General features: G+C 46.8%; 43 protein-coding genes (1 of these 43 running past the window's edge). 22 read left to right on the top strand and 21 right to left on the bottom strand.

The features are described 5' to 3' along the window. From AC1DFM_RS27975 to AC1DFM_RS27965, 3 genes are all read left to right on the top strand, one after another. On the top strand, nucleotides 1–245 hold the 3' end of the coding sequence (locus AC1DFM_RS27975) for a serine hydrolase domain-containing protein (RefSeq protein ID WP_477080075.1). Its footprint begins 904 nt before the window's first position; the window shows 245 of its 1,149 coding nt (coding positions 905–1,149); its start codon lies off the left edge, out of view; the stop codon is at nucleotides 243–245. Nucleotides 246–346: 101 nt separating this feature from the next. After that, on the top strand, nucleotides 347–817 hold the full coding sequence (locus AC1DFM_RS27970) for a hypothetical protein (RefSeq protein ID WP_477080074.1): 471 nt from the start codon (nucleotides 347–349) through the stop codon (nucleotides 815–817). A 123-nt stretch (nucleotides 818–940) separates the two neighbouring features. Then, nucleotides 941–2,071 (top strand): hypothetical protein, encoded by a 1,131-nt coding sequence (locus tag AC1DFM_RS27965; protein ID WP_477080073.1) that lies wholly within the window; start codon nucleotides 941–943, stop codon nucleotides 2,069–2,071. A gap of 39 nt (nucleotides 2,072–2,110) precedes the next feature. Here the strand turns inward: AC1DFM_RS27965 and AC1DFM_RS27960 are convergent, their stop codons facing one another. The 4 genes from AC1DFM_RS27960 to AC1DFM_RS27945 form a co-directional block, all read right to left on the bottom strand. Continuing rightward, entirely contained in the window at nucleotides 2,111–2,929 is an 819-nt protein-coding gene (locus AC1DFM_RS27960; protein WP_477080072.1) for an HAD-IIA family hydrolase, read from the bottom strand. 183 nt (nucleotides 2,930–3,112) lie between these two features. Further along, nucleotides 3,113–4,654 (bottom strand): DHA2 family efflux MFS transporter permease subunit, encoded by a 1,542-nt coding sequence (locus AC1DFM_RS27955; protein WP_477080071.1) that lies wholly within the window; start codon nucleotides 4,652–4,654, stop codon nucleotides 3,113–3,115. A gap of 68 nt (nucleotides 4,655–4,722) precedes the next feature. Further along, entirely contained in the window at nucleotides 4,723–5,205 is a 483-nt protein-coding gene (locus tag AC1DFM_RS27950) for a SusD/RagB family nutrient-binding outer membrane lipoprotein (RefSeq protein WP_477080316.1), read from the bottom strand. Next, nucleotides 5,157–6,398: a FecR family protein gene (locus tag AC1DFM_RS27945; protein WP_477080070.1), complete on the bottom strand. Its 1,242-nt coding sequence runs from the start codon at nucleotides 6,396–6,398 to the stop codon at nucleotides 5,157–5,159. The genes AC1DFM_RS27950 and AC1DFM_RS27945 overlap by 49 nt, the downstream gene beginning before the upstream one ends. Before the next feature lie 217 nt (nucleotides 6,399–6,615). On the opposite strand from AC1DFM_RS27945, the gene AC1DFM_RS27940 reads away from it, so the two are divergent. Beyond that, nucleotides 6,616–7,242 carry an RNA polymerase sigma-70 factor gene (locus AC1DFM_RS27940; protein ID WP_477080069.1) on the top strand — a complete coding sequence of 209 codons (627 nt, stop codon included), beginning with the start codon at nucleotides 6,616–6,618 and terminating at the stop codon, nucleotides 7,240–7,242. Here AC1DFM_RS27940 and AC1DFM_RS27935 read toward each other — a convergent pair. From AC1DFM_RS27935 to AC1DFM_RS27915, 5 genes are all read right to left on the bottom strand, one after another. Then, on the bottom strand, nucleotides 7,239–7,856 hold the full coding sequence (locus tag AC1DFM_RS27935) for an ExbD/TolR family protein (RefSeq protein ID WP_477080068.1): 618 nt from the start codon (nucleotides 7,854–7,856) through the stop codon (nucleotides 7,239–7,241). The genes AC1DFM_RS27940 and AC1DFM_RS27935 overlap by 4 nt on opposite strands. Nucleotides 7,857–8,052: 196 nt before the next feature. Continuing rightward, nucleotides 8,053–8,622 carry a DUF6620 family protein gene (locus AC1DFM_RS27930; protein WP_477080067.1) on the bottom strand — a complete coding sequence of 190 codons (570 nt, stop codon included), beginning with the start codon at nucleotides 8,620–8,622 and terminating at the stop codon, nucleotides 8,053–8,055. Nucleotides 8,623–8,633: 11 nt separating this feature from the next. Beyond that, the gene (locus AC1DFM_RS27925) at nucleotides 8,634–9,458 is read right to left on the bottom strand and encodes a hypothetical protein (protein WP_477080066.1); all 825 of its coding nucleotides are present in this window, start codon (nucleotides 9,456–9,458) and stop codon (nucleotides 8,634–8,636) included. A gap of 3 nt (nucleotides 9,459–9,461) precedes the next feature. Then, nucleotides 9,462–9,710, bottom strand: coding sequence for a hypothetical protein (locus AC1DFM_RS27920; protein ID WP_477080065.1), 249 nt, complete (start codon nucleotides 9,708–9,710; stop codon nucleotides 9,462–9,464). Nucleotide 9,711: 1 nt separating this feature from the next. Next, nucleotides 9,712–10,665, bottom strand: a complete 954-nt coding sequence (locus tag AC1DFM_RS27915) for an SPFH domain-containing protein (RefSeq protein WP_477080064.1) — start codon at nucleotides 10,663–10,665, stop codon at nucleotides 9,712–9,714. Between the two features lie 252 nt (nucleotides 10,666–10,917). Between AC1DFM_RS27915 and AC1DFM_RS27910 the strand changes: the two genes are divergently transcribed. Continuing rightward, on the top strand, nucleotides 10,918–13,713 hold the full coding sequence (locus AC1DFM_RS27910; protein ID WP_477080063.1) for an outer membrane beta-barrel protein: 2,796 nt from the start codon (nucleotides 10,918–10,920) through the stop codon (nucleotides 13,711–13,713). 119 nt (nucleotides 13,714–13,832) lie between these two features. On the opposite strand, the gene AC1DFM_RS27905 is transcribed toward AC1DFM_RS27910, so the two are convergent. Then, nucleotides 13,833–14,627 (bottom strand): GLPGLI family protein, encoded by a 795-nt coding sequence (locus AC1DFM_RS27905; protein ID WP_477080062.1) that lies wholly within the window; start codon nucleotides 14,625–14,627, stop codon nucleotides 13,833–13,835. A 150-nt stretch (nucleotides 14,628–14,777) separates the two neighbouring features. Here AC1DFM_RS27905 and AC1DFM_RS27900 point away from each other — a divergent pair, with 150 nt between their 5' ends. Continuing rightward, nucleotides 14,778–16,310 (top strand): sensor histidine kinase, encoded by a 1,533-nt coding sequence (locus AC1DFM_RS27900; protein WP_477080061.1) that lies wholly within the window; start codon nucleotides 14,778–14,780, stop codon nucleotides 16,308–16,310. Then, nucleotides 16,311–16,994 carry a response regulator transcription factor gene (locus tag AC1DFM_RS27895; protein ID WP_477080060.1) on the top strand — a complete coding sequence of 228 codons (684 nt, stop codon included), beginning with the start codon at nucleotides 16,311–16,313 and terminating at the stop codon, nucleotides 16,992–16,994. Between the two features lie 12 nt (nucleotides 16,995–17,006). Here AC1DFM_RS27895 and AC1DFM_RS27890 read toward each other — a convergent pair whose 3' ends face one another. From AC1DFM_RS27890 to AC1DFM_RS27880, 3 genes are read right to left on the bottom strand one after another with little or no spacing between them, the layout of a single operon-like run. Then, nucleotides 17,007–20,039, bottom strand: coding sequence for an efflux RND transporter permease subunit (locus tag AC1DFM_RS27890; protein ID WP_477080059.1), 3,033 nt, complete (start codon nucleotides 20,037–20,039; stop codon nucleotides 17,007–17,009). Nucleotides 20,040–20,043: 4 nt separating this feature from the next. Next, the gene (locus AC1DFM_RS27885) at nucleotides 20,044–20,964 is read right to left on the bottom strand and encodes an efflux RND transporter periplasmic adaptor subunit (protein WP_477080058.1); all 921 of its coding nucleotides are present in this window, start codon (nucleotides 20,962–20,964) and stop codon (nucleotides 20,044–20,046) included. 7 nt (nucleotides 20,965–20,971) lie between these two features. Then, the gene (locus AC1DFM_RS27880) at nucleotides 20,972–22,213 is read right to left on the bottom strand and encodes a TolC family protein (protein WP_477080057.1); all 1,242 of its coding nucleotides are present in this window, start codon (nucleotides 22,211–22,213) and stop codon (nucleotides 20,972–20,974) included. Between the two features lie 250 nt (nucleotides 22,214–22,463). Between AC1DFM_RS27880 and AC1DFM_RS27875 the strand changes: the two genes are divergently transcribed. The 3 genes from AC1DFM_RS27875 to AC1DFM_RS27865 all read left to right on the top strand — a co-directional run bounded on the left by AC1DFM_RS27875 (nucleotide 22,464) and on the right by AC1DFM_RS27865 (nucleotide 26,666). Beyond that, nucleotides 22,464–24,749: a glycosyl hydrolase family 95 catalytic domain-containing protein gene (locus AC1DFM_RS27875; RefSeq protein ID WP_477080056.1), complete on the top strand. Its 2,286-nt coding sequence runs from the start codon at nucleotides 22,464–22,466 to the stop codon at nucleotides 24,747–24,749. 161 nt (nucleotides 24,750–24,910) lie between these two features. Further along, nucleotides 24,911–25,507 (top strand): TetR/AcrR family transcriptional regulator, encoded by a 597-nt coding sequence (locus tag AC1DFM_RS27870; protein WP_477080055.1) that lies wholly within the window; start codon nucleotides 24,911–24,913, stop codon nucleotides 25,505–25,507. Between the two features lie 16 nt (nucleotides 25,508–25,523). Beyond that, the gene (locus AC1DFM_RS27865; protein WP_477080054.1) at nucleotides 25,524–26,666 is read left to right on the top strand and encodes an FAD-dependent oxidoreductase; all 1,143 of its coding nucleotides are present in this window, start codon (nucleotides 25,524–25,526) and stop codon (nucleotides 26,664–26,666) included. Here the strand turns inward: AC1DFM_RS27865 and AC1DFM_RS27860 are convergent. After that, nucleotides 26,663–27,910: a cation:dicarboxylate symporter family transporter gene (locus AC1DFM_RS27860; protein WP_477080053.1), complete on the bottom strand. Its 1,248-nt coding sequence runs from the start codon at nucleotides 27,908–27,910 to the stop codon at nucleotides 26,663–26,665. The genes AC1DFM_RS27865 and AC1DFM_RS27860 overlap by 4 nt on opposite strands. Nucleotides 27,911–28,082: 172 nt before the next feature. Between AC1DFM_RS27860 and budA the strand changes: the two genes are divergently transcribed. Further along, nucleotides 28,083–28,892, top strand: a complete 810-nt coding sequence (budA, locus tag AC1DFM_RS27855; RefSeq protein WP_477080052.1) for an acetolactate decarboxylase — start codon at nucleotides 28,083–28,085, stop codon at nucleotides 28,890–28,892. A 66-nt stretch (nucleotides 28,893–28,958) separates the two neighbouring features. Here budA and AC1DFM_RS27850 read toward each other — a convergent pair whose 3' ends face one another. Then, on the bottom strand, nucleotides 28,959–30,239 hold the full coding sequence (locus AC1DFM_RS27850) for a TCR/Tet family MFS transporter (protein ID WP_477080051.1): 1,281 nt from the start codon (nucleotides 30,237–30,239) through the stop codon (nucleotides 28,959–28,961). Between the two features lie 356 nt (nucleotides 30,240–30,595). On the opposite strand from AC1DFM_RS27850, the gene AC1DFM_RS27845 reads away from it, so the two are divergent. Both AC1DFM_RS27845 and AC1DFM_RS27840 read left to right on the top strand, forming a co-directional pair. Next, complete coding sequence (locus tag AC1DFM_RS27845; protein WP_477080050.1) at nucleotides 30,596–31,195, top strand: Crp/Fnr family transcriptional regulator; 600 nt, start codon at nucleotides 30,596–30,598, stop codon at nucleotides 31,193–31,195. Between the two features lie 112 nt (nucleotides 31,196–31,307). Beyond that, a complete protein-coding gene (locus AC1DFM_RS27840) occupies nucleotides 31,308–32,087 on the top strand; it encodes an acyl-CoA desaturase (RefSeq protein WP_477080049.1) in 780 nt (259 codons plus the stop codon). 138 nt (nucleotides 32,088–32,225) lie between these two features. Here the strand turns inward: AC1DFM_RS27840 and AC1DFM_RS27835 are convergent, their stop codons facing one another. From AC1DFM_RS27835 to AC1DFM_RS27825, 3 genes are all read right to left on the bottom strand, one after another. After that, nucleotides 32,226–35,102, bottom strand: coding sequence for a hypothetical protein (locus AC1DFM_RS27835; protein ID WP_477080048.1), 2,877 nt, complete (start codon nucleotides 35,100–35,102; stop codon nucleotides 32,226–32,228). 11 nt (nucleotides 35,103–35,113) lie between these two features. Then, nucleotides 35,114–38,899, bottom strand: coding sequence for a hypothetical protein (locus AC1DFM_RS27830; RefSeq protein WP_477080047.1), 3,786 nt, complete (start codon nucleotides 38,897–38,899; stop codon nucleotides 35,114–35,116). Between the two features lie 230 nt (nucleotides 38,900–39,129). Next, the gene (locus tag AC1DFM_RS27825) at nucleotides 39,130–40,101 is read right to left on the bottom strand and encodes a 3-keto-disaccharide hydrolase (RefSeq protein ID WP_477080046.1); all 972 of its coding nucleotides are present in this window, start codon (nucleotides 40,099–40,101) and stop codon (nucleotides 39,130–39,132) included. Nucleotides 40,102–40,421: 320 nt separating this feature from the next. On the opposite strand from AC1DFM_RS27825, the gene AC1DFM_RS27820 reads away from it, so the two are divergent. The 3 genes from AC1DFM_RS27820 to AC1DFM_RS27810 all read left to right on the top strand — a co-directional run bounded on the left by AC1DFM_RS27820 (nucleotide 40,422) and on the right by AC1DFM_RS27810 (nucleotide 44,791). Then, entirely contained in the window at nucleotides 40,422–42,416 is a 1,995-nt protein-coding gene (locus AC1DFM_RS27820; protein WP_477080045.1) for a TonB-dependent receptor, read from the top strand. Between the two features lie 11 nt (nucleotides 42,417–42,427). Then, entirely contained in the window at nucleotides 42,428–43,426 is a 999-nt protein-coding gene (locus tag AC1DFM_RS27815) for an AAA family ATPase (protein WP_477080044.1), read from the top strand. 93 nt (nucleotides 43,427–43,519) lie between these two features. Further along, on the top strand, nucleotides 43,520–44,791 hold the full coding sequence (locus AC1DFM_RS27810) for an LVIVD repeat-containing protein (RefSeq protein ID WP_477080043.1): 1,272 nt from the start codon (nucleotides 43,520–43,522) through the stop codon (nucleotides 44,789–44,791). 109 nt (nucleotides 44,792–44,900) lie between these two features. Here the strand turns inward: AC1DFM_RS27810 and AC1DFM_RS27805 are convergent, their stop codons facing one another. Continuing rightward, nucleotides 44,901–45,737 (bottom strand): oxidoreductase, encoded by an 837-nt coding sequence (locus AC1DFM_RS27805; RefSeq protein ID WP_477080042.1) that lies wholly within the window; start codon nucleotides 45,735–45,737, stop codon nucleotides 44,901–44,903. A 111-nt stretch (nucleotides 45,738–45,848) separates the two neighbouring features. Between AC1DFM_RS27805 and AC1DFM_RS27800 the strand changes: the two genes are divergently transcribed. From AC1DFM_RS27800 to AC1DFM_RS27785, 4 genes are all read left to right on the top strand, one after another. Further along, on the top strand, nucleotides 45,849–46,241 hold the full coding sequence (locus tag AC1DFM_RS27800) for a hypothetical protein (RefSeq protein WP_477080041.1): 393 nt from the start codon (nucleotides 45,849–45,851) through the stop codon (nucleotides 46,239–46,241). A gap of 123 nt (nucleotides 46,242–46,364) precedes the next feature. After that, nucleotides 46,365–47,768 carry a dihydrolipoyl dehydrogenase gene (gene lpdA / locus AC1DFM_RS27795; RefSeq protein ID WP_477080040.1) on the top strand — a complete coding sequence of 468 codons (1,404 nt, stop codon included), beginning with the start codon at nucleotides 46,365–46,367 and terminating at the stop codon, nucleotides 47,766–47,768. 9 nt (nucleotides 47,769–47,777) lie between these two features. Beyond that, nucleotides 47,778–48,566, top strand: coding sequence for a helix-turn-helix transcriptional regulator (locus AC1DFM_RS27790; RefSeq protein ID WP_477080039.1), 789 nt, complete (start codon nucleotides 47,778–47,780; stop codon nucleotides 48,564–48,566). A 64-nt stretch (nucleotides 48,567–48,630) separates the two neighbouring features. Continuing rightward, nucleotides 48,631–49,590 (top strand): S41 family peptidase, encoded by a 960-nt coding sequence (locus tag AC1DFM_RS27785; RefSeq protein WP_477080038.1) that lies wholly within the window; start codon nucleotides 48,631–48,633, stop codon nucleotides 49,588–49,590. A gap of 97 nt (nucleotides 49,591–49,687) precedes the next feature. Here the strand turns inward: AC1DFM_RS27785 and AC1DFM_RS27780 are convergent, their stop codons facing one another. Beyond that, nucleotides 49,688–50,656: a hypothetical protein gene (locus AC1DFM_RS27780; RefSeq protein WP_477080037.1), complete on the bottom strand. Its 969-nt coding sequence runs from the start codon at nucleotides 50,654–50,656 to the stop codon at nucleotides 49,688–49,690. A 258-nt stretch (nucleotides 50,657–50,914) separates the two neighbouring features. Here AC1DFM_RS27780 and AC1DFM_RS27775 point away from each other — a divergent pair, with 258 nt between their 5' ends. Next, nucleotides 50,915–52,219 (top strand): DUF1963 domain-containing protein, encoded by a 1,305-nt coding sequence (locus tag AC1DFM_RS27775; protein WP_477080036.1) that lies wholly within the window; start codon nucleotides 50,915–50,917, stop codon nucleotides 52,217–52,219. Here the strand turns inward: AC1DFM_RS27775 and AC1DFM_RS27770 are convergent, their stop codons facing one another. Continuing rightward, nucleotides 52,220–52,606 carry an L-rhamnose mutarotase gene (locus AC1DFM_RS27770; RefSeq protein WP_477080035.1) on the bottom strand — a complete coding sequence of 129 codons (387 nt, stop codon included), beginning with the start codon at nucleotides 52,604–52,606 and terminating at the stop codon, nucleotides 52,220–52,222. A gap of 617 nt (nucleotides 52,607–53,223) precedes the next feature. Here AC1DFM_RS27770 and AC1DFM_RS27765 point away from each other — a divergent pair. Then, nucleotides 53,224–57,671 (top strand): beta strand repeat-containing protein (locus AC1DFM_RS27765; protein ID WP_477080034.1); only part of this gene is annotated, 4,448 nt, incomplete at its 3' end.

Genomic DNA, 57,671 nt, shown 5'->3' with positions numbered 1-57,671 from the left:
ACCGTTTCCGTGACTTATACCCTATGTATGATAAAGGCACCTATTATGGTAAAGGAGTGATGCTGTTTGATTTTAATGAGATCAGTCATACCAATGACTACTGGCTGGGGCATAGCGGCGGCACCGAAAACTACCGCGCTATCCTGCTGTATGATACCGCTACCAGGGCCTTTGTGGCGATAGCCGTGAATGAACACATCCCGGTAGAAGCCATTGCCCGGAAAATGCTGGAGCAAATCCGGTAGCCTCCGTGCACAAACGTTTCTTTCGTGTGACTTCCTGCGATTCCCTTCTTCCTAAATAATAGGGTAAGAACAAGTATATTTATTACCGATAAAATATACCTATGGGATTATTTAGCTGGTTATTCCAATCGCCACCCAACATTACTATTGATCACCCCCGATTTGGGCGGATGACTTTCTATCATTCCAGATGGGCCATGTTAACTGGCTCCAGCTGGTGTGAATACTATTTTGAACCTATAAAAACAAAGATAACACTTAGCTTTTCGACTGACCGGCGCGGGCCAACTCCTTTGCAAGAGGATGCTGAAAAAACGTTGGAAGACCGCTATAATGCCCTCACGCCTGACATTGCCGCCCGCATACGCACAATACCTGTTGATGAGGGAGAAGAAAACTTCACCTTCGATGACTTCTCCCAAGACTTTCTTTTAACCGGCATACATATAGCAGTCACTAAACACGAATCTGTTACCTGCGAACTGACCTTTGAATCAGCACTTGCCAAAGGCTATTATTTTGTAGCCGTATATGAAGACTGGGATTTAAAAGAAGTATCGGTGGCTGAGTAGTAACCAGCACCCTGATAAAAGAAAGTAAACTCTTTAATGTATATTCACGGCCTGTAGCCACCTATATATCAAATGAAAGTATATACCTTATCCCGTTCCAAAAAATATATTATTATCATTTTCATGCTGCTTGTTATTGCTGTTACGGTAGGAGCATTAGCACAGTGGCTGATATTCAGCTACGATACCACTACCGCCTACTGGGCGTTTCCGCTGGCATTACTCCTGACAGGTTTCTGTATCTGGCAGATTCAGGAGGCGCGCGTCTCTCAACTGGTGATAGGCCCGGACTACGTCCGGGAAGACAGTGCAATACGTTCCAGGGAATTGCTGCTTCACGAAATAAAAGGATATCAAAAAGATGTAAATGGTATTTTATTGATTCCTTTTTCTGCTGATCAGAAAAAAATAAAAATACCCCATTTCATATCCGGTTATCCGGATATTTGTTATTGGGTTTATGCGCGTTACCCTGATGTTGATTTGCAGAAAGAAGAGATAGCTCAACAACAACAGGCAATTGACAAACGCTATGGATTAGAAAAGGAGGACCCTGTGGCGCAACAGAAAAAAGCGGTCTTAATGGCGAGGATATTGAATACCATTGCCATCCTCGTATCTATTGCTTCCTGTTTTGCGTTCCGGCAATCCTGGTGTTTGTATACGCTGCCCATTACAATCCTGATACCGTGGATAGCGATGGCAGGCATCCATTATTACAAGGGACTTTTCACTATTAACAGGAAGGAAGGAATCTCTTTACGATTAGAATGGTCTTTGGTGGCTCCTTCTCTGGCATTGGCCACCTTCATTTTTCACCCCCTCAACATACCCGATTACACGCCAGTATGGATACCATTGGCTGTTATTACACTGGTTACCGGGGTTACATTATGGCGATTAGTGATGCCCTCCATACGCACCTATACTAAACGTTATCAGACGCGTTTTTTGGCAACCTATTTTTTGGTGATTCCCATGTATGCGTACGGCACCATCCTTACATTAAATTGCGGCTTCGATAATAGTGAACCTCATGCCTACGAAAGCCTGGTAACAGACAAAAGCATGAGTGGCGGTGAATATACCATTTATTACCTGCAAGTAGCTCCATGGGGGCCCGTAGCAAAAAATACGAAAGTAACTGTACCCAAAGAGTTATACGATCAAACAAAGGTAAAGGAGACCATCACCATTTATCTAAAAAAAGGGCTGCTCAATATTCCGTGGTATGTAGCAGCCAAAAAGATATAACGCAGTCCCCCTGCGAAACGCGGGGGACTCCTTTTCAGGTTAATAATTTACCTCTATCAACACCGGCTCCCCCATTACTTTCATAAATAATTGCTCGTTCAGCAAATCTTTGATCGACCTGACAATAAAATCAGGGGCATAACCAAAATGCGCCAGGTCATCTTCATGCGTCACGCCGGATAAAGTGAGTATGGTAGTGAATCCCATAGAGCCTGCACCTAAGATATCTGTACCCATTGTATCGCCAATCATCACCGTTTCATCCGTAGTAAGTCCGAGCACTTTCCTGGCCATACGCATCATCACGGGACTGGGTTTACCCACGCTGAATGCTTTGATACCGCTGGCAGATTCCAACATGGCGACCAAGGCACCGCAGCCTGCCCGGTATTTACCGTCTCCCATGGGGCAATTGGGATCAAGATTAGTGGCAATTAATTTGGCGCCGTTCATAATCATATTAACGGCCTTATCCACAGATTCCAGCATAATAGTTCTGCCCTCTCCGATAATGACATAATCCGGCTGATCATCTACAATAGAATAACCGGCGTTGTATAACTCTGTGAGCAAGCCACCTTCGCCAATGACATAAGCGGTTCCGTTTTCTTTCCTGGAGGCCAGGTACCTGGCGGTAGCCATGGCACAGGTAAAGATATCTTCATCATTTACTTGAAAGCCCATCTTGTTCAGCTTGTAGCAAACATCCCTGCTGGTTCTCTGGCTATTATTGGTCAGAAAAAGGAAAGGAATCTCCTTCTTTTTTAAACCATTAATAAATTCTATGGCGCCCGGTATAGGTTCACTTCCTTTGTAGATTACACCGTCCATGTCGATAAGAAATCCCTTTTTTTTCATAGCAATTCGATATTGATGAATGTATATATTGAACAATAAAAAAACAACCATCATAAAAACTATGGAACGGATAAAGGCTGGAAGCTGCGTAGATGCAGCGGTGTATGAATTATAGATAGCGGGTTACACCTTAAAGATAATCATAAATTCCGGAAATGAAAATTGTAAACCTAATTTTTCCTTTTAAACATTTCCTGTTTTGGAAGATTTAATCAACAACATCGCCATTAATCCACCCAGGAAACCGAGACCGGCAGATAAACGCATTATTTTTCCGTAGGTATTAATAAATCCTTCGTGATATACTTTCATCACAGCGGCCTTTTGTGTGTTATCTAATGGTGATGGCGGCGCAGCATTTCCCAGGTTCACCGCCTCCGCTACAACAGCGGTTTTCTGTTCCGGAGGCAAGGATAACCCGGATATATCTTTTTGTATGGCCGTTGCAAAAAACAATACCGCCAGCGCGCCAAAAACAGCGTTGGCAAATACACTGGCAATACGCGTGATAGCGTTGTTCACACCCGATGCCGTGCCAGATAAATGACTACTCACCGCCCCCATCACCGTAGCCGTGAGTGGCGCCACGGTGAATGACATGCCCAATCCCAGCACCAGAATACCCGGAAAAAAAGTAGTCCAGTAGTCCACCGCGCCACGCGTTTGCTTCACAAACGACAACAGCAGCAATCCCACACCCGCCAGCGAGGGGCCAATGATCAGGAATAAACGCGGCCCATGTTTATCCGCTAAACTGCCMRCAAACCGCGCAATCGTAATCATCAATACGGTAAACGGCAAAAAAGTAAGTCCTGATTCCAACTGGCTGTATCCTTGCACCTGCACCATGTTCAGCGACAAGAACAACATGCCCACCCCCAGTCCGGCATACAGAAAAAATGTCAACAGATTAGCCCCCGTGAAAGTTAAGTTGGCAAACAAATGCAAAGGCAACATAGGATCTTTGCTTTTATACTCTACTATTACAAAGGCCACGAGCAGTATGATCCCGGCAATAACTGTACTGTATACTTTCACATCTCCCCAACCTGCTGACGGCATCCGGAGAAAACCAAACGTCAGTAAAGCCAGCCCCAGCGCAATGAGCACCGCCCCCGGAAAATCGAGCCCCTTTTGCGTATCCGCTTCCCGGCTCTCTTCCACCTTCCACGCCAGTAATACCAACGCCACCACGCCGAGTGGCACATTAATAAAAAAGATATAACGCCATAACCCCGCATCCGCCAATGCCCCACCTAATACCGGTCCTCCCATGGTGACCAGCGTAGTGGCGGCCGACCAGGTGCCAATGGCTTTTCCCCGCTCCTTTTCATTGATGCCGGAAGAAATCAGTGATAAGCTGCCCGGGATCATCAACGCCCCGCCAATGCCCTGTATCATCCGGAAAATAATCAGCGTGGTGGCACTGCCCGCCAAACCACAAATGGCAGACCCTCCGATAAAAATAAAAATCCCTATCATGAATATCTTCTTTCGCCCCAGCCTGTCGCCCAGCGTACCACCTATCAATATCAACGAAGCCAGCATCAGCAAATACGCGTTCAATACCCAGAACAGGTCTGCTCCGGAAGCGTTTAAGCTCTTTTGTAAAGCGGGTAATACCACATTCAATGCGGTACCATCAATAAAAGCCATGGCAGAGGCCAATATAGTGGTGACCATGATCCAGGTTCCTGCGGCGCTGCGAAGTGATACGGTCGTCATATGTTGGGGAGATAAGGATAACAAGTTAACATTCATTTATTCAAAATGTTCCCCGCACCTTCATTTATTTATGACACCATAATGGCTCCCATGAACTGTTGTAAAATAGGATTGGCGTTAGTGGTTTGCGCGTCATTAAACGTAGGTACGGCAGCGTTATCCTTGTTATCGGTGAACAGTGGCTGGCTCATAGCTTCCCGCACAGTTTTTTCTGCCAGTTGTGGATTGGCGTATTTAATGCGCATGCCTAAACGAAGTTTCAGCGAGTTGCCAAATTTCTTCCAGTTATCAGTGTTGCCTTTATAGTAGAAGTCGGCGTTGCCGTAGGATTCATCTATTGCGTTAATGTTTGCGATGGCGGCATCCAGGTCGGTGATCAGTTGTTTGTAAATCGCTTCCTGGCTGTCGTATACCGGCTTGTTATTTACTTCTGCGGCATCTTCTGTTGTTTTGGAAAACGGTACCGCGCCAAACAGATCGGTGAGTCGTTGCCATACAAATTTTAAGGTGTTACAGTGACCATTCTTCCATTTACCTGGAAATGCACCCAGCCGGTAGATTCCAGTATTTTCAGCACATCCACCAGCGGCATATTGCGGGGGATTTTACCAACAAATTGTTGGGTAATATGTCCTTCGTATTGAATATCCACGTCATACCAGCGGGATATTTCGCGCATCACATCGGTGATGCTGGCGTCTTCCAAATAGAACAGACCATTTTTCCAGGCCAGTACAGCGTCAAGGTCGGTCGGCTGCACCGCTATCTGCGGACTGTTTTCACGCAGTGCCGCCTGTTGACCGGGCGCCAGCAACGTTTGTTGCTGCCCGTTAGTAATGCTTACTTTACCTTGTACCAGCGTAGCCTTGCGCGTTGGTTCACCGGCATAGGCTTTTATGTTGAAAGCCGTGCCCAGCACGTCGATACGCATCGCCTCGGGGCCTGCTACTATCACCCGGAAATGTTTTGCGGCATCGGGGGCCACTTCGAAGTAGGCTTCTCCCGACAACTCCACTTCCCGCTCCTTACCAGCAAAAGCGGTAGGATAGCGCAGAGAGGAAGCGGCATTGAGCCATACTTTGGTACCATCCGGCAACACCACCTGGTATTCTCCTCCCCGTGGCGTGGTTATCCGGTTGAAAGCGATGCTACCAGGCTGTTTGCCGGTAGCTTCATAGCTGAGGGTACCAGCGGTATCTTTCCGTACCAGCGCATCGCCTTGCCGGGCCAGTGTTCCGTTTTTGGCGCTATCCAGTACGACCACGCTGCCATCTGATAATTCGAGGGTGGCTTTATTGCCTCCTGGCAAGGCGTTACTCTTGTAACGCGCTGCCAACGGAAGCTCCGTGGAATTTACAGTACGGGAATGATGCAGGAACCAGGCGATGCTTGTTCCCACCACTATCAAAATGGCTGCAGCCGCGGCAGCCCGGCGGACCCATCGTAACCGGATGGCGGAAGGAGCAACTGCTTGTTGCGTTGGATGAATCCGCTGCCACACATCGGCTAATGCAGCTTTTTGATCAATATCATAAAAACGTTGCAGGCCCGCTTCTATAGCAGGCCACGTTGTTTGAGTAGTATAAAATTGCCGGTGCTCTTCCGGCTGCTGTTGCAGCCATTGTTCCAGTTCCGCTGCTTCGGTACCTTCCAACGTGCCCTGCAACCTGCGAAATAACAGGTCGCCTATCCGCTGCATGGTAGCCAGCTGTTGCTGGTCCTTTGGTGATATTGGTGCTGACAAATGACGTTTATTTTAGCTCAAGGTACGGCGATCACTCCCTTTTTCCACTACTCACCGCTTTTACAGACCGCCGGATAATACTAAAACACGCTATCCACTACTTTGAACTAGTGATCCAAAAAAATAATGCTGACGCCACATTTTTAAAATAATTTCCCGGATTTTTTTTAGTTTAGCCCGTTAGTGACGCAGCGATGACTGCTTTAAAACCAGTTTAATGACAGAACAGCCCGAACTTACGGAAGATATTATTCCTTCGTTCCAGCAAGGAGAGCCAGCCGCCTTTAATGCTTTTTTCACACAGTATTACCGACCGCTTTGCTTTTTTGCGGAACAGTTACTGGGCGACATGGCGGAGGCGGAAGACATTGTGAAAGACAGTTATGTGAAGCTATGGAACAAACGTTCGGACTTTCATCATCCCAAAAGTATCAGAAGCTTTTTGTATACCACTACCCGCAACGCTTCCCTTAATTTTCTACGTCACCTGAAAGTGAAGAACAGCTTCCAGCAGGAAATGATTTATCTCGACGACAAAAAAGGCGATGAGCTGATCCTGCAACAAATGATCCGCACCGAGCTGTTACAATCGGTGTATCATGAAATAGAAAAGCTGCCGGAGAAGCGACAGCAAGTGTTCCGGATGATTTTCTTCGAAGGGTTAAAAAATGATGAGATCGCGGAGCGTTTAGGCATCTCCGTATTTACGGTGAAAGAACACAAGGCAAAAGCGTTGGCGCAGTTAAGACTTCGCTTCTCCGATCAGCAATTGTTATTGTTTATTTCTTTGATGGCGCTTAACAGCGGCGCCTGGCTGGTGAAAGCACAGGCGCTGCCTTCCTAAATTTCCGGTGTTGCTTCCAGATCGGTGACCAGGTTCAAACGCTGTATATTCTTTTTCTTAAAAACATCTAATACCACCTTAACCTTTGGATAAGGCGTTTCATTATCTGCCTTGATACAATACTTTAAATCCTTCAGTTTACTTTGTTGGGTAGCCATTGCATAATCCAACCATATAGCCAATTCATTATTGGTGGAATCAGCTGATACACCTGTTTCAATTACTGCATTTTTCCTCGCTTCCGGCGTCAGCGCAAGATATTCTTTCAGGTGTTTCATGTCTGTACCAACACTGGTGCCCAATACAAAATTGCGCTTCTCCGCTGCAGATAATCCCAGATGAAAATTTTTATCGATGTTAGCAATCAGCTCTTGCCGATAAGTTTGTCCGGGTAAATCAAAAAAGATGCGACCTTTCTTATCTACTGTTAGCAATATTACACTGGATTCCGGTAGTATTGTAGTGGTGATCGATGTTGGCGTAATGACCGATACCGGCTCGCTGGGTTTAAATTTAGTAGCAAGCATAAAAAAAGTCAGCAATAAAAAAGCAACATCTGTCATGGCAGTCATATCTACCAGCGTACTTTTACGGGCCATTTTAATTCTGGGCATAGCTTAGTTATTTTGGATGATATGGCATAAGTATCCCCTGTCAGCATAAACCTATGCTAATATGCAGCGAAATATTTATGACATTTCCTTACAGATGCACTGCCATAAAAAATCCATAAGCGTTTCTTATTTCCATAAAAAAAACGACGGCATCAACATGACGCCGCCGTTAAGCACATTTCCGAAAAAGGCTGTATTAAAATTCAATATCGTCTGCTACATTACCACCTTGTGCTGCGGCAAAAAGCTTTTCATATTTTTCTCTATACGCTGCCTGTCGTGCGTTATAGCCTTCAAAGTCGGCTGCAATATCCTGATGAATTTGTGCATTCCAGTTAGTCGCTGCCATCTGGAAATCTCCTAATGGAATACCGTAGTTATCAAGTATCCACTGTGCGCCATCTATACCATAATCGTAAGCCACTTGCCGGGCCACTTCCAGTTCTGCATAAAATGCCTGATCGGTTTTTATTCTGGTGGTATTATCGGCGCCTTCGGCAGATAGATTAGGCTGCAGGCTACTAAACTTCGGATGTTGATCGGCCTGACCGAAATACTGACCAAACAGGGTAACAACATGAAAGGTTCCGTCCTGTTTCATCCGTTCAGGCCAAAGCAGGTTTACTTCCTGCCATACGGGTAACTCTACACCCAATGCACTGGCTACCTGTTCTTCACTCAAGCCACTGCCCATTTTGGCGCAGGCAGCGCTGTAGTCTTCTAAACTAATACCGTGAATGGGTGCTAATAATGGATTCTCTGACATATAATTGATGTTTAGTAATGACCAATAGCGATATCTTTCAATAATCTTTCATAGAACTTTTCATTCTCCCCGGCCATATCCGGTACTATTTTATTCCACTCGTTAATCATGGCGCGATAGTATTGCTGGTGCAAATCAGGATTCCGGGGCTTCGTCCTCTCTGCCAGTTGGCGCAGATGAGCGGTGCGTTGTTCTGCCAGCGCACGGGCATCATGCAATACCATCCTGGCCGCAGTAGATGGCATAAATGTATTTTGCGTCTGACAAAACGGACAGCTCACATACGTGGCAATGAAAAACATTTTTGGGATGGTGATATTTCCGCCACATTGCTGACAATTGAATTTGTCTTTGATCGCTTCAAAAGCTGCCAGCTGTTCCTGGTAAGCAGTTTCCAGATCCCGCTCTCCGGCGGCTGTCTGCAGCTTTTCCATGGCTGCATGCAGTTTCTCTTCAAAAATATGATGCCGGTTAAAGCAGGCCATTCTGAACGTGTTTAACAGCTGATAATATTTACTGCCTTCGGCAGATGCGATAGGCGGAATAACGCCTTCCGCTGCATATATCAGGCCGTTGATTTTATCCTCTCTGGCTTCGTTGGCTTTGTTGCGGATCAGTGATAGTTGTCCCAGTAAACCCGATAATAAATGACCATGGGCACGCTTATAAGGATCTTTATCCTGCGCAAAAACCGCCTTCAGTTCCGGAATAGCCGCCGCACACATTTCCCCTACCCTGGCTTCGAGCTTATCCAAAAAAGCAAACCATCTTTGCTGTGTGTCATTTATCTCCGCTATCAGTGCAGGGTTATCATATTTTTTTCCAAATCCGAACATCTACTATGAATTGTTTTCTTTTTTGATGTGAATGCCATCCGTTAATGTGGTGTTCATGAACACAAACCCACAATACGCGCAGGCTGTTAGTCCATGCCGAAATGCCCTGCCGGCGCCACAACTGGGGCAATCGCGTGCATCCATGCCAGCGGGTTCCTGCTTTATCTCCCCACCATAGTGTTGTTGTTGCAGGGCAGTTTGTTTTAGTTTTTCAAGATAGGATTGTGTCCGTTTTTTTTCCTCTTCACTCATATCATAGTAATTTCAATAACGCTTCTTTCTTCACCGTATATTCGTTTCCGTTAATCAAACCAGCTTCAAAAACCTGTTTCAATTTTTGCAGTCGGCTGGTCACATCTTCCGGTGGGGGCCCAGGTTCTGTAGCAGCCGTTGTTTTCACCTGATTCAGAATAATTCCCATGGCCATCGCCTGTTGCGCCGCATTGGCCATCGCTGTATTTTCCTGCGACATGGCATTGGCCATACTGAACTGCGTGTATTTGTTCATGTCTGTTATCATATTCATACCCGTTGCTTTATCGTAATATTTCAATACCTCTTCCGGTAACGTAGCATTGGTGATAGTAAAGCTGGTGACCGCTAATCCGAAGTCGGAAAAGTAAGGCGCAATCAATGGTTGGATTTTTTCATTCAGCGCAGAAAGATTTCCTGCTACATCCACTACCGATATATTGGCAGTAGCCAATGCTTCCGCAAACCTGGAGGCTATAAAATCCCGTAATTGCCATTCCAGTTCCCGGATGCCCAACTGCGGACGCGTGCCGGCATATTCCCTGAAAAATTTGGCTACATCCGTTATACGGATATTGTAAGATCCGAATGCGCGGATTCTTACCTGCCCGAAGCTGGCGTCGCGCATCAATACGGGCGCTGGCGTTCCCCACTTCAGGTTTACAAACTGATGCGTATTAAAAAAATAGATGTCCGCCTTGAATGGACTTTGAAAACCATGTTGCCAGTTCTTCAAACGGGTGAGCACCGGAATATTCTGCGTATTCAGTACATACCTCCCCGCTGTGAAGATATCTGCCAGGCGGCCCTCATTCAGAAAAAGCACCGATTGACTTTCCCTGACTGTTAACTGCGCCCCGTCTTTGATCTCCTTGTCCTCATCCGGAAACTTCCACATCAACAAATCCTGATCAGGGGGCACCGATTCAATAATCTCAACAAATGGTATGGCCATGTTATCAGGGTTTAAACATGCAATTAATCAAATCATCACCGTGAATATAGGTTTGTCAGCATTACCTTTTTCTAAAAATGAAAATACCGGTTTCTATGTACTTCTCCAAGTTAAGATTTAAACAATTCTGTTCCGGCTCCCGGCAAACCATCCCCATTTTTTAACCTTGCTTAACATTACAGCAACCCTTGTTAACCTGTTTTCCTCCGCTATGCGCCTACCTTTCCCGCTCATTGCCCTTAAATACTACTGATGAAAAAGAGCTACTTACTGCTGCTATGCTGCTGTTTTATGATGGCGGCACATGCACAAAAAATTACCGGCACCCTGCTGGATAGTGTAGCGCAGCAACCCATAGCCGCCGCTACCATTACCTTGCTAAAACAAAAAGATTCTTCGCTGGTGTCCTTTACCATGAGTGACGCCAAAGGCCGCTTTGAAATCACCGGCATTCCACCCGGCACCTATCGCCTGCTGGTGACCCACGTAAAGTATCATTCATCGAGCCAGGAGCTACGCATAGCGGCAGACCATGCAGATCTCCATCTCCCCCCTATCCAGCTATACGACATTAACAGAACCCTGAAAGAAGTGGTGGTCAATGCGGAAGCGCCACCCGTAACACTGCTGGGCGATACCGTGCAATACAATGCCGGCTCCTTCAAAACCGTTCCCAACGCCAGCGTGGAACAGCTCCTGAAAAAAATGCCGGGTATACAGGTCAGCAAAGACGGAACCGTAAAAGCACAGGGACAAAAAGTAAAACGCATCCTCGTAGATGGAAAAGAATTCTTCGGTAACGATCCTAAAATCGCCACCAAAAACCTCCCCGCAGATGCGGTCGATAAAGTGCAGGTATATGATAAAATGAGTGATGCCGCGCAACTCACCGGCTTTGACGATGGCAACAGCGAAAAAACCATCAACCTGAAACTAAAGGACAATAAAAAGAAAGGCCTGTTTGGTAAGGCTACGGCTGGCGGCGGCACCCAGCAACGCTACGAAGGAAGATTTAATTTAAACGCCTTCAAAGGCAACCGCCAACTATCTGCCATCGGACTGGCCAACAACACCAATGCGGAAGGGTTTTCGTTTATGGACCTCATGAATTTCAACGGAGAACTAAGTCGCCTGCAACAAAGCGGCGCCACCAGTTTCACCGTCAATACCGATGATGCCGCCGGCATGATGATGAGTGGCGGTAACAACAATGGTCTCAAAACCATTATGGGGGGCGGTATTAACTACAATAACCTGCTCGGCAAAAAAACAGATTTCACGGGCAACTATTTCTTTAATCACTATCAGCCCCAACAGGAAAGCGATGTACAGCGCCAGTATTTTCTACCCGATTCTTCCTACTTATATCAGCAACATAATAATAGCCGGCAACGCAATAATACCCATCGCGCCAACGCGAGCGCCAATATCATGATCGACTCTTCTCAGTCGCTCAAAATCACTGCTGCCGGCGGCTACCAGGAAAACAACAGTAGCAATGAAAGCACTTACAAAACATGGGGCGGCGACCAGCGCTTATCAAATGAAGGCTTCAGCAATAGCACCTCTTCCGGAACAGGCAGTAATATCAGCAGTGATATCCTGTACCGGAAAAAGTTTGCCCGCAAAGGACGCACCTTTTCACTGGGGCTGCAAAGCAGCTTCAATAACAGCAGTAGCAGTGGCACCTTGCTCTCCGTGAATCATTTCTATCAACACAAGCCGGATGCCGATTCTATCTATCAGCAAAATAACAGTCACGGTAGTATGAAAAGCTACACGGCACGCGCCGTGTATACGGAACCGTTATTTAAACGCTCGCTGCTGGAATTCAGTGCTGGCAAAAGCAGCACTTATAATAAGGCCGACAAAACCACGTACGACTATGATCCATTAACCGGCCAGTTCGACCAACTGAATACCGCATTGACGAATAACTTTGAAAACACCTACGGCTATACGAATGCAGGACTGCGACTGCGTACCAAACGTAAAAAATTCGGACTGGCGCTCGGTCTCCAGTGGCAACAGGCCAGTCTGGAAGGAAAAATTATCGCCGGCAAAAAAGATTCTGTTATCTCTAAAACTTTTAACAACCTGCTACCTTCTCTGCGATTTAAATATGATTTCACCCGTTACCGCAATTTGAGCATTAACTACACCGCCATTACCAATCAACCGAACATATCACAACTTCAGCCCGTTCCGGATATCAGTGATCCACTAAACATCCGCGAAGGTAATCCTTACCTGAAGCAGGAATTGTCCCATCTGGCCCAGGTTAGCTTTGTGTCGGTAGATCCTTTCCGCAACAAACATCTTTTTGCTTTCTTTAACGTGCAGGAAACACAACATAAAATCGTGGACTACGATATAGTGGATTCATTGGGCATCCGGCATTCCCGCCCGGTAAATGTCAACGGTGTGTATAATATCACCGGCACCGTGAGCCTTAGTTTACCACTACGCATCATCCCTGGCAGCATTGAAATCAGCAGCAATGCAGGTTACAGCAAAATGAAGCAATTTATCAATACCGTCCCCAATCAGATTAATACGTTCACTTGTGGATCTACGGCACGATTTGAGCTTCATCCTACCAACAATTTAGATGTTTCCCTTAGCGCCGGCGGCAACTATTACCGCACCGTGTATTCTCTGCAAACCGCCCTGAACACGGGTTATTTCTCCCAACAATATGAAGGAGAAGTTAACTGGCAATTACCAGCTAAATATTATTTCTCCAGCAGCTTTACTTATCTGGTAAATAGTCGCCGTGCAGATGGATTTAATTCACAGGTCCCACTCTGGAATGCTTCTTTCAGCAAGCAATTCCTGCACTTCAACCGGGGAGAACTAAAGTTAAGCGCTGTAGATTTACTGAACAGGAATGTGGGAATTAATCGCAGTACCAATCAAAATTATATTGAAGACAGCCGTATCAAAAACCTGCAACGATTCTTTCAGCTGAGCTTTACGTATAGTCTTAGTAAAACCGGACTCACAACGGCAGCAGGTAGTGTGCGGGGATTTAAGATGATGCATTGAGGGGGAGCAGAAAGCAGAAAGCAGAAAGCAAAAAGCTATTGTAGCGAGTGATTTTTGCGGATATAATATACGCTTTGGTCACTCGCTACAATAGCTTTTTGCTTTCTGCTTTCTGCTTATTATCTAATCTGAATCGCTCTCCTTACGCCCGACGCCGGTTGCCACGACTTCATGATCTCTTCTCTTTCTTTGTTAAACGCTGCTACTGTTACTTTCTTTCCTTTAGCAGGTGGTTTAATCAGGGACACATCTACCTGCTCATTTACCGCTACTGCTTTATATTGCGTACGACCGTTGTTGATGTCGATGCTGAGGATAAGGCCGGGTAATTGTCCCTGGTATTCGGGGCCGGCAGATACCGGAATAGCGGAGGTAAACCAGGCTACTACATTAGCGGTATCGGCAACTTCCACGGTTTTTAACTCTCCATTTTCCATTTGGGTAGACGGGCGTTTGCCGATACGTTGTGCTACAGCTTCCTGGCAGGGATAATTCAGTATTGTGGACGTATTGCCCGTGAGTTTCCAGTTGAGCGGATGGATGCTATCCGTTACAATATAGTTTTTGGCGCCCAGCTCCCGTTGATCAATCACGGTGGCGGTGGTGAAATTACAATATCGTACATCGTTGGCATCCGCCATCATTACATGTATATCCATGCCGTCGTCCGATTGGGCTAATGTTTCCGGCACATCGTCTTCTTTGGTACGACGCAGTGATTGGTTGTTGGCAAACAATACTTCAAACTTATCTTTATGTGTGCGGGGCAACATTGAAACAGCGGCAGCATCAGCGCCCACCATCTGTGTTTCCATTTGCAGGGTACGTTCGTAAATCACCCGCCCCTGCTGTTGCTGCGCCCGGATAATCCCGGAAACAGCCATTAAAGAAAACGTTAAAATTACTTTTTTCATAGTCATCGCATTTTAAGGAATAAAGCTATTCCCTTCCAATAGCAACGCAGGTTAACGACGGTTTACTTAAGGTTAATTTAGGTTAATGTTTTCGTGTTAGGATATCCGTAAACGATACATTTGTATTACTATTGCTATCACTATCAACACATGCGTTATAAACTATCCATACGGGCTACTGCCTTTCTGATTGCGTTGACGATTTTGCTCATCACCGCGTTCCAGGCCTACTGGCTCACGAAGAATTACCGCGAAGAAGATAAGCTCTTTACAAGCCGCACCAATCTGCTTTTCCGCGAAACTATTTTCAGACTACAGGCGTCAAAGCTAAAGCTGGATTCCAACCTCAGCTTCCGGGCTACCAACCGGCAGGGAGTGATGCGTATCTCCAATGTGCTGACGGAGCGGTACCGCGATTCCATAGAAACTATTCCCGCACACCGCACCGTGATGTTGGCCATGAATGATTCCATTGAGCCCACTCCCGCACATCCCGCCATGATGGCTGCCCTGAAAACTACCGAAAAGGATACCTTCCATGTGCAATATAATATCACCAGAAGCGCCCCCACCATAAGAGTATTTGACTTCCTCACCGGTGTAGATTCCCTGCGTGATTCTATCAGCGTCAAAGAAATTACAGATCGTTATCGTACTGCACTGGCGAAAGAAAAAATCAATGCGGATTTTACTATTCAGGAATTGAAATCTGCAGATACTGCCACCGCGATGGCCATGCCTTTCCCGGATGATCTCGAAGGAAATATTGTCACCATTGGCTTTACGCAACCACTGAGTTATCAGGTGCTCTTCGAAAATAATACCTGGTACCTGTTAAAGCGTATCAGTCAGCCGATTGGTATATCAGTAATACTTTTAGGCATTACCATTTTCTCTTTTTTACTGCTATACCGGAACCTGAAACAACAGCAAAAGCTGGCGCAGCTGAAAAATGATTTTATCAGCAACATGACACATGAGCTGAAAACGCCTATCGCCACCGTCAGTGTAGCCATTGAAGCACTCCGCAGCTTTGATGTACTGGATGACCGGGAAACTACCAATGAATACCTGGATATTTCCGCGCAGGAAATACAGCGCCTCGGACTATTGGTTGATAAAGTATTGAAACTCTCCATGTTTGAAAACAGGGAGATTGCCCTCAACAAAGAACAGTTTGATATCCGCGCACTGGCCCGGGGTGTGATGGCTTCCATGAAGCTGCAATTCGAGAAACAACATACCACTACCACCTTACAAACCACCGGCAATAACTTCATTATTACCGCCGATAAATTACATCTCACCAGTGTACTCTATAACCTGCTGGACAATGCATTGAAGTATAGCCGGGCGAACCCCGATATTCTGGTACATATCATTGATCACAAACAATTTCTTGAAATACGTATAGCCGATAACGGTATAGGCATTGCACCCGAATATAAAACCAAAATATTTGAAAAATTCTTTCGGATACCCAACGGCAACCGGCATAATATAAAAGGCTATGGACTTGGCCTGAGCTATGTATCTCATATTGTACAGCGTCATATGGGTTTCATAGAAGTAGAAAGTGAACTGGGCAAAGGCAGTACTTTTTCTGTGAAGATACCTTTCGCAGAAGCCCCGGTGATCTATTACGATAAAAACCGGCGGATTGTCCGATATAAAAAAATATAGATGAGCATCAGAATTTTATATGTAGAAGATGAATTATCGCTGGGCAAGATTGTAAAAGAAAGCCTGCAGCGAAGAGGCTATGAGGTAGTCATGGAAAGCGATGGCGCCAATGTACTGGCGCTTTTCAAGCAGGTAAATCCGGCGGTATGTGTGTTGGATGTGATGTTGCCCAACAAAGATGGATTTGAAGTAGCTACAGAAATACGTGCCATTCATCCTGAAGTGCCCATCCTGTTTCTAACTGCTAAAACACAAACTGCCGACCTGGTGAAAGGCTTTTCACTGGGAGGCAACGATTATATCCGCAAGCCTTTCAGCATGGAAGAACTGATTGTGCGTATTGAGAATGTGCTACGCAAAACGCCGGCGCCTGTACCACCCGTACCGGACCAGGTAAAAATTGGCAAATTCCTGTTTGATACCCGACGCCAGGTGCTTACCGGTGGCGGAGAAGAAAAGAAACTCTCTTACCGGGAAAGTGAACTGCTCCGGTTATTGTATGAAAAACGCGATGGCATCATTGACCGGAAAACCATCCTGGACCTGCTCTGGGGACATGATTCGTTCTTTAACAGTCGTAACCTGGACGTATATATTACCCGCCTGCGTATTTGTTTAAAGGAAGATGAAAACCTCCAGATACTTACCATTAAAGGAGTAGGATACCGGTTTGTGCTGGACTGAGACATGCCTGTATCAGCGGGACTTATACCGGAGCCGCATGATACTGGGCAATACTATCAGTAATAACGGCAATGCCACTACGAAACCACCAATCACCGCAATAGCTAATGGCTGATGCAATTGAGCGCCGGTACCAATTCCCAGGGCGATAGGCATCAAAGCGATAATAGCCCCCAACGCTGTCATCAGTTTGGGTCGCAGCCGGGTGGAGATCGCATAAACGATCGCTTCATCTACGTTGGCGGTACTGGCCATAGATTCCCTGAACTGCAAAAATGTAAAGATGGCATTCTCCCCGATAATACCTACCATCATAATAATGCCGGTGTAGCTTCCTACGTTTAACGCCGTATGCGTAATGTATAAAGCCAGGTAACTTCCACTAATACCCGTAATAGCTACTCCCAGAATAATCAGGGCATCTATAAAGTCTTTAAATAGGAACAGGATCACACCGAACACCAGCAGGCTGGCAGTAATCAGTATGAGCAGCAGCTCATGAAACGATTGTTGCTGATCCGCATAAGCACCGCCATATGCAATACTGTAGCCTTGCGGAAGCTTTACCTCCGCATTTACTTTCTGACTGATTTCTTTCATCACCGTGCCCAGATCACGATTGTCCAACCGGGCAGTAACAATACCCATTGATTGCAGGTTTTCCCTGGAGATTTCTGCCTCTCCGCTATTGATCTTAACAGTAGCCAGATCCGTCAATGGCCGCAATCTGCCGTCAGGTAAAAATACCTGAAGATGGTTTATATCAGCCACGGTACGCTGACTGCTTCCCGGATATAACAGGCGGATATTGGCTAATTGCTCTTTTTCAAACACGGCTCCTGCTACGTTTCCTTCCAAGGCTGTTTGCAGCTGATACTGTAAGGCAGCAGGTGTAATACCATATTGTGCCAGCGCACGGCTATTGGGCTCCAGGGCAATAGAAGGTCCGGCGATCACAATGCCATCGAATACGTCCGCGGTGCCAGACACCGCACTTACCACCCCAGCTATCTGCCTGGAGAGATCATGTAATGTTTGTTGGTCGCTACCAAAAATTTTGACCTCAACGGGCTGTACGGATGTCATTAAATCGCCCAGCATATCACCGATTACCTGTCCGAAATCAACCCGTAGCGAAGGCTGCGTGGCCTCCACCTGTTTGCGTATCAGATCTATTACTTCATTGGTAGACCGTTGATGATTTTTCTTTAGCTGAATCAGGTAATCGCCCCGGTTAGGTTCGGTAATAAAGAATCCCATCTGAGTACCGGTACGTCTGGAATAAGCTGCTACCTCCGGAATGGAAGTGATAATCTTTTCCACCTGTTGCAGGGTACGGTCTGTTTCCTCCAGCGACGTTCCTGGCGGAGAGCTGTAATCCAATACAATACTGCCTTCATCCATCTCCGGTAAAAAACCTGTTTCCAGACGGGGGATGATAAAAAAAGTCATCAATAACAAGGCCACGACCAGCAACCCACTTACCCAGGGCCTGTTGATAAACCAGGTGACCCAGCGCTGCTTTTTCACATCGTGCCCCGGCGCTGCTGCCAGCAAAGCTTTCCGCTCTTTCTTTCGGTTAGTCAACAACAGATAGATGACGGGTAGTCCTATCCACGTGACCAGGAAAGAGCATACCAGCGTAATGATCATAGTATTGGTCATTACTTTAAAATAGGCGCCGGCTACCCCTGTCATGAGTAAAAAGGGAAGAAAAATCACGATCGTACTGAGGGAAGAACCCAACATTGCCGGAAAGAGATAGTGAATAGCTTTCTGTATCAGCGAAACGGTAGGCTCATCCGGATGATCTTCATGGGTACGGTGTATTTGTTCCACTACCACAATGGCATCGTCTATAATCAACCCGATAGCGGCTGCAATGGCGCCCAGCGTCATGATATTAAACGTTTGCCCGGTAGCATATAATATCGTGAGGGTGAGCAGCAGCGTGATGGGGATGGTCAGCAAAATAGTAGTACTTGCTTTCCAGGAGCGAAGAAAAATAATGGCTACTACAATGGCCAGGAACAGGCCAATCCACAAACTATCGGAAACACTTTTGATGGCATCTCTCACAAAATCAGCCTGTATATAGTAGGGGGATATCTTTACATCTGCGGGGAGTGTTTTGGCCAGCGTACTGATCTTTGCCTGCATCCGGTCGGACAAATCTACCAGGTTGGCGTTCGGTTGTTTGATCACCGCAATAAGGATACCTTCCTTGCCATTGGCGTTCACTTTTATATATTCCTTTGCCTCGCGGATAGCGACTGCTGAGATGTCTGCCAGTGTAACAATACGCTTGCCGTTGTTACTGATCACCAACTGGTCCAGTTTATCTTTGGAATCTACCAACGCGTCTGTTACGGTCAGATACAGGAGGCGGTAATCCGACAGGTAGCCATTGGATTTGATGAAGTTAGTCTGACTGAGCGCTGTATTCACCATATCCGGCGTAATGCCAAACGTACCCATTTTCTGCTGGTCCAGCTGTACCCAATATTCCTTATTTTTTCCGCCAATGATGCGTATTTCGGATACTCCTTCCACCTGCGACAAAAACGGTTTAATGGTGTAGGTAGCCAGGTATTTCAGGTCGATAGGAGAACGTTGATGACTTTCCAGCGTATAGCCGCTTACCGGTAGTATAGAAGGGTTCATTCTCTCCACCGTAATCTGTATATCCGGTGGCAGGGCGTTTTTAATCTCCCCGATTTTTGATTCAATCCGTTGCTGACTGATGTTGATGTCGGCCGACCAGTCCATATAAGCTGATATTTCACAGCTTCCCCGGCTCGTAGTGCTACGGATCATCTGCAGGTCAGGCACCTGTTTCACGGCCAGTTCCAAAGGACGGGTTACCGTGATCATCATCTTATTTACCGGCTGCTGCCCGGCATCTGCAATGATTTTTATTTTAGGAAAAGTAATTTCAGGGAATAAGGCAGATTGTATTTTTCCATAGGTAAATAAACCACCGGCAATGATGATCACCAGCAATACCGTCACCGGATTTTTATATGCAACAAAAAAATGCTTCATGCGATTATTTATTTACAATAGACACGGAGGCCGTATCCGGCAGGCCGTAATTACCGGTGATCAGGATGTTATCCCCGGGAGTTAATACGGGAGCAATCACTTCTATCCGGCCATTTGTTTCCATTCCCTTTTGAATCACTACTTTAATCGCGGTGCTGCTATCAATCATCTTCATGATCCAGTAGCTGCTTTGCGATTCGTCCGACAACACCGCCGCTTTGGGTACAAATACGGCATGCTGTCTTACCGCTTTTACCAATTTTACTTTTGCAATCAGGTTCTCCGGTACCGCCCCTGCCCCGCTTACCCGAATCACATAATTCTGTGTTTGTGATACGGCATCTACAGTGGGTAAGGGCGCTTCCATCGTACCCGGTAGCTGTCGCCCATCTGGCAGCCATACTACTACCTGATGATTTTCCGGGATGAGTGCGGTGAGTTCATAAGGTAAATTAAGAATGAAAGCAAAGCTATTATCGTCTGATATGGTGGCCAACTGTTCACCATCCTGTACGTAGTTGCCCGCCTGACTGGACAGCTGCGTAATATATCCATTACCGTTAGCCTTAATGGGTATCACACCGGTAAAACGAAAAGAGCTGTCGAGCTGATTAATTGTATTCCCCAGGTTTTCTGCTTCTTTTGTTTTCAAAAGAAATAATAGCTGTCCCCGTGTAACGTGCTGTCCTAACTTTATGCCGGAGGTTTGCAGATATCCATTAGCCACCGCTTTTACATTTGTTTTCAGCAAAAAAGTGGCCGTAGCGTTCAGCTCCACGGAATCTCCCATGGTACCGGTATCAGGATGTACCACTGTAACAGGGGTACCGCCGGACGTCGTTTTTTCTTCTGCTGCAGGCGTAGCCTGATGACAGGAAGCGGTAGCGATCAGCAATAGAGCGGCGGGCACTGGAAATAATTTCATGGCGGTATCAATTAGCGCTATTCCAATAATTAATCTGGTTAATGAGCAGGTACTTATTTATAATATTCTGCGTAATAATATTTTTTGCATTCAGGTAACTATTAATCGCAATTACGTAATCCGCTATTCTGACATCCCCATGCACCAGCAATTGTTTATTCGCCTGCATTAACCCGTTCGCATATACGATTTGTTTACCAGCCTGATCTATTAGCTGCTGCGCACTCTCCAGCTGTTGTTGTAGCTGCTGAATTTGCTGATGATACTGGCGGGAGAAGAAATCCTGATAATTCTTCCTCGTTTCTTCTGCGATAGCTACTTTGTGGTGTTGCATTTTGCGTTGCCGTCCATCGTAAATGGGCACTGCAACACTGAGGCCGGCACTCACCCCCACATTTTTATAGGGGTCTATTGCCAAAGTAGAATTGAACCCTCCATCGCCGAAAATACTCACCTTAGGCCGGTAGGCCAGGTTAATAGCGGCGTCTGTATTCCGCAACTGTAAACTGTCTATTTCAAACTGATGATAAAATACGGTGTTCTCCAGTATGGGCAATTGGTCAATTGCCAATGCGGGATCTGACAGAGGCGTAAATGTGGTATCGATAATACCTGAAAGATAATTTAACTGTGCGTAGTTGTTTTGATACTGTGTTTGCAGCTGTTTCAACAATAGTTCCTGCTGCTGTAAGGTAACGAGGAAGGTAAGGTAGTCCACCTGTTTATAGGTGCCTGTTTGGGTCAGCTTCTTCAAAATCACCTCTTCTTCTTTTAGTAACAGGAATACTTCATGATTGAAATTATATTGCGCCCAATCACCATATGCTGTGATATATTGGGCGGCAATACTTTTGCGTAGCTCCTGTTCAGAAATCTTCGCGGTATTATGCACCCCTTGCTGCTGCAGCTGAATACCTGCCAGCTGATTATCCAGGTTTTTTCGTCCGTTTAATTCTTTGGAAGCGGCTACCAATGCGCTTACCTGGCCGCCATTGGTGATGGCATTATCATACCCGATACCGTGAATAAGTGGCGCATAAGTATTATTGCTCACCCCATTCACCTGCAAACCATAAGCGGCGCGTAAACGCTGACTATCGATTTGTGCAGCCCTGATCTGGCCCTGATAATCCTTTAACAGTGGGCTATTTTGCCGGGCCTGATCCTGGTAGTAGGTAAGATTTTTTTCCTGTGCATACAAGTGCACGGAAAATAAAAAGATGAATAAGATAATACCGGTTATTCTCATTACGCCTGTACTTTTTTATTCTCGCCAGAAAACAATGTAACAATTGCAGGTAAAGTAGTCACACAAAAGTAAAGGGCAATTCTGTTTAACTTCTGTAGTCCTGATGGTTGTTCTGGCTGACTAATGCTCCAAACAAAGAATCTGTTGTTATTGTTGGGCAGCTGCTATTACCGGCCATCTATTTTTCCGGAAATATTAATTATTTCCTATTAAATTGGCTGGATATAGCATTCTTCATTAAACAGAACAGATGAACAAAATTATTGCATCCCTGGCTTGCTGTCTGGTGACGATGTCGTCATTCGGTCAGTCATCTTCACATGACCTGCATTTTGATAAACTGGCTACCCGCTGGGATGAAGCAGTACCATTAGGCAATGGCTTATTGGGTGCGTTAATCTGGCAAAAAGACGATCATCTCCGCTTTTCACTGGACCGGGCTGACCTCTGGGACATGCGCCCCATGAAAGGATTACATCGCAAAGAGTTCAGTTATCAATGGGTGATTGACCAGGTGCATAAAAAGGATTATACACCGGTACAGCAATATTTTGATGAACCTTATGATAAAGAAGCGGCGCCTTCCAAAATTCCTGGCGGCGCGCTCGAATTCAATACAAAAGCATGGGGCGCGGTACGATCTGTACATCTGACGCTGGCGAATGCGCTATGCGAAGTCGTTTGGGCCAATGGCGTGCGATTAAAAACATTTGTAGACGCCGATAAACCCCTGGGCTGGTTTCGTTTTGAAAACGTAGACACCTCGCTGGCGCCTCACCTGGTAGCGCCTAAATACCAGGGCTCCGTTACCAATGCCGGTGATCCGGTAGGCGGCGATGATTTGTCGCGCTTAGGGTACGCACAAGGCACCATCGTGCAAACCGGCAACAGCATTACCTATCATCAGGCCGGCTGGAATGGATTTACCTACGATATCAATGTGCGCTGGCGGAAAATCAATGCCACTACCATTGAAGGCGTTTGGAGTATTTCTTCACAATATCCGAAAGAACCGGTGAAGGTAAAGGCGGATAAAGTTACCGCAGCCACTGCTACTACCAGCTTTCAGCAACAATTCCGCAGTCATAGTCAGTGGTGGACAAATTTCTGGAGCAAATCCGCCATACACGTACCGGATACTTTGCTGGAAAAGCAATGGTACCTGGAGCAATATAAATTTGGCGCCGCTGCCCGCAAAGATGCGCCGCCTATTTCGCTGCAAGCCGTATGGACCGCGGATAACGGCCGTATTGCGCCATGGAAAGGCGATTACCACCACGACCTCAATACGCAGTTGAGCTATTGGCCTTCCTATAGCGCCAACCACCTGGAAGAAGCCATGGGTTACCTGCGCCACCTCGAACAAAACAAGGCTAACTATGAGCATTATACGAAAATGTACTTTAACGCCAAAGGCTTAGCGGTGCCCGGTGTTACCACACTCGATGGCACTGAAATGGGCGGATGGATACAGTATTCCCTGTCGCCCACCGTATCGTCGTGGCTGGCGCAGCACTACTACCTGCAGTGGCGCTACAGCATGGATGCCACCTTCCTGAAAGAGAAAGCTTATCCATGGCTGAAAAGTGCGGCTACTTTCCTGGAAAATATTACCATTATCAACGCCGGTGGACACCGGCAGCTGAAAATCAGTTCCAGCCCGGAAATCAATGATAATGACCTGAAAGCCTGGTTCCCGCAAAACACCAACTACGACCTTGCGCTGATGAAGTTCACCTTCAGCAAGGCTGCGGAACTGGCGGAGGTGTTGAAGCTGCACAACGAAGCCGCGCACTGGAAAAAAATATTGTCGGAGTTCGACGACTTCGCCGTTACCCAAAACCAGGAGCTGATGTTTGCACCAACGATGGCGTATAACCAGTCGCACCGCCACTTTTCACACATGATGGCCATTCATCCGCTAGGCCTCATTCAATGGGAAGATGGCGCCAAAGCGCAGGCTATTATCAGTCGTTCTATTCACCTGACTGATAGCATCGGCCCCGACTACTGGTGCGGCTACTCCTATTCGTGGATGGCCAATCTGAAAGCACGGGCAAAAGATGGGGAAGGCGCCGCGAAAGATCTGCAAATTTTTGCCCGGGCGTTTTGTTCCATCAACAGCTTCCATCTCAATGGAGATCAAACCAAATCCGGTTTATCGAAATTCCAGTATCGTCCGTTCACGCTGGAAGGCAATTTTGCTTTTGCGGCTGGATTACAGGAAATGCTGCTGCAGAGCTATGCCGGCTTCATTAACATTATGCCCGCTATCCCTGCCAGCTGGCACAACGTGGCTTTCGAAAACCTCCGCGCAGAAGGCGCTTTTCTGCTGAGTGCCCAAAAAGACGGCGGACAGGTAGCCGAAGTAAAGATTGTGGCGGAAAAAGGTGGCCACACCCGCCTGAAGCTGCCGTTTAAAACATATTTCGCGGCCAGCAACAAAGGCTTCGTGGTAAAAAATACTGGTGATGGATTCCTGGATCTTACGGCAAAACCAGGCGCCGTGCTGTTGCTGAAAAATGGCTATGAATAAGTGATTTATCGATATATCAAAGTCCCTCCTGCAAGGCAGTAGGGACTTTTTTTATGCCCCTTTTTCTTTACAACACCAGGCCTTTTTGCCCTGGCTGGTTCAAAAAATAATTTGTTCATAAGTAAACGTTCATTTACTTTTGTAATGTCAAAGGTTCAGATATGCGTACCAGAAATATTGAAAAAGAAGCCGCTATTCGTAGTGTTGCCTTGAAAATAATTGCAGAAGAAGGGTTGGAAAACCTGAGCATGCAGCAACTGGCCAAAGCGGCCAATATATCTCCCCGTACTATTTATTTAAAGTATGAGAACAAGGAAGATTTGCTCATTAAACTATATATAGAAGAAGTACTTGGCGCCTATGAAGCGGCCGTACTGGAACACTTTTCAGAAACCATGGATTTTGCAGCGGGCATGCAGCAAATATGGCGGAATATTTTTCATTACTTCAAAAATAACCGCCCCGCTTTTGTACTGATGCAATACGGCAAATCCTCTCCCCTGCTCAATAAGGCATATCAGGATAATAACATCCGGGAAGGCGATTTTTTTGGACCGGTCATGCGGTTTTTAAAGCATCATAGCCAGGCGGGCATCATCAAAAAGTTTCCACACGATGTATACCGGCCCCTGTTGTTCTCACCGGTACTGGATCTGCTGAGTGAATACTTCGACTACCAGGAAAGACCCAAACAAATTATTACCGAAAAAATGATCCACGACTGCTGCGAAGTAGTCATCAAAGGCATACTCATCTAACTAAAAATATTAACACATGCACTTACTCCAAAACAAAAAAATCGCCATTATCGGTGGCGGCCCCGGCGGCCTTACACTCGCCCAGCTTTTACAAATGGCCGGCGCACAGATCAGCGTATATGAAAGAGATCTCAACAAATCAGTACGTGTACAAGGCGCCACCCTCGACCTCCACGCCGACTCCGGACTGATGGCCCTCGAAGCGGCAGGACTCATGGATGCCTTCAAAGCCAACTACCGCCCCGGAGCTGATAAATTACGCATCGCAGATAAAAACATGCATCTCCTGATGGACGAACCCATCAATGCCTCCGAAGAAATGTTCCGGCCGGAAATTGATCGCGGTCCGCTGAGAAATATCCTGATGGATTCTCTACTACCGGATACCATTGTTTGGAATAGCCGCCTGACATCATTACAGCAAATAAACAACGGCTGGCAACTGACTTTCCAGAATGGCCATATCGCTGATGCGGACATCGTGATCGCTGCAGACGGCGCCAACTCCATCGTGCGTCCGCTGGTAACGCCTATCCGGCCTTTCTATTCCGGCGTAACCATGGTTGAAGGCAGCGTATACAACAGCGCTACCACCATTCCCCAACTGCATCAATTGGTAGACGGCGGAAAAGTATTTGTATTGAGCGACGAAAAAACGCTCATCCTCAGTAGTAAGGGAGATGGAAGTCTGGTGTTTTATACTGGTTGTAAAACTACGGAAGACTGGGTACAGACCAGTGGTGTTAACTTCAATGATCGCGATGCGGTAAAAGACTGGTTTCAAACCACCTTCACCGGCTGGAACCCGCTATGGATGGAGCTGATAGAACACGCGACCATTCCATTTGTTCCCCGTCCGCAATATTGCATGCCGCTGGACCAACACTGGGAAGCATTACCCAATATCACACTGCTGGGAGATGCCGCTCACCTGATGCCACCTTTCGCCGGAGAAGGCGTGAACATGGCCATGCTGGACGCATTGGAATTAAGTCAGTGTTTAACACAAGGCAACTACCCCGATGTACACAGCGCCATTGCCGGATATGAGCAACAAATGAGAACCCGCGCATCTGTTGCTGCCGCTACCACTATGGAACAAACCAGCATATTGCATTCGCCTGCAGCTACCGCACATTTACTGGACATGTTTAGCTAAGCAGCAGGCACTGCTTCCGCAGGGGGATGAAACTCTTTCTCACTTTTTGCAATCACAATAGTAGCCACGCCGTTGCCGATGATATTTGTCAACGCCCTGGCTTCACTCATAAATTTATCTACCCCCAGTAAAAAAGCCAGTCCTTCTACCGGTATTTTATGAATAGCCGTTAAGGTAGATGCCAGCACAATAAACCCGCTGCCCGTCACGCCCGCTGCCCCTTTCGACGTAATCATCAGTATTCCGATGATGCTGATTAATTCGCCTATACTCAAGTGTACATCGTATAATTGCGCAATAAAAATAACGGCCATCGACAGGTAAATAGAGGTCCCGTCCAGGTTGAAAGAATATCCGGTAGGTACTACCAGTCCCACCACGGATTTGCTGCAGCCCAATTTCTCCAGCTTCTGCATAATCGACGGCAACGCGGACTCTGAAGAAGAAGTACCTAATACCAACAACAATTCCTCGCGGATATACCGGAGAAATTGCAGGATACTCATTTTGTAATATCTCAAAATACTTCCCAGTACGCCCAAAATAAAAATGGCCATGGTCAGATATACCGTGCCCATCAACTTGGCCAATGGCACTAATGTATGTAAACCAAATTTACCAATGGTATAAGCCATCCCCCCGAAAGCCCCCAGTGGCGCCAGGTACATCACATACTTCAATGCCGTAAACACCCATTTGGATAACCGGCTCAATCCTTTAATAGCTGGCTGCCGGTACCGGGAATAATTCAGCAGGATACCCACCACGATCGCCGCCAGTAACACCTGCAGGGTAAGGTTATTTAGGAAGAAGTTCCACCAGTCGAAGCTTTCAGCTGCATGGGACGTATACTTCGATGCATTCTGAATTTGTAATCGCGATTTATCTATTTTCCCCGGCTGCATCAGCAATGCCATCAGCACGCCTGCGGCCAGCGACAGCGTAGACACCACTTCAAAATAAACGAGCGACTTCACCCCTATGCGTCCTACTTTTTTCAGATCATCCATGCCACTGATCCCTAAAACGATGGTCAGAAAAATGATGGGAGCAATAAACAGTTTGATGATATCGATAAACGTTTTGCCAATAATTTCCATTTTCACTGCTGTAGCCGGGGCCATAGTACCCAGTATCACCGCAGCAATAATGGCTATCAACACCCAGAAAGTGAGGTTGGTAACGATGCGGATATGCCATTTTCGTGGCGCAGTAGTGGTAACCGCTGAAATATTTTCAAGCATAGGTGCGATAGATATTGGTGAATTCCAGCTTTAATTAACGAAATTCCTACAGCATTACCGAAGGTTAATTTTAATTATCATTTATATTCTTATAACTTACACCTTCAAACATGCCACTATGGCCCCTTTTCTCGAATATCTTCCAACAAGGCATATGCAACACAAAAAAAGAATGTTTACTACCATAACAGCGCTTGGGCTGCTGTTCCCTTTATGTACCATAGCTGCCACTCCGCAGCCCGACACTACTTTTCACCCTGATGCGCACCATCTTTTCACCGCCGGCGTTGCCAGTGGCCTGATGGGTGGCTTATACRACGGCTTCTACGCCATCGATTCGTTAAAAACAAAAGGCGACTTTGGCCTTGGCGCACCAGATAAACTGGATGGAGAAATTATGGTGCTGGATGGCAAGTTTTACCAGACGCAATCTTCCGGTAAAACCTTCGAAATGCCGCATCCGCAGGATCTCGTCCCCTTTTGCATGGTTAACTATTTTAAGCCGGACCGGGTCATTTCCGTACCCGCTAAAATGAACAAAACACAATTGTATGCCTACCTCGACAGCCTCCTGCCCAACGTTAATGGCATGTATGCCATTCATATCCGGGGGCAGTTCGAATACCTGAAAACCCGGGCGTTCCCACCGGTACAGGAGCAGCCCTATCCTCAGCTGGCAGGGATGCTTAACCGACAGCACTTCTTTCAGTTCAATAATTGCAAAGGGGATCTCATTGGCTATCGCCTGCCGGCATACATGGATAATACCAACATCTCCGGCTATCACTTCCACTATTTATCCGATCAGAAAGATGCCGGCGGACATATTGTAGATGTGACCAGCGGCATCATCACCATTGAAATATCACAACTGAACAGCTATACCATTGCGGTGCCGGATACGCCTGCCTTTAATCATTTCGATTTCAAAAAAGACAGGCAGGAAGATATTAAAAGTGTGGAAAGAGGATCAGCGAAATAAAGATTGTGTATAAAAAGAAAGGCTTCAGCAATTGCTGAAGCCTTTCTTTTTATACACAATGTTAACTTAGTGCATTGGCGTACTATTCACTTCTTCACTTCCTGCTATCACACCCGCCAATTCAGGCTTGGTTACTTTCTCCCTGCTCAGTATCCTGTGTGTAACGAAAATACTGATCAACATACAAACTGCTCCAATGAGGAAGTGTACGCCAGGGAAATGAAAAGGTGCCTTGTCAGAGGTGAAATAAGCGAAGGTACTGTTCATCATCAGAGGACCTACAATTGCTGTAAGACTCATCAAACTGGTTAATGATCCTTGTAGTTCTCCCTGTTGATTAGGTGGTACATGCCCGGAGATGACAGATTGCAGGGAAGGGCCACAGATCCCTCCCAGGCAATATGGTATCAGGAAGGCGAACATCATCCAGCTTTGTGTGGCGAAGGCAAAAAGTACCAGGCCGATAGTATAAAGCGATAATCCCAGATAAATACTTTTTTCGTTACCAATTTTAGGATTGATAACACGCGTTAATCCTGCCTGTACAGCGCCTACTAAAACGCCCACTACAGCCAGCGAAATACCAACCATCGACTCGCTCCAGTTAAAGCGATAAATAGTGAAGAAATTCCAGTTTCCCTGTACGGCCTGTGCACCCAGGTAGATAAGGAAGAAGCTGAATGCCAGTCCACCTATTTCTTTGTGTTGGGTTAAGAATTTCAGTGAGCCAAACGGGTTCGCTCTTCTCCATTCAAAAGGCCTTCTGTTTTCCGGCGCCAGAGATTCCGGCAGGAAGAAGTAACCATACAGGCAGTTCAGCAAACAAAGCGCGGAAGCGGCGTAGAAAGGTGCGCGCATACCCCAGTGTGCGAGGAGTCCACCCAGTGCAGGCCCCAGGACAAAACCGATACCGAAGGCGGCGCCAATGAGTCCGAAATTTTTGGCGCGGGAGGTTTCATCTGTACTTACATCAGCGATGTAGGCAGTCGCAGTGGTAAAGCTGGCACCCGTGATACCGGCAATAACACGGCCCAGAAACAGCCAGCCATAAGCCGGTGCAAGCGCCAGGATAATATAATCTATCCCGAAACCCAGCAGGGATAGCAACAATACCGGACGACGTCCGAATCTATCACTCAGGTTACCGATAACAGGTGCAAACGTAAACTGGGTAATCGCAAACACAGATAAAAGCATGGCGCCGTATGGGCTGGCCTGGTTAACCGGAATGTGCTTTAAATGCGCAATCAGGTCGGCCATTACCGGGATAATTAATCCCCATCCCATAATGTCAATGAGAAGTGTAATGAAAATAAAACTAATAGCGGCCTTTTTGGATGTATACATAGTAGTGGTTTAAAAACATGGTTTGGAAATTCTAATAGACGATTGATTGGGCCCCCTGCTGTAGCGGGCATATGGCATTCATACGGTAAAGATATACATGACGGGTTTCGGGAAATAATGCGTTCCGGTCAGGCTCACCGATTTACCGGTAAAAGGGACACTTTTGCCGGTAGAAATTTTAGCAGGGTGATAAGTGTTATCACGCGAATAGATGTTATCTCATGTTGCAAAGTTATTCATTTCCATCAAAAAAGAAAGGGGTGAATAAGACAATAAAAAGGTTTTTTACGACATTCCGTAACAGGGCGTGGTACCACGTTTCATCCTGTGATGACTTATTTTTCTATCTTTGGAGCATGAAAGTAATAGTCGACTTTATTTCCAGGTTCACCGAAGTTAGTGAGGAAGATGCCGAATATTTATCGGGTTTTCTGCGGGAGAAAAAGTTTAAAGCAAACGATGTTATCTTCCGTGGTGGTAACGTATGTGAAGCCATGTATTTCGTGGTGGCCGGTACTGCCAGGTCGTATTTTGTGAACGACCAGGGGCAGGAATATACCTGGACCTTTAACTTCAACGATGCCGATGCCACCTTCGAAAATTCTATTATCATCGATCATCACAGCTTCATCAATCAAACCCCTTCCGCACTTACCGTGGAAGTGATTAAAGACCTGGATGCGGTGGAATTACGGTACAAAGACTTTGAAATCATGATGGCTAAATCCGCCAAAATGCATGATATCGTTAAAATATTTACGGATAACGGCTTCAGCTATACGTACCAGCGCGCCTTCAATTTATTCACCCGCTCTGCCAAAGACCGGTACCTGCAACTATTAAAAGACACTCCCTACCTGCTCAACAAATTTTCCCACTACCATATCGCCTCCTATCTGGGCATCGCCCCACAGAGCTTAAGTCGCCTCCGGAGAGAAATTATGAACGGCGGTTAATTTCTTCACAAATGTGAACGAAAAAAAGACGATGAAGGGCTAATTTCGTATCCGTGATACGGGAATTGACATCTCCGCGTATTAGCTTTTTATCACTTATCAACGTTTAAAAATGACAGCTATTCTGATATTTTTTGGGGTGCATTGGTTTTTCTCCCTGTTCTTTCACACGTTCTACCTGCACCGGTATGCATCGCATCAGATGTATACGACCAGCAAGTTCTGGGAGCGCTTCTTTTATTTTAGTACCTGGTTTTTCCAGGGATCATCGTACCTGATTCCAAGAGCTTACGGCGTCATGCACCGCATGCACCACGAATACAGTGATACCGAACAAGACCCACACTCTCCACACTTCTTCAAAGATGTTTGGGGCATGATGATACATACCCGGAGTATCTACAATGGCTTCGTCACCCGTACCAGTACCGTAGATCCAAAGTTCCTGGAAGAACCCTTACCGGAATGGGATGCACTCGATAAATTCGGCGATAGTAACATTACCCGCTTACTTTGGATGGCAGCGTATGTTACCTTCTATATCGTATTTGTACCAGCCGGCATGTGGTACCTCTACCTCCTGTTACCCATTCATTTCMTGATGGGGCCCGTACAAGGCGCGGTAGTGAACTGGTGCGGACATAAATACGGTTACCAGAACTTTAAAAATGGCGACCATTCCAGAAATACTTCTCCATGGGGTATCATTCTGCTGGGAGAACTGTTTCAGAACAACCACCACAAATTCAAAGACAGCCCCAACTTTGCCAAGAAATGGTATGAACTGGACCCCAGCTACCAGGTGATGAAGTTGATGCACTTCCTGCATATTATCCGGCTGAAACCAGCCCTGCTGACAGCAGCGCAGTTGAAAAGTGCGAAGGCCGCTTAAGGAGCAGAAAGCAGAAAGCAGAAAGCAAAAAGCTATTGTTGCGAATGTTGAAAGCATAGGATAAAGTATCCGCGCTGATCATTCGCAACAATAGCTTTTTGCTTTCTGCTTTCTGCTTTCTGCTTTCTGCTTTCTGCTCTACGGCAATTGCTTATTCTTAAAATAGCTCATAAACCCACTAACGCTATCCAGCCGGAATTTAGGCGCCATCTCGCTACCGGACTTAATCACAAAGGGTTCAATCCTACCTTTCTGCATGGCCTCCAGCAATTCATAGGCTAACTGTTTGCCTCCCGGGCTTTCATAAATTTCCACAATCCTTTGCCAATACCATTCCGGCGATGCCTGGACAACAGTTCCTTTACCGGTTTCTGTCCAGACAGCCTCTCCATTCCGGAAAGTAATTTTATAACCGTTTGTTTTACCTAATGCGGTTCTCTCTCCTCCTTTTATTTCTGACAACAGGAATTTTATTTGACCGGTATCCCTATCCTGTATTTTATAAACTCTGTCCAGTATAGGTACTTTGGTACTGCGCGCCGGCACATTGACCACTGCCAGTACTTTGTAATTGGAATAAATCATTCCGTCTGCTACAAATTCACCGGTCGCCTCTTTGGCGTTATTTAATAATGTTCTGATTTGTTTCTCGGCGGCAGTCACGCCAAGGGTTTTGTTGGCAAGGCCATCGAAGATCTTCGCCATTTCCTTTTTCTGAAGCGCCGCCATATCCCGGGATAGTTTCGACTGGTATTCTTCCAGCGCTTTGAACTCGGCCGACTTACGGATACTTGATTCGGCCCTGCTCATCAGCTTTCCACTACCACCGGTAGCACCTCCTGTACCTCTGGCGTTCATCCCTCCCTTTCCGCCGGTACGCATCATAGGTCCTCCGGCGAAAGCCGGCTGTAACGGCGGCTCAACGGCAATGGCTTCCGCTGCTTTTGCTTTGACAATTTTTGCATTCTCCGCATTGACAGCGGGCGCCCGGCCGGCGATATCCCTCACCTTATCCACTGCTCGTCTCCAGGTGCCTCTTAATTCCCGGTTGGCAATATCTACCTGTCGCTGTTGCTCCAGCGCTTTCGCCAACTGCGCTTCTGTGGGCTTCTCCAGGGTAGTAATGGTACCTATTTCATTCTCCGCCCGGATAGTGCCGGTAGCGGAATCCAATGCCCCCCGGCTGGGAGGTGTATTCAAGACATCGGACAAGCCGGTATTATCCCGCCCCACCATACGTGGGTTTTCCCGTATACCCGGCATTTTGGGTTCAAAGTGTGGCCGCGGGGCGAACATCATAAATGTCAACCCGAATATTTTCGCTGCGGTGGGACTGACCTTCTCAATCTGCTCTTCTAATTTGTTGCCGCTGTAAAACAATACGATCTCATAAATCAAACCGGCAAACCCGGATTCTATCAGCACCGGCAGAAATCCCATCGCCATAAATATCAGCTGCGAAATGATTACAATGCCCTGGGTACTTTTATAAATTTCAAAAATCATTGCGCCATAAAAATGGTCGGCGACAAACTTTTCATTTACCTTGAACAAATGCGGTTTTAATCCTTCAAATTCAATGTAGATGTTATTGTGGTTATCAGGGTCTATATATACGATGGTAATACCGCCATAGGCCTTACTGCTGCCCACACTACTCCCCGCACCTACCGTTGCCTTACCCAGCTCCGGCCCTGCCTCGTTCAACGCAATCTTCGTTTCACTGATCGTTTTCAGGTGCAGCAGCGTGGGTGCATTTTCCGGCTTGCTGACCAATGTCTCCAACTTGGGTCCGTTATTTCCTTTTATGGCATAATTTACCGCCTCCGTAAAATCATTGATGGCGGTCCAGATGTTTTGAATTTTCAGGGTTTCTTTCAGGTTTACCCAATCTATTCCCTGCAATTGGCATTTGGTGAGCTGATAAATATTTAAGAACGCCTTCAGTTCATCTGCCAATACTTCTACTGTTACTTTACCATCCAAACGGGCAGTAATAATACGTTCCATATTGGAGTAGTACTGGTAGCTACTCTTGATAGGTTGCAGGAACCAGCTGACCTCTTCTGTGGTAAATCCAAAGCGGTTGCGCGTATACAGCTGCACCGCCCGCCCTATTGCCATCAGGCGGACGCAGGTGATCACATAGAGCACATAATACAAGGTGGCCTTGCGCGGGTCAGGATCATGGATATACGTTTCTGTACGTTGTGTTTTTTTATCTTCCTTCTTCGTCACTACCGGGGTATATTCATCCCGCAAATATTTAATGATCTGGAAAATAACGAGTACATCACCACCCGCTTCCTGTTTTATATATCCTGAAAAATCATCCAATGCTTTATTGAGTAACTTTACATCTGCTTCTTTCCATACGTCTTTTCCATTTGCACTATTCCAAACCGGCTCCACTTTCTTCAGTTGCCACTCCAGACGTGATTTTACGGTAGCACTGGTTTTAGGGTCAAAGTCGTATAGGTCGCTGCCAGCTTTTGGCGGATAACCATATTGACGGGCGTATTCATCTTTCAGCGTATCCAGTATCGATTTGCTTTGCATTCTTTTCTTGCGCTGCTCTTCGCGGAATGCATTGATGGCAGAACGGGTAGTGGGATTAAGATCCAGAAATCTTTTCTTGTAGCTATTATAGCTGTCTGTTACGGTATCACCTTTCAACACTTTATCCCAGATCTCAAATAAATCGCCATGGTTGTGATCCACTTTGGCGCTTTGGAAAAACAGCCATTGAAAAGTAACATCGGACATGTAATAGTGAATGCAGTTGGCATTGTAGCTGTATCGTCCATACAATTCCAGATATGCGTTCATCAGTTGTACCAGCACCTGCGCGTCTTTGGTAGACAGCACAATTTTAATTGCCGCCTGGTACTCTTTGGTAAACAGGTGCTGGTACTTATCATTGAAATCGGTTTGATTAGCGATCCGTTCTGTTTGCTGAGAAAATACTTTTTCTATGATCTGCCGGAAATTCGCTACGCTGCTACTTTCTGCCATGACCGACGTCGTTAAATATCATTTATATCAATATTGGAATTGAGTCCGGTACCTTCCACCACAATCTTTTTATCTGTTTTAGGGTCATCATATTTCTTGGTAACAAGACGGGCGGCACGGCGGATGTTATCCAGTTCCATACTACGTACTTCGGCCTGCACTTTCTTCACATCTTCGAAGCGATGCGCGAGTTTGAAGTATTCAAGAATGGTGTGTGATCCCGGCAGGGCTTCAATAAACAGGGAACCGGTAGGTACGGTAAGGATATCACCACTGCGTAGCGGGTCCATCAGCAGCTGCGTGTAGAGCTGTTTCAGTTCGTCTTCGATTGTCGAAAAAGCGTCTCCCATTTGTTCCCGCAGGCTGGTGATATAGCTTTCGAAATCGTCGAGGCTCCAGTTACCGAGGTTATCTGGATCGGTAAGTCCGAATTCGGTATCAATATAAGGCGCCATCATGAAGTCGGTCAGGATGTTAGATTCATTCAGCGGGAAGATCATGTAGTTCCCTTTAAAGCCCAGCGGATTATCCAGGTCGGCCACTTCTTTCAGGGTAGCTTCCTGTACCTGCATGTCTACCTGCAGTGTGTAGGCGTGACGGGTTTTGTTGGGGACTGCGTAATCATTGAGTCCTTTGGGTGCGGGGGTAGCATTGATGCTTACTTTATAATTTCCCTGGAAGATGGGTACCTTGGTATCGAGCAGGCGAAAAAAACGCTGATCCGCATATTCGGCACTCCATATGGCCTGCATGTAGTACAGGATATTATCCTTGAAATGTTCCAGCAGGCGGGCGATATGTGTTTCTTTTTCGATGAGATCTTTCCTTTTTTCGGCCAGTTCTTTACTTAAACTATTGAGGGTATTGTTTTCATTTTCAAGGCGGGCCATCAGGTCACGGCGATCTGTTTCTGCCCGCTGATAGGCGTCGGTAGCGGCTTCCCGGCGTATGCGGGCGGCCTCGGAACGGTTCTGGGAGCTGTCGTCACTTTCACCGATGCCGAACAAACTGCCCACACCTTTTACGATGCTATTGTCCATAATGCCACCAATGATGGGGATGCTGCCAAACAAGCCTCCGCTGCCACCGGTGAGGGCATTGGCCTGTGCCGTGATAGCGGCCTGCATTGCGCGGCTTAAAATCCCTACCTGGTCGTTATAGAATTTCACATTCTGGCGCAGGTCTTTGATGATGTCCCGTTGTTCTCTCACCGTTCTTTCCAATTCATCCAGCAGCAGCTTTTCGCCGTTGATCAGGTAAATATTATCCATGCCGGTTTTGAAGCTATCGTCCAGCAAAGATCTTTTCAGTATCCAATCGTGCGACACCACCCATTCATTATTGATATCATGCGGTGCGGGCATCTCCTGGGCTACCATCACTACTGGCCGCACGCGATAGAGGCGTTCGCTGATTTTAAACAATCGTTGCAGCTCATAAAATAAATAGGTGACGGTGAGTTCATCATTGGGGTTGGTAATCTCACCTGACTCGGATATTTCGGATTCGTATGTTTCTTCTGTCAGAATTTCCACTTTCCTTTCATTGCGGTATTCCTGTGCAGCTTTCATCACGGATTCCCGGAAATCTTTCTTCGTTTGCTGAGAATCTTTGGCTGCATCACTGCCCAGTTTAACGGTAGACGTGGTAGTGCTTTCAACGGGCCCGATGGTGCCACCTGCCTTGGCTTCATGCGAAGCGTCGACGGTGCTTTTATTGCTGGCCTTATCCATGATATCTGATTCTGCCCTGGAGGTATCTGAAGAATCGGACTTGGTTATTTTCAGGTTTTCTTCCTGTTCCTTTTTACTGCGGTGTTTTTTAACGGTTGTTTTCCGGGAATATTTACGGGTTTCCCTGGGCGACAATGGAATCGTTTTCACCAGCTCTCCTGCCTGGTAATTCTGCGGTTCCCATTTTTGCTGATAGGTGAGCAATATGCCGAAATTAACGCTTCGTTCGGTATTGTTGGCGGCGTAATATTTAAAGGAGTAATTGGTATTCAGGTGCGCCCGTAAATCGTTAATGAGACTATTCGCGTCCTGCAGGGAAGATAATTCGTTGGCCACTTCGTCGTTGTCGGCAAGCCGTTCAATAGCCGTGCGTACAAGGTTACGGCCTTTTTCTTTGAATAGGGCAATCACTTGCTCCTTGCCGCCATCTTTAATGATATTGGTATCGAGGTCTGGAATGGGTTTGTTATGCGGACCAAATCCTTCTGCCAGAAAATCGGATAAATCCTTGTTATAATTATGCGTGAGGGTGAGTGCCAGCATATTCAACACTCTCCTTTCCATGGGCAGCATCCGGTTCCAGATGGCCAGTGCTTCCGGGAATTCGATGATCACATCCTGAGAGGGATCTTCGATGGGTGTTTTATCAGGAAAGTAGCCGGAGAGGTTGAAAGTGCCCATAATGAGGGGTAACGGATCTCCACCGTTGTTCACCACCTGGTTATAAGATTGTTCGGCTTTATTTATCAGCCCAAGATCAATCGCTTCCTGCCACACATTTTCAAACGCCATTTTCAGGGAATGAAAATCATAAAATGCGGGTACATCAGCGGGGCCTTTTTGAAAGATGGTGTTGTTGATGTTATTATCAATGTCTTCGTTAGAAGGTCTCTTTTCCAGGGAAATAATGGGTAGTCCCACGGCGACTTGTTCTTCCGGAGAAGTAGCGGTGATCATCTGATGCGCGACATACTGTGGTATATCATTTTCTGTCGCTGGCGGAATGACGCTGGTGCCGCCACCGCTGCCAGTGCCGCCGGAAGTATTGTTTCCTGTAGCGGGCGTAGTTCTGGCGAGGCGTGTAGCCGGGTGATCGAGAAAGAAATCCTTAGCGGAGCCTTCGGCTGTTTTTCTGAAAATTTTCGGCAGTATATCTGATTCCACGATCGCATCCGGTAAAATAAACCATCCGCTAACAGGATCGAGGTAAGGCTGGTATTTATTTTTTTCTTCTTCCGAAAGATAAATAAAGCCTTGTACCTGCCTGCTCCCCGGAGGGATGGCCGTGCCGAAAGTATCTATTACGGCAGTGTTAATATTGGTAAACACGGTATCCTTTACACTCACGCCTGGCTTCACAAACAGGGAGCTGTTACGGAAGCTTTCCGGTACTTTGGAAATACTGTTGAGAAAAGGTTGTGTGAAGGTGGTGGTTCTAATAGCGTTATTATTATCCTGCACCTGGACAACATTTGCTTTGAGCAGGGCTTGTTTACCGGTTAAAAAATCTTTGTTGCCCTTCATGGTTTTCTCCAGAGCGCTCAACATGTTGTTGGTATCGCCGGGAACAGCGCCAACGGCGGGCACCTTCACGCCTTTTTCATCCAGCAGCAAGCTATCCAGTTTGATGATATAGGCTTCATAGGTACCGGCATTCAAACGGATATCGAGGGAAAAGTACAGGAGTCTTTTTTCGAGTGGTAGTCCGGGTTCTTCTGCCACCAATACCGCCAGTAAAAGATCCGGCTTGGTTTCCTTTGGAGTATTGGGCAGGTTAAAATCTTTCGGCGTGATGTCGAGATAAAATTCACCGGCGGCATTGGTGAGTACAGATCCAATGCGGTCGCCGGCATTGAACAGGTCGTTGATATTAACGCTGCCGGTGCTGTTGGTGGTGCTACTTCTGGCGATGACAGGCGAGCCGGCATTTTCCGGGTCTGCCCATTTATCGAGGTCCACCAATACAACCAGTAAATCTGCCAGGCCGATGCCGGTTTCCTTGTGCAGAATTTTTCCTGAAACCGTATTCGATTTCAATGCAGGGGTTTGCTGAATGGCTTGCATAGCTAGAAAAATTACAATTGGGGTGATGGGGTTATCTTAACAGCAATTAAGTTAGCACAAATAGGAATCCTTATAAAACGTGAATTAACAGATGGTGGTAATCACAACGTGGATGGCGGGAAATATGGTTAGAATGGTTGAAAGCAAAAAGCTATTGTAACGAGTGATCAGGCAGCTGTTAATCCTGCGCTTATCAATCGCTACAATAGCTTTCTGCTTTATGCTATCAGCTATTTCGCTGGCGTAATCGTAATGCTGCGGAACTCAATCGGTCCGTGGTCACCCTGGAAATAAATCGGTCCTGGTTCATCTTCTTTGCTATTCAGTGCACCACCAGTAATACCTGGAATTTCCTGTGCGCAGATGATGGTTTTACCATTAGCGACTACTGTTACCAAACGTCCTACGAGGGTAATATCGAATGTTTGCCATTCGCCCGGGTTGCCTACTGCCATTTGGTTAGGCACCAGGAATCCATATATCCCGCCAAACAGATGGCTGTTAGGCGCATCCGTTTTAGGATTATCGATGATCTGTGTTTCATAGCGACCTCTCAGATACACACCGCTATTGCTACCTTTCTGATAACGGAATTCTACATGCAGTTTGAAATCTTTGAAAGATTGTTCAGAGATCAGGTTAGAGCCAGAGTGCGGGCTGCTGAGGATACCATCTTTTACTACCCATTGGTTAGCACCTAATGCCTTCCAGCCAGTGAGGTCTTTACCATTGAATAACTTGACAGGTTTGCCCCATACCGGTGTACCAGTGCGCTTCATCTCAGGCGCTTTCACACCAGTAAATGAATAAGTGTGTCCATCGGAAGTGTTGATAGTACCGCTGATGCCATCGGCAGTAACATTGCCTTCCAGTTTCAGGTCGCGGTCTTCGGATTCCCATTGTGGAGGAATGGCGAAGCTGAATTTGCCGTTATCAAAGTTTACTTTAGAGATAGGTCTGGCACTTCCACCGGTGCTTACAAAACGTCCTACCAGCGTACGGAAGCCGGACAGCTCCACTTCCAGCCAGGATGGTTTTTCGGCACCATTCTCATTCACGGTAATATCCCAACGTCCTACCAGCGAGCCTCCTTTTACAGTTTCCGTTTTGATAGCAGATACCTGTGCCATTACGGGCGAAGTTGCTACCAACCCCAGGCCCATACAGCATACCAGACCAGCGATCATACATTTCTTATTCATGTCCATGTTCGTGTTTGATGAAGAAAGCTATAAAGATAAATATTTGATGCAGGTTTTAAAATGCTTTGCCCGGTTTATTTCCAGGAGGCAGGTTATTTATCAATCACACAAAAGTGTTATCCGTATAATAGCAGAAGATGGTATATTTGTGTACAAAATACAATAATTATAATTTCCTGTCAAACAGGCCGTTTTAGCAGCTTTTAGCCATTAGCTGTTAGCTATTAGCAAATGCAGCAAAGACCAGTATTTGTTAATCATTCGCTGCATTTGCTAATAGCTAACAGCTAATGGCTAAAAGCTAAATTAGTACCCGAGATATGAAGCATTATTTTACAGCCACTGCTGTATTCTTGTTGTTTAGTTTGTTAACCCAGGCACAAAACACTTCAACGCAGCACACCGACAGTACCCGTCATTTGGAGGAGATCGTTATCAATTACCGGGCAACACCCACTACGCCGGTAACGTTTCTCAACATCGACAAGAAAACATTACAGGAAAAGAATATCGGGCAGGAGCCCTCGTTCCTGCTGTCCGAAACCCCGGCCATTACCGTGTATTCCGATGCCGGTAACCAACAGGGCTATTCTTATTACCGCTTACGCGGCATGGACCAAACCAGGATCAACACCACCCTGGATGGGATGCCATTGAATGAGCCGGAAGATCAGGGCGCGTATTTTTCCAACTACCCCGACATCCTGAATTCTGTAAGCCGCATACAACTACAACGGGGCGTAGGCACCTCTAAAAATGGTGCGGCCAGCTATGCCGGCAGTGTACAGCTGTTTTCACCCAACCTCAGCGACACCGCCTCCCGCACATTGGGCGTTGGCTACGGTTCATACAACAGCTTCCGCGTATTCGGCGAATACAACAGCGGCATCAAAAACCGGAAAGCCTTATATGTGCGGGCTTCTGAAGTATATACCGATGGCTATAAGCGTCATGCATTTAATAATTCCCAATCCGTTTTTATCAGCGGCGGATTATTTTATAACAAAAGTACCTGGAAGCTCAATGTCATGGCCGGACACCAGCAGAATGGGATGGCATGGCTCCCCGTAGCCGATTCACTGATTGCGAAAGACCGACGCAGCAACGCCAACACCAAAGCAGAAAAAGATGAATTCTTTCAGGGGCTGGTACAATTGCAGCACAACTGGCAACCCGGTACTCATAGTACCCTTACCTCCAGTGTTTATTATACCTATCTCAAAGGCGGTTTTGATGTCAATAATGCCATCAACGAAGACGCAGCGGCACTCCTGTTTAACTACGGCTTCCGCTCCCATTTTACAGGATTCTTCAGCAACTATACGCTGCAATACGACCGCTTCAAATGGACCACCGGCGTACATGGCAACGTGTATAACCGGCAACATACCGGTACCGAACAATCCGTGGAGCTGTATCAAAACAAAGGCTTTAAAAATGAAGTGAGCGGATTCAGTAAAATAGAATATTACCTGCACCGCTTCTCTTTTTATGCCGACCTGCAATACCGGTATGCTACCTTTAACTATCATGGCAGCGTGGCATTCACCCCTATCCACTGGCATTTCCTTAACCCAAAAGGCGGGATCAATTTTGCCGTCAATCCCCAGACAAATATCTATTATAGTATTGGCAGAACCGGCCGGGAACCCACGCGTAATGATATCTTTGGCGGCAATGACGACCTGCCGGCAGATAGCACCGGCAAACCGGTTATCGTGAACCATGATCCGGAATCTGTGCTCGATCATGAGCTGGGCATACGGTGGCAACGTGAACGGCTAAACGTACAATTGAATGCGTACTACATGGACTTTAAAAACGAAATTGTGCTCAACGGACAGCTAGGCCCCAATGGACTCCTGCTCACCAATAAAGTGAACAAAAGCTTCAGAACAGGGCTGGAACTCAGCGCCAGCTATCAGTTATATCCCTCGCTCCGTTTCACCAACAATTCGTCCTTCAACTACAGCCGGATAAAAGAAGCGTCCACTACTTTTCACCCGGTGTTAACACCCGCACTGATCGTGAACCAGGACGTGGCGTACCTTCGTGCACGCTGGCTGCTGGGCGTAACAGGCAGGTATCAAAGTGCTTCTTACATCGACTTTGCCAACAGCGCTACCATTAAAGGGTATGTGTTGATGAACGCCCGGTTACAGTATAGTCTTACCCGTTATACCATCTCCTTATTTGTCAATAACCTGACCAACACCCGTTATTACAACAATGGCAGTGTAGCAGCAGATGGCACGCGGCAATACTTTGTACAGGCGCCAAGGAATATTTATATGGCTTTTAAATATAGTTTTTAGTAAACTCGCATATGATCAAAGCATTTGTATTTGGAAAGTTTATGCCTTTTCATAAAGGCCATGAGGCCATGATTCATTTTGCTTTACTGCATTGTGATTTTTTGACGGTACTCATTTGCTGCAGTACGCAGGAGCGATTATCTGCCGACCTGCGGAAAAGCTGGCTGGAAGCCACCTTTCATAATATTCCCCGGATAAGTATCCGTACTTATATATACGATGAAACGTTGTTACCCAATACCTCCGAAACATCTGCTGCGGTGTCGGAAGTATGGGCGGCGACCTTCAAACAGTTGTTGCCCGATCATCAATTGCTGATTACCTCTGAGCCGTATGGCGACCTGGTGGCGGGATTCATGGGCATATCCCATCTGCCGTTTAATCCCGAAAGAAATTTATACCCGGTATCAGCCACCAAAGTGCGCACCAATTTGTTCGATGCCTGGGCGTTTTTACCGGATGCGGTGAAATCGTCGTTGGTGACAAAAGTGGTATTATTGGGTACAGAGTCCACCGGAAAAACAACGCTCACTGAAAAACTGGCGCATCATTTTAAGGCCAGTGCCGTGATGGAAGCAGGCCGCGATATTGTAGCCGATTCCAATGACTTTGGCATGCCGGACCTATACCTGATTGCGGCTGCACACGCGGCCCGCATCCGGGAAATGGAAACCGGCGACAGTCCGCTCATCATCATTGATACTGATATTCATATTACGTTGTCTTACGGTATGTATGCCTTTGGAGAAATGCCGGATATTGATGAAGATATTTATCAGGCCAATCAGGCCGACTTATACCTGTATCTCAATAACGATGTACCTTACTTCCAGGATGGTACCCGCCTGAGCGAAGAGGAAAGAAATTTGCTGGACTTATCGCACCGGCGTGTGCTGGATAACCGGCACATCTCTTATGAAGAAATTACCGGAAACTGGGAGGAAAGATTTGAAAAATCGGTGCAATTAATCGAAGTATTATTGCAGCGAAAAAAGGCTTTTTATTGGTAAGAGGCCGTCTAAAATTATCCTGTTCCGGAACGGGGTATAGCTGCTGTAACTTTTATCCGGTGGGTCCGTTTTAAGGGAAAAACCCCCACCCTTATGCAAATTTCTACAATCATTAGATTTCCACTGGTAGCACTCCTGGTATTTGTGTTGTTCGGTTGTGGGAAGGACAAGTGCCGGAAAACGGTTTTCTCGAAAATATATACGCCTACCCTGATGGCGACGAAGGACTATCTGACTTCCTTCAAATCTGAGGCGCCGCGGGCCATCCGGGCTACCGGCAAAATCTACGCAAAAGACAATTACATTTTTGTGAGTGAACCGAACGAAGGTGTTCATATTATAGATAACAGTCGCCCTTCCGCACCGGTAAATATTGCATTCATTAAAGTAATGGGCAATGTAGATGTAGCTATCAAKGGCAATATACTATATGCAGATAGCTACTCCAGTCTCGTACTGTTCGATATCAGTAATCCGAAACAGGTCAGCTTTGTAAAACAAATTACCAACGCCACCCTCTATTCTGTTGATGTTAATGGCATGTATGTGGGTTGGAGCCCTGATCCAAAAAACGATAGTATTGTGGTAGGATATACCAGCAGGGATACCTCTTACACCTATGACTGTCAGATTGATAAACAGCCAGTGTATTTTGAAAGTAATACTGTTTCCAAAGCTTATAACAGCATCTCCTCTACTGGCAAAGGTGGTTCCATGGCCCGTTTTACTATTGTTAATAACTATCTGTATACGGCCAACTGGGTCCGGTTAAAATCATATGATATTACGGATGCCAACAACCCTGTTCTCAAAAACGAACAAACTATTAATACCCTCATAGAAACACTTTTCCCTTATGGCACTTACCTGTTTATTGGTAGCCCAAGTGCCATGCATATCTATGACCTCACACGTCCCGACGCACCTGCGCAACGCGCTACTGTTACGCATTTCAGGGCCTGTGATCCGGTAGTAGTAGCTGATAATAAAGCCTATGTGACCATCCGTAGTGGGACAACCTGTGGGGGTAACATCAACCAGTTGCAGGTATTTGATGTCAGCAATGTAGACAGTCCGGTGAAACTAAGTACCGTAGAGATGAAAAATCCTTTCGGACTGGGTATTGATAAAGGCAAATTGTTTATCTGTGAAGGTACTCATGGCCTGCGATTCCTGGATGCCAGTGACGCACAACATATTACTACCACAAAGTTACTGGAAGGCATAGATACTTATGATGTGATTCCGTTTGAAAATCAGCACCGCCTGCTGGTAAGCGCCAAAGACGGCATTTATCAATACGATTATCAAAGCATGAGCAGTCCACAGTTGCTAAGCAAAATTGCCGTGCAACGCCCCAATTAATTACGAATTACGAATTACGAATTACGGATTTGTGGGTAGATAGAAGCGAAGTTGATCTTCGCGTTTACCATCTACCCACAAATCCGTAATTCGTAATTCGTAATTGATTTTACCCTTTGGTACTTGCCGCCACGGATTCCCACGCCGCCAGGTCTTTCAACAGGTTTTCGCTGTGCTGTTTAATAGCTACAACAGCATCTTCTCCTAATTGCAACCGCAGTGGTGTATTAGGTGCAGATAACGCGACGTCGATCGCAGCCGCTGCTTTAGCGGGATCTCCTTCCTGTGTGCCGTGCATGCTTTTCGCGAAATTTCTGGTGGTGCCCACGGTACTTTCATAACCGGGAATTTCCGGCATATGTTTCATGGCCGCTCCTGCCAATTCTGTTTTGAATTGCCCGGGTTCCACAATCACTACTTTCACGCCGAAAGGAGCCATTTCAGCCGCAAGGGCTTCTGAAATACCTTCCAGTGCAAACTTAGTAGCCGAGTAAGCGCCGAAGCCCGGAAAGGATAGTTGTCCGCCCATACTGCTGATGTTGACGATGGCGCCGGATTGCTGTTCCCTGAACAGCGGTAATAAGGCGCGGGTAACGTTTACGGCGCCAAAGAAATTGGTGTCCATCAGTGCGCGCAGTTCTGTTTCGGGGGTTTCCTCCACGCCGCCTACAATACCATAGCCTGCGTTGTTAATGAGTACATCCACGCGGCCGAAGCGGGCTTTCACCGCTTGTATAGCGGTGGCTATTTCTTCGTTGTTGTTAACATCCATCCGGATGGCTTCCACCTGCTCCGGGGCTAATGCTTTAATGTCTTCCAGTTTGTCGAGGCGTCTGGCTGTTACCACTACCTGGTAACCCTGCCGGATGGCATATTCCGCAAATGATTTCCCAAAGCCGCCGGATGCACCGGTGATGAACCATACTTTTTTTTCCTGGTTTTTCATGTGATTTGTGCTGATTTGAATGGCTTACTGCCGTGTGATAGTTGCATTGAAAATAATAATAATCTACCACCTGAACCCGTTATATTTGTTAGGGTTAATCTTTCTGCGCCTATGTTAAAAAGTATTGTACTGAAAACGGTGTTATCTACGCTGATTTGTAGTGTATTGATCTCTCTATTATGGCTACAGTTCGTAATAGTGCCCGATCAGCGAAACGACTTCTATGGCCTGGCGCATGTGATGACAGTATTCTGCTGTTGCTGCATGGCGGTATCCACGCTGACTATTTTCTTCAACTATCTCCCTGGTGTGAGCAGCCACCCGGTATTATCCGGTTTATCTTTTTTCGGGTTGCCAGCCCTCGTGGCAGGCGTATTGGGTTATTATATTTTTGACGGAGGAGAAAAAGGGTTGTTGCTGGTGATGCTGCTCTCTTTTTTTACGCCGCTGGTATATTTTTTTCTTCAATACCGGCGACAGCTACGCGAGACAGCTACCCAGTGAAAGGGCCTGCAGATCAGGACAGCTACGCGGAAGTATCTATCTCCGGAAACAAAATAAAATATAAATAATACCGATTGGTATATTTTTAATTAATTTTGCAGCGCTGATATTAAAAAGCATTTTATGGAGAACCAATACGACATCGTAGTTATCGGCTCCGGCCCGGGAGGATATGTATCTGCCATTCGTGCAGCACAACTGGGTTATCGGGTAGCCATTGTAGAAAAATACAACACCCTGGGAGGCACCTGTACCAACGTAGGTTGTATCCCCGCAAAAGCCCTGCTGGACAGCTCAGAACACTATCACCAGGCAAAGGACCAATTCCAGGCATATGGTATTCAGATCGATCATTTAGGCCTCGATTTCACACAGTTTATCAAGCGTAAAAGTGAGGTGGTACAACAGAATACCTCCGGGCTGATTTACCTGATGAAGAAAAATAAAATTGACGTACACACCGGTGTTGGCAGCTTCGTAGATACTAACCATCTGAAAGTGAACAGCGCTGATAAAGAAACTGTGCTAACCAGCCGCTACTTTGTGATCGCCACAGGTTCCAAGCCATCCTCGATTCCCGGCGTGAACATCGATAAACAAAGAATTATTACTTCTACAGAAGGGTTGTCGCTGGCTGCCCGCCCCACTTCTATGGTGATTATCGGCGGAGGCGTCATTGGCGTGGAAATGGCGTCGGTATATGCCCGCATCGGCACAGAAGTAACCATTATTGAATACACCGACTCGCTGATACCTACCATGGACAAAGAGTTGGGAAAAGCTTTGCAGAAAACATTATCCAAACTAAACATCCGGGTACTGCTGAATAGCAAAGTACAATCTGCCACCAACGAGGGTACGTCCGCGTCAGTGCAGTTCCTCGATGCCGCCGGACAAACACAACACATGACCGCCGACTACTGCATGGTAGCCGTAGGAAGAAGGGCGTACACAGAAGGTTTGAACTTATCCGCCGTTGGTATTGCCCCGGAAAAAAATGGTAAGATAAAAGTCAATGCACAGCTGCAAACCAGCGTACCTAACATTTACGCCATCGGCGATGTGATTGACGGGCCCATGCTGGCGCATAAAGCGGAAGAAGAAGGTACCTTTGTAGCGGAAGCGATCCATGGATTAAAACCACATATTAAATATGAATTTATTCCCTCTGTGGTATACACCTGGCCGGAAGTAGCCGCTGCCGGCGCTACAGAAGAGCAACTGAAAGCACAGGGAATTACGTATAAAGTGGGTAAATTCCCCTACCTGGCCAGCGCCCGCGCGAGGGCATCCATGGATACGGATGGTTTTGTGAAAGTACTGGTATCGCCCCAATATGGCGAAGTGCTGGGCGTACATATCATAGGCCCCCGTGCGGCAGATGTGATTGCACAATGCGTGGTGAGTATGGAATATGAGATTACTGCCGGAGAATTAGCGCATCTTTGCTATGCACATCCTACCTATTCGGAGGCATTAAAGGATGCATACCTGATTGCCACCGGTCAGGGCGCGATCAACATATAAACGTCGTACATGCGTAGATTGAAGGAAGGACATTTTTTGGGTACTGCCAGCCAAACATTTCAGCTGGATGGCATTATTGTGAGTCAGACCCGCTACCAAACGCCGGTGTTTCAGGGATGGCATTGTCATGAACATCATCACCTCACCCTCCTGCTGGCCGGCGGTAATCAGGAACAACGGTCCCGCAAAGAGCAGGAAGTCAGCGCTGGTCAGCTGCTTTACTATTATAGCGGTGAGCGGCATAAGAACAGTCGTACCCAATACCCTTCCAAAAATATCAACATCGAAATACCGGAAACTTTTCTGGCGCAACATGGATTGCAATTCAGTACGCTGGAAAAGTTTCCTGTCCAACAGGCGCAGATGAAATACGCCATGCTGCAGATATACCGGGAATGTATGCTGGCAGATCAACTGCTACCCACTACCCTTCCGGCGCTGCTCCTGCCGGTATTCACGGCACCGCCTATACGAAAACAAGTAATGCCGCCGTGGCTGGCGCAGTTAAAAACGTTGCTGCATGACCGTTGGAGTGACACGCTTTCTCTGAATGAAATGGCTGTCATATTAGGAATACACCCCGTTACTATTTCCCGGTATTTTCCGGTATACTTTCACTGTTCGCTGGGGGAATATATCCGGAAGATAAAAATCGACCACGCCATGCAGCTGATACAAACAACGGATCAATCGCTCACCACCATTGCTTATGCCTGTGGCTTCTTTGACCAGAGCCATTTTATCCGTACATTTAAACAGGTTACCGGCTTTTTACCCCGACAGTTCCAACAATTGTAACACGCTAATTTTATACTATTTAATAGCGAATCACAGCACGAACTTTACCTCTTAAATTGGTGGTATGTTTATCAGAAGATTCATTGGTATCATTGGCTGCTGCATTCCTTTAGCAGCAGCAGCGCAGGAGGTATTGCCTGCCAGAGAAGTGTCAAAAGCGGTGGACACCGCCGCAGCGCTGATACGGCGGCATTATGTATTTGCAGATAAAGGCGAAAAAATAGCGCGTCACCTGCAGGAACAATACCGGGCAGGCCTTTTCCGGCAGGTAAGCAGCTGGAAGTMGTTCGACTCAGTGGGAACGGCCATCCTCCGCAGTTTCAGCCAGGACGGCCATCTATACCTGCGCTACAATCCGCAGAAAGTAACCCAGCTCCACTCGCAGCAACAGCCTAACGGCGTGGATGATTTTTTTCACAGCCCGAAATCAAGGGAGCAAAACTATGGATTCCGGGAAGTGCAGATACTCCCTGGTAACACCGGCTATATCCGGCTGGCGGAAATTAATATCTCCGACGAAAGCCTGCCTGTATTACAGGCAACGATGGCGTTTGTATCCCGCACCTCCTCTCTGATCATTGACCTGCGGGACAACGGCGGCGGCGGCAGCGAAATAAAACCTATGCTGGAAAGCTACTTCGTAGCCGGTGGACGCCCGCTGCTCACCTTCCATTCCAGAACGGGTGAAACAGCCACGGATAGCAGCGTTGCCCTGGCGCCGGGCATTGCTTACCCGGGCAAGTTGTATATACTGGTCAACAAAAAAACCGCTTCTGCCGCGGAAGCATTTGCATTTGTAATGCAGGCACAACACCGGGCTACCGTTATAGGAGAACCTTCTGCCGGCGCAGCCAATCATAATGAATATTATCCTGTAAATAATGAGGTGTTTATCTCTATATCAGCAGAAGCACCCGTACTGCCAGGCACGCAACAAAACTGGGAAGGTAAAGGCGTACAGCCGGATAAAGTGACGGCTTCGGGGGATGCGTTGAAGGAAGCCTTGAAGATGATTCAGCCTTAAAAGTAGAAAGCGCTTGTAGCGGGTGATCAGGGCGGATGTTGTACGAGTACAGGATAATCTATTTACTTCTGTACACAGAGAACATCCGCTGCTTTGATTATTGTCTACAGGCGCCGCAGGGCTGCTGCTTTCTGCTATGCTCTAACCAGGTTAGTAATTCTTCGGGATCTAAGATACTCCACGAATGCGGATGCCGGCGATGGTCCGGATTCCGGTAACCTTTGTCTGTTGTTGCCACCAATCTGGCAGCGGCATTTCCCAGCAGGTGTAGCTCGTTGATCATGGCGGCGGCGTCCACGCAATTAAGATTGAAGTAATCAAACCCTCTGGCTTGCATCCACCAGTCGATGTCCGGCTCCGTGTAAATAGTGAACGGCATTTCACGCAACTGTTTCACCGCTGATTGCGCCATATCATCATAAGAATAGGGCGAATATTTAATATAGTTTTCGCGGGCGGTGGCCGGCGTGCCATTCATTTTCTTCCTCAGCCGCGCCGTCATGTACAACTGTTCTTGATTAGCCTGCATTCTCTCCCTGAGCCGGATACTATGTTGTGCCGTCTGATAATAGCGGGCAAAATCCAGGGGTGGATCTACCGCGAAAAGCGCGCTTGGTTTGATCGGGTAGTTGTTTTTCACCGCCAGTTCCGCATACTTCACCGCGCAGCTACCCCCGATGGAAAATCCGCCGAGGTAAAAATTTTTTCCCACAAGATGATATTGCTTCACCGTATAATCCAGCATTTTCTGAAGCGACACCTGTGTAGAATCATCCACCCCAAATGCCTCCACTCCGGGTTCCAATACGGGGATAAACACCAGCAAGCCCTTTTGAGCAGCCATTTCCGGCAGCTTTGTTTGTCGCAGTACTTCTTCCGGCTGTTCAAACATGCCGGGAATCAGGTACATGAATCCGGTAGTAGCCACGGAATCAGGTGGACTTACCACAATGAACCGGTTCCTGGTTTTATCTTCCTTCGATAAAAAAACAGTGTTGATTTGCTGCGCTTTAGCAACTGTTAGAAAACCTGCCAGAAACAGGATTAAAAGGGTCGGGTATCTCATAGTCAGCTGCATATTAGGTGTACTTATCAGGTGGCGTTTGTGACCTGCATATTTAGGTTAAATAAATGGATATTTCAAATAAGGCGGGGCTATACGCCGGCTATTTTCCGCCTGGAAATAGCAGATAAAGAAAAGCAATGCAACTCCTACTGCAGTGAAAACCGGGATATTCCCCGGTAGAAACAAGATAATAAAATGGTAATATTGAAAACACCATAAAAATAGGAACTTCCCAGATAGCATTTAAAGCTCCCCAAAATGGAATTAAAAGAATTTCAGCAAAATTTTGGCGGCCGGTATCCGTCGAAAGAGTTTGTATACCTGCATGCATTTCAGCAGGAAATGCCCCACTACGCGCAAGGCTTCTATCTCCAGGCATATGATAAATCCGGATTAAAAACCTGGTCGGAAGACCCTCACTTTCTGCGTCAGCTGATGCCGTTTGCCCAGGCCAACAGCAGTGGCGCCACCTATGCCCTATGGGATGATGGTCAGGGTAAACCGATGAATGAAATGCCGGTCGTGGTATTGGGTGGCGAAGAAGGCGGCATCCACATTGTAGCAGAAAATATTTTGCAGCTCATGCGTCTGCTCACCTTCGACACGGAGATCTATACCGATCATACCAGTACTTACTTTTATCGTAGCAGTACCCACACATCCAGTGAAGGCGCCCCTCACTACCGGACATGGCTGAAGGAAAATTTCATGCAGGATCCGGTGCAGGATATTGCACCTATTATGGAAGGCGCACAAAAAAAATATAAATTGCCGTTTGATAACTGGATACAACCTTTTTTTAATGAAGCAATGGCCGATGAGCAGCCATTCATGAATACTTATCATATGGGCGGAAAACATTTCGATATCATCAGTTTTACGGCAGATACCAGACAATATTATCCGGCAGCTATGCCCAAACAAAACTGGATGGAAGCGAATCATGTAAAGCATACTGACATTACCATTGCTCCCGGACAATCCAGGTATGGCGGCCCAGTAATTGACTTACCTCCCGGCGTTACCCTGCCGGACAATCTCCGTTTTGCTGCCCAGTTAGATCTTTCCACCTTTGCTCCCTTTGATAAAACAGGCTTGCTGCCTAAAACCGGGCAGTTATTGTTTTTCTCTGATATCCGTACAGATACCGGGAAGGTGATATACGCTGATGTACCCAATGATCAGCTGGTACGGGTTATCCAGGAACATGAAGATAATTTTTTCATGGGGGTATTGCTGGCAGATATCTATGCCGATACAGAAACCATGGAAGAGCGTTTCCGCGACCCGGAAGATGATGATGAAAAAGACGACGCTAACGAAGAAGGGAAGATATGGGATTATTTTGCCGGGACCGACAAATCTAAAATCTTTGGCATCTTCACCCATTGCCAGGCGAGTGAAGAAGAAATTGCCGCCATTACGTTTTCGGACAAACTGCTGTTGTTACAGGTAGGTGAAAATGGCTTCAATGATGAAGGCGTTTTCAGCGTATTAATCGCTAAAACAGACCTGAAGAACCGGAATTTTGACCATTGCGAATTTGCCTGGGGGCAGTCCTGATTACTGGTAGTGAAACACTTCTTCCATGCCTGACCAGGTTTCTCCTTTTGCCGCAGCTTCGGGCAATGGCAGCTGACAAGGGGCCGTTTCTTTCCACCAGCGTTGGGTGGTACTGTCGTTTTTCATGCGCTGCATATCGGCATTAAAATCTGTTCCGGTGTATTCAAAATAGCTGAACAGGAACCAGTTTTCATTTATTTTTTTTAGGTAGATGGAATAGTTACTGATATGACAGGCGCTGATCATTTTCAATACATCCGGCCATACGGCTGCATGGAGCTGTTTATATTCTGCTATTTTTTCCGGGTGCAAACCAACTATGGAAGCATAACGGCTCACCGGGCGGGGCTGGTTACGGCAGGAAAAAAGGCCTACCAGTAGTAGCATGTATAAGGCTGTTTTCATCATCATTTTTCAGGTAGTGGAATGAAGGTATTCCTGCTAAGATAGCAGGTAGTACGTGATATTATGCAGGCTGCCTTGACTTTTTTCAACACCGTATTGACTAATGATGCTACAGATCAGGTAAATTGACCTGCTCATTGGCAGGATTTACGAGGTTCAAAACAATACTTCCAAGTTACTTTAAATAGGCCATATCACCTGTAGCAAGATATCTTTTTACCGCATTAAGACAAACGATCCTGATAAGTTGGATATAACTGGCAGGGATATACGAGATAGTATTCCTATGGCATCGATAAAGGAGTGAAGTATATACAAGATGAAGTACTTTTTATCTCCCGGCAACAAACAATCAACTGGCTATTAACTCATTATCAAATTAGTAACCTCAAAAAGCTACTCCTGTATACACTTTGTATACACGTATTTTTCGTTTTTCCCCGATTGATGATCGTTCTTCGTGTAACCGTTTGGAACGTTGTTCCACTATGCCTGATTCTTTTCGCCAACAATAAAGTACGGGCGGTTCATTGCATCATGTGTAAACCACCATTCACAATATCCCTATTGATGATTATTCTTAAAACGCATAAATCCTGATGAAGCGATTTTTACTTTCTTTTTTGCTGATGGGCTTTAGTCTGCTGAGCATGGCCAATGCTGCGCCGTCCATCACTTCTTTTGCACCGGTTGCCGGACCGGTAGGTACCGTGATGACGATACAGGGGGGGAACTTGTCTGGCGCCACGGCGGTGAGTGTCGGCGGGGTGAGTGCCATTATCATTTCTAATAATGGCAGCAATCTGGTGGCGATGGTGATGCCGGGAACAACTACAGGTAGCGTGGTGGTGACTGCCACAGACGGCACCGCTATCGGAGGCTCTTTTAGGGTAACACCGGCATCTGCGGCCAACATCCAGCAGGGAGGTAAGCTGACTGGTACCGGCAATACAACGGCCGCCTCGCAGGGAACTTCAGTAGCCATTAGTGCCGATGGGAACACCGCTATTATGGGTGGCACATTGGATGATCAGGCGCAAGGTGCTGCCTGGATCTTTACAAGGAGTGGCGGTGTGTGGAGCCAACAAGRCAGCAAACTGGTAGGCAATGACGCCACGGGGAAAGCCCGTCAGGGTCAATCGGTAGCGATCAGTGCAGATGGCAATACCGCTATTGTAGGCGGTTTCGTAGATGATACTTACTATGGTGCCGCATGGATTTTTGTAAGAAATGGTAGTAGCTGGTCGCAGCAGGGCAGCAAACTAATGGCGAATGATAATGTGGGCCGGGCTTCCTTCGGAATGTCAGTGGCATTGAGTGCAGATGGCAACACCGCCCTGGTTGGCGGTCCGCAGGATAATAGCGCCATAGGTGCGGTATGGGTATTTAACCGCAGTGGTGGCGTTTGGTCACAACAGGGAAATAAATTAAAAGGAAGTGGAACTAATGGTGCGTCGCATTTTGGCGATGAGATCGCACTCAGTGCAGATGGGAAAACGATGATTGTCAGTGGCGCATCGGACAACAACGGCGTGGGGGCGGCCTGGATATTTGTCAATAATGGCAGCAACTGGGTACAGCAGGGCAGTAAGCTGGTGGGGGCAGGTTGGACACCGGTGGGGCTGCCCAGTACTTCTGTGGCCATTAGTGCCAACGGTAATGTGGCGCTAGTGGGCAGACCTACCGGTACCTCGGGCGCCTGGCTATTTAACAGGAACGGCAATATCTGGCAGCCTGGTCCTAAGCTATTGAGCGCAGATGCAACAGGGAATACCTTTCAGGGTATCACCGTATCGTTGAATGCAGACGGTACTATTGCGATGACAGGAGGAGCTAACGATAATAGCGGTGTAGGCGCCGTATGGATGTTTGCAAAGAATGGCGGCAGCTGGAGCCAGGTACAAAAATTGATTGGTACGGGTTATGCCGGACAACCGATGCAAGGTAATGCTGGCGGGATGAGCGCAGACGGCCACACCGTTATTTCCGCCGGCAATGGGGATAATGGTATTAACGGTGCGTCCTGGATATTCGATTATCAGTCGAACAATGCGAATCTCTCTGCTTTAGCCGTTAATCCCGGCTCTTTGTCACCCGCCTTCAACCCTGCTATTACAAACTATACGGTTAGTGTAGGCATCCCCGTTACCAATATAACAGTTACCCCAACAGAAGAGGATGTCAATACCAGCATTGCGGTACAGGTGAATGGTGGTGGGTATACCGCCATCAACAGTGGCGCCACTTCTGCCCCATTAGCAATCAACCCCGGCAGTAATACGATTGAGATAAGAGTGACGGCTCAGGATGGGAGCACCATAAAAACATATACTCTTACCGTGAACCGGGAGCGTCAACCACAAAGCATCAATTTTGCGATTACCGGAACTTATGCCTATGGCGATCCCGATTTTCAATTTACGGCGCAGGGTGGTGGTTCGGGCAACCCGGTTACCTTTACCAGTTCCAACAGTAGTGTCGCTACTGTAAACGGCAATACTGTTACTATCACCGGTGCAGGACAAACCACCATCATCGTCAGTCAGGCAGGCAACAGCAACTACTACCCCGCTCCGGACCTGGCAGAGGTACTGACGATTGCACCGAGAGCGGTTACCGTTCAGGCAACTGCGCAAAGCAAAACTTACGGCGATACAGACCCGGCACTCACGTATACGGTTACACCGGCGTTAATAGCTGGTGATGCGTTTACCGGTGCCTTGAACAGGGCTTCCGGGGAGAATGTGGGTGCTTATGCTATTGCGCAGGGTACACTGGCATTGAATACGAACTATACGCTGAACTACACAGGCGAGAACCTGACCATTGGTGCAAAGGCGATCACGGTGAATGCTGACCCTCAAAGTAAGACTTATGGTGATGCCGATCCGGCACTCACGTATACGACTATACCGGCGTTGGTAGCCGGAGATGCATTTACGGGCGCATTGAGCAGAGCGGCTGGCGAGAATGTAGGCACTTATGGTATTGCTCGAAACACACTGGCTCTGAATGGGAACTATATACTGAACTACACAGGGAATAATCTAACCATTGGCGCTAAAGCGATCACGGTGAATGCTGAACCTCAAAGTAAGACTTACGGCGGCGCTGATCCAGCACTCACGTATACGGTTACACCAGCGTTAGTTGCAGGCGATGCGTTTACCGGTGCTTTGAACAGAGCAGCCGGTGAAAACGTAGGGACTTATCCTATTGCGCAAGGTACATTAGCACTAAATGGGAACTATACGCTAAACTACACCGGTGACAATCTAACTATTGGCGCGAAGGCGATTACGGTGAATGCCGAGCCTCAAAGTAAGACTTACGGCGGCGCTGATCCAGCACTCACGTATACGGCTACACCTGCATTAATTGGAGGCGATGTGTTTACCGGTGCGTTGGTCAGAGCAGCCGGTGAAAACGTAGGAACTTATCCTATTACGCAAGGTACACTGACATTGAATGGGAACTATACGCTAAACTACACCGGTGACAATCTAACTATTGGCGCGAAGGCGATTACGGTGAATGCCGAGCCTCAAAGTAAGACTTACGGCGGMGCTGATCCAGTACTCACGTATACGGCTACACCTGCATTAATTGCAGGCGATGTGTTTACCGGTGCGTTGGTCAGAGCGACTGGTGAAAACGTAGGAACTTATCCTATTACGCAAGGTACACTGACATTGAATGGKAACTATACGCTAAACTACACCGGCGAAAATCTTACCATTGGCGCTAAAACCGTGACAGTTACCGCTGATGCTAAAAGCAAAACTTACGGCGATGCTGATCCCGCACTCACATACACGGTTACTCCGACATTAGTAGCAGGAGATGCTTTCACTGGTGCACTCAGCAGAACTACCGGGGAGAATATCGGAACATATGGTATCAACAAGAACTCCCTGTCTCTTAATAACAATTATATCCTGAACTATACCGGCAGTGATCTAACCATTGGCGCTAAAACCGTAACAGTTACCGCCGATGCTAAAAGCAAAACTTACGGGGGTACTGAACCCGCACTYACGTATACRGTTACACCGGGATTAGTAGCGGGCGATGCCTTTACCGGTGCGTTGGTCAGAGCGACTGGTGAAAACGCAGGAACTTATCCTATTGCGCAAGGTACACTGGCGCTGAATGGGAACTATACACTGAACTATACCGGCGATAACCTAACCATTGGCGCGAAGGCGATCACGGTTAACGCCGACCATCAAAGCAAGACTTATGGCGGTGTTGAACCCGCACTTACGTATACGGTTACACCGGGATTAGTAGCGGGCGATGCCTTTACCGGTAACTTGACCAGAGCGACTGGTGAAAACGTAGGAACATATCCTATTGCGCAAGGAACACTGGCGTTGAATGGGAACTATATACTGAACTACACCGGCGATAACCTAACCATTGGCACGAAGGCCATCACAGTTAATGCCGACCATCAAAGCAAGACTTATGGCGGTGTTGAACCCGCACTCACGTATACGGTTACACCGGGATTAATAGCAGGCGATGCCTTTACCGGTGCGTTGGTCAGAGCGACTGGTGAAAACGTAGGAACTTATCCTATTGCACAAGGTACACTGGCGCTGAGTGGGAACTATACACTGAACTACACCGGCGAAAATCTTACCATTGGTGCTAAAACCGTAACAGTTACCGCCGATGCTAAAGGCAAGACTTACGGCGATATTGATCCGGCACTCACCTATACAGTTACACCGACGCTAGTAGCTGGAGATGCGTTCACGGGTACGCTCAGCAGAGCCACCGGTGAGAATATCGGAACATATGGTATCAACAAAAACTCCCTGTCTCTCAATAACAATTATATTCTGAACTATACTGGTAATGATCTTACCATTGGCGCGAAAACCGTAACAGTTACCGCCGATGCTAAAAGCAAAACTTACGGCGATACTGATCCGGCACTCACGTACACGGTTACACCGATATTAGTAGCAGGAGATGCTTTCACTGGTGCACTCAGCAGAATTACCGGAGAGAATATCGGAACATATGGTATCAACAA

This window comes from Chitinophaga sp. 05T412, from assembly GCF_056396465.1.
The sequence above is the reverse complement of the archived record's forward strand: the minus strand, read 5'-3'. Positions and strand labels throughout refer to the sequence as shown.

What these genes read in the sequence shown, in the direction of transcription:
- AC1DFM_RS27970 (WP_477080074.1), top strand. Translation starts at nt 347, where the DNA reads ATGGGATTATTTAGCTGGTTATTCCAATCGCCACCCAACATTACTATT.
- AC1DFM_RS27965 (WP_477080073.1), top strand. Translation starts at nt 941, where the DNA reads ATGCTGCTTGTTATTGCTGTTACGGTAGGAGCATTAGCACAGTGGCTG.
- AC1DFM_RS27960 (WP_477080072.1), bottom strand. Translation starts at nt 2,929, where the DNA reads ATGAAAAAAAAGGGATTTCTTATCGACATGGACGGTGTAATCTACAAA.
- AC1DFM_RS27940 (WP_477080069.1), top strand. Translation starts at nt 6,616, where the DNA reads ATGACAGAACAGCCCGAACTTACGGAAGATATTATTCCTTCGTTCCAG.
- AC1DFM_RS27935 (WP_477080068.1), bottom strand. Translation starts at nt 7,856, where the DNA reads ATGCCCAGAATTAAAATGGCCCGTAAAAGTACGCTGGTAGATATGACT.
- AC1DFM_RS27930 (WP_477080067.1), bottom strand. Translation starts at nt 8,622, where the DNA reads ATGTCAGAGAATCCATTATTAGCACCCATTCACGGTATTAGTTTAGAA.
- AC1DFM_RS27925 (WP_477080066.1), bottom strand. Translation starts at nt 9,458, where the DNA reads ATGTTCGGATTTGGAAAAAAATATGATAACCCTGCACTGATAGCGGAG.
- AC1DFM_RS27920 (WP_477080065.1), bottom strand. Translation starts at nt 9,710, where the DNA reads ATGAGTGAAGAGGAAAAAAAACGGACACAATCCTATCTTGAAAAACTA.
- AC1DFM_RS27915 (WP_477080064.1), bottom strand. Translation starts at nt 10,665, where the DNA reads ATGGCCATACCATTTGTTGAGATTATTGAATCGGTGCCCCCTGATCAG.
- AC1DFM_RS27910 (WP_477080063.1), top strand. Translation starts at nt 10,918, where the DNA reads ATGAAAAAGAGCTACTTACTGCTGCTATGCTGCTGTTTTATGATGGCG.
- AC1DFM_RS27905 (WP_477080062.1), bottom strand. Translation starts at nt 14,627, where the DNA reads ATGAAAAAAGTAATTTTAACGTTTTCTTTAATGGCTGTTTCCGGGATT.
- AC1DFM_RS27900 (WP_477080061.1), top strand. Translation starts at nt 14,778, where the DNA reads ATGCGTTATAAACTATCCATACGGGCTACTGCCTTTCTGATTGCGTTG.
- AC1DFM_RS27895 (WP_477080060.1), top strand. Translation starts at nt 16,311, where the DNA reads ATGAGCATCAGAATTTTATATGTAGAAGATGAATTATCGCTGGGCAAG.
- AC1DFM_RS27890 (WP_477080059.1), bottom strand. Translation starts at nt 20,039, where the DNA reads ATGAAGCATTTTTTTGTTGCATATAAAAATCCGGTGACGGTATTGCTG.
- AC1DFM_RS27885 (WP_477080058.1), bottom strand. Translation starts at nt 20,964, where the DNA reads ATGAAATTATTTCCAGTGCCCGCCGCTCTATTGCTGATCGCTACCGCT.
- AC1DFM_RS27880 (WP_477080057.1), bottom strand. Translation starts at nt 22,213, where the DNA reads ATGAGAATAACCGGTATTATCTTATTCATCTTTTTATTTTCCGTGCAC.
- AC1DFM_RS27875 (WP_477080056.1), top strand. Translation starts at nt 22,464, where the DNA reads ATGAACAAAATTATTGCATCCCTGGCTTGCTGTCTGGTGACGATGTCG.
- AC1DFM_RS27870 (WP_477080055.1), top strand. Translation starts at nt 24,911, where the DNA reads ATGCGTACCAGAAATATTGAAAAAGAAGCCGCTATTCGTAGTGTTGCC.
- AC1DFM_RS27865 (WP_477080054.1), top strand. Translation starts at nt 25,524, where the DNA reads ATGCACTTACTCCAAAACAAAAAAATCGCCATTATCGGTGGCGGCCCC.
- AC1DFM_RS27860 (WP_477080053.1), bottom strand. Translation starts at nt 27,910, where the DNA reads ATGCTTGAAAATATTTCAGCGGTTACCACTACTGCGCCACGAAAATGG.
- AC1DFM_RS27850 (WP_477080051.1), bottom strand. Translation starts at nt 30,239, where the DNA reads ATGTATACATCCAAAAAGGCCGCTATTAGTTTTATTTTCATTACACTT.
- AC1DFM_RS27845 (WP_477080050.1), top strand. Translation starts at nt 30,596, where the DNA reads ATGAAAGTAATAGTCGACTTTATTTCCAGGTTCACCGAAGTTAGTGAG.
- AC1DFM_RS27835 (WP_477080048.1), bottom strand. Translation starts at nt 35,102, where the DNA reads ATGGCAGAAAGTAGCAGCGTAGCGAATTTCCGGCAGATCATAGAAAAA.
- AC1DFM_RS27830 (WP_477080047.1), bottom strand. Translation starts at nt 38,899, where the DNA reads ATGCAAGCCATTCAGCAAACCCCTGCATTGAAATCGAATACGGTTTCA.
- AC1DFM_RS27825 (WP_477080046.1), bottom strand. Translation starts at nt 40,101, where the DNA reads ATGAATAAGAAATGTATGATCGCTGGTCTGGTATGCTGTATGGGCCTG.
- AC1DFM_RS27820 (WP_477080045.1), top strand. Translation starts at nt 40,422, where the DNA reads ATGAAGCATTATTTTACAGCCACTGCTGTATTCTTGTTGTTTAGTTTG.
- AC1DFM_RS27815 (WP_477080044.1), top strand. Translation starts at nt 42,428, where the DNA reads ATGATCAAAGCATTTGTATTTGGAAAGTTTATGCCTTTTCATAAAGGC.
- AC1DFM_RS27805 (WP_477080042.1), bottom strand. Translation starts at nt 45,737, where the DNA reads ATGAAAAACCAGGAAAAAAAAGTATGGTTCATCACCGGTGCATCCGGC.
- AC1DFM_RS27800 (WP_477080041.1), top strand. Translation starts at nt 45,849, where the DNA reads ATGTTAAAAAGTATTGTACTGAAAACGGTGTTATCTACGCTGATTTGT.
- lpdA (WP_477080040.1), top strand. Translation starts at nt 46,365, where the DNA reads ATGGAGAACCAATACGACATCGTAGTTATCGGCTCCGGCCCGGGAGGA.
- AC1DFM_RS27790 (WP_477080039.1), top strand. Translation starts at nt 47,778, where the DNA reads ATGCGTAGATTGAAGGAAGGACATTTTTTGGGTACTGCCAGCCAAACA.
- AC1DFM_RS27780 (WP_477080037.1), bottom strand. Translation starts at nt 50,656, where the DNA reads ATGAGATACCCGACCCTTTTAATCCTGTTTCTGGCAGGTTTTCTAACA.
- AC1DFM_RS27775 (WP_477080036.1), top strand. Translation starts at nt 50,915, where the DNA reads ATGGAATTAAAAGAATTTCAGCAAAATTTTGGCGGCCGGTATCCGTCG.
- AC1DFM_RS27770 (WP_477080035.1), bottom strand. Translation starts at nt 52,606, where the DNA reads ATGCTACTACTGGTAGGCCTTTTTTCCTGCCGTAACCAGCCCCGCCCG.